The following is a 57,185-nucleotide window of genomic DNA, read 5'->3' on the forward strand; positions in this document are numbered from 1 at the left end:
TCCAGCAGGATCTCGCCCGCACGGCTCTCCGCGCTGTAACCGTCCAGTTCGGCAAACTGCACCTCGAGGTCTGCCACACGCATGCCTTCTTCCTCGCTCATTTCGGGGAGCGAGTAGATGCGGTCACGTTCCTGCTTGATTTTCCACAGGCGGGTATCGCCCATGATGACTGTATCGACTACCGAGTACTCTTCGAACGCAAACTGATCCTGGCTGAGCACACCCACGGTGCACCCGGGCTCGATCGAGACATTGCCTGCAGACGGGGCCAGTGCGCCACTCAGGATCTTCATGAAGGTGGACTTGCCGCAGCCATTGGCGCCAATCAGGCCATAGCGGTTGCCGTTGCCGAACTTGGCAGAGATGTTTTCAAACAGCGGCTGGGCACCAAACTGCATGGTGATGTTTGCGGTGGTGATCAAGAGCGTATTCCCGGAGACTTGCAGTGGGCGGATGGATGAGAATCATCGATGAGGTCCGCCGCAGGGTGACGTGCGGCGGGGCTGCGCACTATACGGTGGTGGCGCCGTAGTGTCGAGAAAACTGTGTGATAAGTGACCAGTTTCGGGCCGCTGCGGCCTGCGGTCCCGGGCTTCCCCTTTGGAAGCTTGCCACGCTCAGAAGCTGGCCACGCTCACCAGTCCCGCGATGGTGGTGGCGATACCGAGCATGATCATGTAGGCCACGCCGAGAACCGAATACTTCAGTGTGGTCACGGGCCAGCTCTGCCGGTACACACGCTTTTGCATCAACAGGAGGTAGGCGGGCACCCAGAACGCCAGTACCAGCAGTGCCAGATTGAACAGCGTGTGCGGCAAGGTATCCGGCCCGGTGAGCCAGGCGCGCAGATCAATCAGCAAAACCGACAGCAGCAGCGTGAGTGACAGAAAAGCGTGGCTATGGAGTGCGACGATCAGGTGCTCCATATACAGGCGGCGGCTGAACGCATACAGCAGGCTCAGGCACAGCGCGAAGATGGGCAGCATGATGAACAGGGCGGTGGGAATGGCCCCAAACAGCGCATCCTTGAGCAGGTTCGGGTCTTGCTGGATACGGGCGATATTCATTGTCAGTCGCGTGCCCTGGCGTTCAAGCCAGGCGTTCAGCGCAGACGGCGCCGCCTCAAGCTGAGGCAGCTGGATGTTCACGGGATCCTCTTCGGTCAGGCGCTCTGCGGCTGCAGGGTTCAGCTGTGCTATACGCCGGCTTGCGTGCCCGCGTATGACATTCTCCAGGCCATCCGTTAATTCGGGAAGGCCGGAAACATCGTCGCTTTCTCGCCGGACATCGGCAATTTCTTCCAGCGCTAAGTCACGCAAGCGCAAAACCTCTTCCACACTGGCAGCCGTTTCGATGGTGTTTTCCATCTGGTCCAGGTCAAGGCCGGCCATTGCCTCAGCGGCGGTGGAGCTGTTGATGGACAGGCCGCCCTCCCAGTCGCTGCTAAGGTTGGCGGCGAAAAAAGCGGTCAGACACAGGAACACAAACAGGCGTACCGGGCTCACATAGCGCACGCGCCGTCCGGCAAGGTACTCATTGGAGAGGAACCCCGGGTTCAGTAGCAGCGGGCCGAAGGTTCGCGCAATGCGCGAATCCAGCCCGAACACCGTACTGAAAAAATCCCCTATCAGCTCGGGAAACTGGCGCACAAGGCTTTTCTCGGGCTGGCCGCAGGCATAGCAGTGTGGGCCCAGCAGTGGCGCTCCACAATTGCCGCACGCAGCGGCACTTGGAACGTCAATATTCACAGAGCCTGACGTTTCATCGCCGGCTGCCAGTGGCCCGGGGGTTGCTAATTCCTGTTGAGGAAGGGTTTCAGTATCACTCATGACTTACTCGGGATTAAGCGGCACAGCCTGATCAGAAAATACCTTCCGTCACTTCGTTGTACATATCGGAGCAAGCAGCGGAAATGGTTTCGCCAGTACTTTGGCGTCAATGTTCGCAGAAAGAATAATAAGGGGAAAGAGCGGGAAAAAATACCGTCCCCGGCCTCTGTTGTGCGCGGTACCTGTAGCTATGGCTGCGGCACCGGAACTTGCTAGCTATTGCGGCCCGTCTTGGCGCAGGCCGTGAGCGTGAATGTGCCCGAGGTTGATGAAGGCCAGAATTGGCGCCTTGCGGCGAAAAAATCAGCGAAAGGTTAGAAGTTGAAGTAATCAGCGTCAGATTTTTACGTACTCGCCTTCACCGCTGAGAAATAGATACTAGTTTGTAGAGTTCCTACTGTAGGAAGTTTGCGGTGCCGATACTCCTGCATAAGCATAAAAATTCGGAGGCACTATGACCATTCTTGCCATTGACCTTGGTACCACCAACAGCGCCTGCGCCATCTGGCGAGACGGCGAAGCCGTTTCAATTCCCAATCGACTTGGAGACCTGCTTACCCCTTCCGTGGTTGGCGTAGACGAGCGGGGAGAGATACTTGTTGGTCGCGCGGCCAAGGAGCGCCTGATTACCCACCCCAGCCAGACGGTTGCTGTATTCAAGCGATTGATGGGAACCAGCCACCGCGTACAGGTAGCTCGACAAGAGTTCACGGCGGTTGAGCTGTCGTCGCTGGTAATCAAATCACTAAAAGAAGACGCAGAGGCCTTTCTCGGATATCCGGTCGAGCAGGCGATTGTCAGCGTGCCGGCGTACTTTAATGATAACCAGCGCTTCGCCACCAAAAAGGCGGGTGAACTTGCGGGTCTCAAAGTCGATCGTTTGGTCAATGAGCCTACCGCCGCAGCGATGGCCTACGGACTGCATGAAAAGAAAGAGGGGACCTTTATTATTGTCGACCTCGGCGGCGGCACGCTGGATGTTACGGTGCTGGAGTTCTTCGAAGGGGTAATGCAAGTGCATTCTTCATCAGGCGATAATTTTCTTGGCGGAGAGGACTTTGTCGATGCAATGGTCGAGGCTGCCTTAAGCCGAGCAGAATGCCGAAAATCAGAGCTTTCTGCAGTAGAACTTCACCAGTTACAAATGAAAATGGAAACGGTGAAACGCCGAATTTCTGGGCCGGCGCAGAAAGTGAGTTACCTTGCTGCGGGCAAGCCGCAGGAAATTACCGTAGATACAGAATGGTTTACGAAAGTAGTCACTCCGCTTCTGGTGCGGCTTCAGCGCCCGATTGAAAACGCGCTCCGTGATGCCGGAATTCCTGCCCGGGAAATTGATGAAGTAGTTCTGGTGGGTGGTTCCACCAAGCTCGCTGCCGTGCGCTCGTCCGTAGGCAAACTTTTCCGACGCCTGCCGGCGTGCTCCATTGATCCGGATTTCGCCGTGGTACGTGGCGGCGCAGTACAGGCTGGTCTGGCTGACAAAGATGCCGCGTTGGACGATCTCGTACTTACAGACGTATGTCCGTTTACACTCGGAATTGACTCTGTTGGAATGGCCGACGGGCAGTTCTTCCCGGTTTATTCACCGATTATCGAGCGCAATGCGACGGTGCCGGTAAGTCGGGTTGAGAGGTTTTCAACGGTTGAAGATGGCCAGGCTGAAATCCGGGTGAGAGTTTTCCAGGGTGAAAATCGACAAACGTCAAAAAACGTATTTCTAGGCAGTCTGAATATTCCGGTGCCCCGTAATAAAGCGATGAAAGAGGCTATCGATGTCCGCTTCAGCTATGACATGAATGGCATTCTGGATGTGGATGTTACTGTGATTAGCAACGGCAAAAAGTACAACAAGGTGATAAAAAATTCACCTGCCTGCCTGACAGAAGAGGATATAAAAAAATCTCTGGATCGTCTGTGCAAGCTCAAGTTTCACCCGCGCGACGCCGAAATAAATCGTTCACTTCTTGCGAAAGGTGAGCGCCTTTATGAATCATCGCTTGGCGAAGAAAGGGATATGATCAGTCAGTTGATGACGCAATTTGAGGCGGTGCTCGACCGCCAGAACGATATTGAAATCGCTAAAGCGCGCAAGGCGTTCCAGGAAAAGCTAGAGCAATTTGATATGGAGGAGTGGCTGTGACGACCTGCTGGAGCACTCTGGAAATTCCCGAAAACAGCGATCGCCCGGAAATCCGCAAGGCATACGCCCGCCTGATCAAGAAGTTTCGCCCGGACGAAAATCCCCAGCAATTTCAAGCGATTCACGACGCCTATCAGGAAGCGTTGGCAAGACTGCTGCACCCGCGAGTTGGGAATATACAATCCGGTGATGAACCTGGAATATCTCAAGCCGAAGCCCCTTCCAAAGGGGGAAATTCTGGCTCCCTTGAAGAGGTTCCAGAAGAGCTATTGCCGCCAGGCATGACGCGTGAGACATTCGAACGCATAAACGATGCAATCGAAAATATGAAAGAAAGCGAGATGATCGTTGAAGTTGACGACTTCAGGATCACCCGTGGAGAGACGCCTGACCAGGGTTTTCGCATTGAGAAGTTATATTCACCAGACACAGATGCCTACCGGGCGGGTCTCAGTGACGAGCACAGGCGCGCGCTGGACCAGGCACTTGCCACACTGGATGACATCTTAAACTCGTCTGATGTCGCTAACGCCAGGCATTGGGATTTTCTCGCAAATTGCTCTTACCTTCTGGACAGCCAGTTTCGCTATCAACTGACAGGGGATGTGCTGCGTAAGATTGCCCAGTATAACCTCTCAAGGAATGCCGCATCGCAAGCGCCGGTCGGGGTGACCGCGATGTACTGCCTGGATCAATATCTGGATTTCAGTAGGGCTAGCGTTGAGGATTACCACCAGCTTACCGAGCAGGAGTGGAATGCCCTGAGAATGCCAAACCGACTGGGCGCAGGGCAGCCAGTAGTAAATGACGGGTTAAAAGGCGGAAAATTAGTTGGTGGGCGGGGCCACGCATACACCCCGGCGCCGGAGCCGGGTTTTTGGTTCGCCTTGCTGAAGTTTTCTATTTTTGGCGTTGTGGCGGTATTTGTCTTGTTGGGGTTCGCGGCACTGGTACACACCGGCAAAGGCTCATTCATCTACGTGTTTGCGATTATCGCCGCAATTAAATTTGTGACAGCGTTTCTTGATGAATCCAACAAAAAATCATGACGGGCTAATCCAGCTAAACTTTCGGGTGCGTGCGGCGGTATCGTGCACCGCTATACCAGCGCTCGTCGCGCTTCCTGAAAACGGCTTCTGGGAGATCAGATGAAATCCAACTGTATGCACCTCGCGGTTCCCGCTGGAGACCTGGAAACCGCCAAAACCTTCTATTGCGACGTCCTCGGGTGCAAGACCGGCAACAGCGAAGCCGGGCGCTGGGTGGACATCGACTTCTGGGGGAATGAGCTCACGCTCCACCAGAGTGAAGAGCAATTGCCCAATGTACGTCACGATGTGGATATGGGCGCAGTGGCCGTACCACATTTTGGCGCACATTTACCTGATGATGAATTTCAGGCGCTCAAGGCGCGTATCGATGCCGCGGGCCTGGAATACCTGGACAAACCCTACCGCCGCTTTGTGGGCGATGAGTACGAGCAGGAGACATTCTTCATCAAGGATCCGAACGGTAACGTCCTGGAGATGAAGTCAATGGTGAACCCCGAACTGATGTTCAAGTAGGTATATCGCCGCTCCCTTCTTTGGCGTCAAATGCGGGTGGGGTCGCATTTCGACAGTTAAACGCCTTTCTGTTTAAACCGCTTGGGCGGCTTAACGTGTTCCGCTATTTCCATGACGGAATTCGCATATATGTATTGATAAACTTCATCGGTTAGTCGCACAGGTTTTCCTGTGCCTAAAATAAAATCAATAACTTGTTGGTTAGAGCTAATTAGAGAATAAATTGCACGCGCAGAAGTTTGTAATTGGGCGTAATGGTCCGTAATCGCCATGTCATCAATGTGGTGTTATAGCTTTCCTTTTTTATTTCAATAAGTTGCGAAATGCCGTTCGGTAGATTTCTCTGGGCATTTGGTTTCTGTCGTATTTAGCATTTTATTTCCGCTATTAATTAAAATTCTACGCTGATATTCTCGCCGAGCTTGCAAAGCGAAATCCACAATACTTCGGGTTTTCTTTGTGGGGTTTCTATTTCAATTTCTGAAAATAAAAAATAAATCTGGCAGTGCCTGTGGATTTTTTGCCAGTTTTTGTGATGAATGCCCGCATATAAAAGGAATTTAGTGATGACTGACCATGTAGATGAGCCCAAGGCAATTCAATTCAGTGAGGCGGGGCAGCCCGCAAAAATAAACTACCAGGTACCCCTGCCTGGCGCGCATACTGGCCGGCGGATTATGGAGTTGGATTTAGGGCTCAACGCCAACGACTTCACATCGCTGGCAAAATCGGCTGGCACGTCTTATAAGGATTCTCTTGGCGTTGACCCGAAAGTGAAGGACAAGCTGCTGCCGAACGACGCTAAAGTAAAGAATTTTCTCAGCGACAGTATCCACCGTATCAGCACGCGGGTGACCCGGCTTCCTGAGAACATAAAGCCAGAGCGGGCGGTTATCGAAGACAACAAATCACGCACCACCGCCAGTCCGCAGATGAAGACCATCGCCGCGTTAAATGAGGCGATCGATCCAAACATCTTCAAGGAGAGTATTCTTTCTGGTGTGGTAATGGTGCCAACCGTTGGCTGGGCAGGAAACCTGACGTATACGCCCCACCCCGTGGAATCGAGTGAGAGGCCAAAAATATTCCTGGTGGAGCGGTATGGCATCAGCTCCTTCCTCGGTGACTACGGCATGGGCAAGACGGTGAAGACGTTTACCCTGCTCCCGGGAGAAACCACGCGAATTTCAATGCGTACCTGGCAGAGTACGAAGGAGAGCCGGCAGGAGTCCTCCAGTATCATCGACTCCCATGAACAGTCCGCTCGCGAGCGCTTTGCGGACAAGATCCAGAATGAGACCACCGACAAGCAGACGAAATCCAAGACTGAAGAGTGGCATGTGGAAGCGGAGGTCTCTGCCAGCTGGGGCTTTGGCAGTGCCAGTGTGTCCGGTGGAGGCAGTGGCGAATACTCCAGTGGCCGTGAGCAATTTGCCAAACAGGCTGCAGAATCCGTGAAGGAGCATGCGGCAGAGTCGTCAAGCAAGCGTGAAATGTCTGTTACCAGCAGTTCCGAACGTGAAGAGGAGTCCGGCTCGGAGACCATTATCGAGCGGACCATCAGTAATGCGAACATGCGGCGAGTACTCAATTTCGTTTTTCGCGAGCTCAATCAGGAATACATCACCAAGCTGCACCTGAAAGACGTACGCGTAGCCTTTACCAATGGCCGCCGCGATTCGTGGCGGGAAGTGCCGATCTCGGGGCTCCTCGGTTTCCTTGACGAGTTTGTTGTCAATAGCAAAATTCCGCAGACAGCGCGCGCCATTCTCAAGATTGCCGGTTTTATTGCCGACAGCGAAGACGTGATGGTGCCAACACTTGAGCGGGTGAACCTTGTCGATCACGGCACACGAATCGAGATTACCCCGGCTACGCTCGATGAGGATGGTGAGTTCCCTGTTCCAACATCGACAAGTTACTACCGATTCAAGTCCGGCCCGCTTCGTCAGGAGGAGGCCAGCAACCCGGTTGACGGGGTATTGTTGAATGATTCGCGTATCACCATGCGCACCGATAGTGTCATTGTGGAAGCGTTGCTTGGGCAAGCGGATGCACTGGATGAATATGCCATGAGTATTCAGCGCGCTGCCGCGAACAAGGAAACGCTGGCCAACGAGCGCGAGCGGATTGTTCAGACCGCCATCGCCGAAGCGAAGCTTGAGGACCGTCTGGAAACCATCGTCGACCTCAATCGACTGTGCGCTACAGAACCTGTGGAATAAGGAGGACGTTACCATGCCTCCAAGACATCCAGTCACTGATGTGGTTCAGTTTCTCAATGCCATGGAGCTGACCCAGGCTCCGGTAAAAGACACCAGCGTGGCCACCGGTGGCGGCTCTTCTGCCGCAAAGGGGCCGTCGATTGATACGCTGATGCTGTACGATAGCGGTGACACCGGGATCAGCGATTTTGCACCGATCCTGGCTCGCGCCTACTACCCCAAGGCCAGGCTCGTGGGCGTGGGGTCCGTCGGCGAGCTCGCTGCGGCCCTGAGCAAGTACAGCCGAATTGGCACTCTGGTGATTGACGTGCATTCAGGGCCGGGATATCTGTTAATCGGCGGCAACGCACCGACCACGGCCAGGGTAAGTGCCGCATTGGCCAAAACCGGCGTAGTGGTGCAATCGAAGATCGTGTTTGAGGGATGTCAGATCATGCAGGATCCGATCGACACTTGTCAGATGGTTGAGAAAATCTGTGGATCCAAAACCCAGGTTACGGGCTTCACGTATTTCAGTATCTCGAACATCTTCGAAATTGATTTCACCGACTTTCATGACCCGGCAGAAATTCAGGACTACTACGATAGCTTTACCATGGACTATATGGTTCCCGGTCTTCCCAGCGCAAAGGCGTCCACGGGGAAAGTTGTCAGGCACGGGCGGCGCTGGTTCCGTGACGAGTTCGATGAAACCTTGCCGGAAGATGCCAACGGTGCACGTATCAAGGGTCTGAAAGATCTGCAGGACTACCAGATCAATAACGCCAAAGATGCGCTACAGGCGCAAACGGATTTTTCAGGGCCTGTGGTTCCCGGAGCGAGGGTCACTGTTACGGATGTGGCCGCCGTAGCACAGGCAAATGCCCAGAATGTATCAACGCCGGTGCCGGCGGGTCCCTGATCGATAGTGTTAGTAGGGAATTTAAGGGGCTGCCGTATATTCGGCAGCCCCTTTTTTACAGCGAATTTCACTTGGCCGGGAGTATCGGCTCTAGTTTTAGTGCCTGATCACCAGCAGGCTACTTGAGCTTGCCCCAGGGCGTGAGTTTGGGGGCCGCTGGCTTAGGCTGTGCGTTTTTCGCAGTGTTATCGTCCTTTCCTGTCCTGTTACGACCTCGACTGTTTTTTTCGCCCTTGGTGGAAAAGTTCAAGTTGGATGGCGGCAAATCCTTGACCACTGGAAACGCTTCAATCTGGACTCGGTCGATTATCTTACCCAGGCGGCGCTCGACTGCACACAGGCGTTTGAAATCGTCCTTGGAGACCAGTGAAACCGCCTCGCCGGATGATCCGGCGCGGCCGGTGCGGCCAATGCGATGAATATACTCGTCGGCGTCGTCCGGCATGTCATAGTTGACCACCCGCGGCAGCTCGTCGATATCAATGCCGCGCGCTGCTACACCGGTAGCCACAAGCAGGCTGATTGCACCGGATTTGAAGTCTGCAAGTATCTTGGAGCGCGACGCCTGGCTTTTGCCGCCGTGAATGGATTCCGCCTTGATCCCACGCTTTTCCAACTGGCTCACCAGCTTGGCCGCACCGTGTTGCGTACGGATGAAGATCAGTGCCTGAGTCCAGTTGTGCTCTTTCACCAGATGGCTGAGCAGGGCGGACTTGTTGTGCTTGTCGACGGCGATGAGCCACTGGGTAATCTTCGGTGCCGTCTTCTGGTTGCCCGCCACCGAAACCTCAAACGGGTTTTCCACCACAGTTTTCGCCAGCGCGGCGACCTGGCTCGATAGGGTGGCCGAAAACAGAAGGTTCTGGCGTTGTGCCGGCAGCCGCTCAATGATCTTGTTGAGGTCATCGATAAAGCCCATATCCAGCATACGATCGGCCTCATCCATCACCAGGATCTGTAGCTCGTCAAAGTAGAGGGCGCGCTGGTGAGCAAGATCGAGCAGTCGGCCGGGCGTGGCAACCACAATATCCACGCCGTCGATCAGCTGTTGCTTTTGTGGCTCAAGGTCAACCCCACCCACCATTGCCATAGAGGCAACCGACAGGTGCTTTCCATACTGCCGGATATTGTCTTCCACCTGCATGGCCAGCTCGCGGGTCGGCACAAGGATCAGTGCGCGGAAGCGCTTCGCCCGTCGCTTGCGATCTCCGCTCAGGGCCGCGAGCATGGGTAACACAAAGGCTGCAGTCTTGCCGGTACCGGTCTGGGCTGTCGCAATGATATCCCGCCCTTCCAGTATGGCGGGAATTGCCTTGCGCTGGATCTCGGTAGGGGTGGTATAGCCCTTCTCTTCAATGGCCTGCAGGATCGGGTCGCTCAAGCCAAGTTTGTGGAATGTCATCGGGACTCTCTGGTCGGCTTCTGATCGGGAATGGATCGCCGGCTGGTTTCGGCCGCGCATGGTAACAGCTAAGCACAGGATGTCTTCTGTTAAATCGCTAGCCGCAGGTGTCTTTCACAGGAGCCGAAACCGGGCGTTCTGCTACGCTGCTAATCATCAGGCGCCTATTGATTTGTGTTGAGTGACCCGTCAAACAGGTGCAGTGTCTGTTCATTTAGTGGGGATTCTGGTGAAAGCATCCGATCTGTTCGTTCGTGCACTCGAGGCAGAGGGCGTTGAGTTTGTCTTCGGTATACCCGGGGAGGAAAACCTCGACCTGCTGGAATCCCTGCGTGGCTCGAAAATCAACCTCATCATCGGTCGCCATGAACAGGCCTCGGGTTTTATGGCGGCAACCTACGGCCGCCTTACCGGTAACGCCGGCGTCTGTCTCTCCACGCTCGGCCCCGGTGCCACCAATCTCGTGACCGCAGCAGCTTATGCGCAACTCGGCGCCATGCCGATGGTGATGGTCACCGGCCAGAAGCCGATCAAAAGCTCCAAGCAGGGCCAGTTCCAGATCATCGATATTGTCGACATGATGCAACCGCTGACCAAGTTCACCAAAGTGATCGTCAGTGGCGACAATGTTCCCGCCCATGTGCGCGAAGCATTCCGCCATGCCGAGGAAGAGCGGCCGGGTGCCACCCATCTGGAATTGCCGGAAGATATCGCGCGTGAGCATTCCACCATGCCCGTGCTGGAGCCCAGTTATACCCGCCGCCCGATTGCGGAAGAAAAGGCTGTACGCCAGGCCGCGCAGGCAATTTCCGCGGCGCGCAAGCCGCTGTTACTGATCGGCGCCGGTGCCAACCGCAAGCTGACTGCAAAAATGCTGCGGGAGCTGGTGGAGAAACTAGGTATCCCGGCGGTGACCACGCAGATGGGTAAAGGCGTGATCGACGAGGCCAGTACCCACTTTATCGGCAACACGGCACTGTCCGATGGTGATTTTGTCCACCGGGCGATCGATCAGGCAGACCTGATCATCAACGTCGGCCACGATGTTGTGGAAAAGCCGCCCTTTTTTATGCGACCCGGTGGGCCCGCGGTAGTGCATATCAATTTCAACTCTGCACAGGTGGACCCGGTGTACTTTCCCCAGATCGAAGTAGTCGGGGATATCGCCAACAGCCTATGGCAGTTGAAGGAGCTTTTGGAGCCTCAGGAGCACTGGAGCTTTGCCGACGCCCACCGCATCCGTAACGCGCTGCAAAAGCACATACACGAGGGTGCTCAGGACGATGGCTTCCCGATGAAGCCGCAACGGCTGGTGAAGGAGGTGCGCGAGGCGGTGCCCGACGACGGCATCATTGCGCTGGATAACGGCATGTACAAGATCTGGTTCGCGCGAAACTACCAGGCCCATTCCCCCAACTCGGTGCTGCTCGATAACGCACTCGCCACGATGGGCGCAGGGCTGCCGTCCGCGATGGCGGCAAAACTGGTGAACCCGGACCGCCCGGTGCTCGCCATCTGCGGTGACGGCGGGTTTATGATGAATTCCCAGGAGCTGGAAACCGCGGTACGGCTCAAGCTGGACCTGGTGATACTGGTATTGCGGGATGATGGCTACGGCATGATCAAGTGGAAGCAGGCGCAGATGGACTTCCATGATTTCGGGCTGGACTTCGGCAATCCCGACTTTGTTGTGTATGCGCAGTCTTATGGCGCCAGCGGACACCGTATTGAGGTCACCGCGGAATTACAGCCACTGATCAGGCAATGCATGCAGGAGGGCGGTGTACACCTGATCGACATCCAGATGGACTACCGCGATAACGACCGAATTCTGAATCGTGAAATCCGGGAGTTATCGCGCAAGCTCTGAACCCCGAAACAAGCTTCCGCTAACATCGGGCCTAACGCCGCTACTGCTTTTCATAGACGATAAGACGCAAAAGGTTTTCTGTTCCAGTCTGGCGTAGGCCATGAGAGTTCCCGGTGCGGGTGAGAATTGACGTACCCGGACCGAACTTGCGCTTGCTAAAACCTGCCTGTTCAGAATCCACTCTTGGTACACACATAGACCGAATTGGTCGAGTCACCGTTGAGAAAGGGGTTATAAAAAGAGACCACATGCGATTCAACGGTATCAAAGACCGAATTGAGCAATGCCTCAAATTTTTCCTCGGGCAGGTTTTGTGACCACATAGCGAATACACCATTAGGCTTCAGCTGCTGCGCCATAAGGGCCAGGTTGTCGGCGGTATAGAACTGCGCATTACCGGCATTCAGGTATTCGGTGGGGGAGTGGTCGATATCCAGAAGAATCGCGTCAAACTTTTTTCCGGCGTTCTCAGGGTCAAAGCCGGTATCCGGGGCTGTGGCCAGGTCGAAGAAGCTGCCGTGCACATAGCGGTTGCGAGCGTCGGCATTGAGCACCTTGCCCAGGGGAACCAGCTCATCCTTGTGCCAGCCAATAACCGTATCCAGCGCTTCGACCACAAGCAACTCCTCAATACGCGGGTCTTGTAGCGCCGCCACCGCGGTATAACCCAGGCCAAGCCCGCCGACCACCACATCGAGCTTGTCGCCTTGAACTTGCGCAAGGCCGAGGGTGGAAAGCGCCTCTTCGGCCTCCACGAACATGCTCGACATGAGGAATTCCTCACCGAGCTTGACCTCGTAGATGTCTCTATCGCCCAGCGCGGGAATCCTCCGTCGCCGCAGGGAAATCTCGCCCAGTGGCGAGGATTGGCTATCGATTTCTTCAAATAACAGGGCCATTGCTGACTTATCCTAATGCGGTCGAAAGAACGGGTATTCGCTAAGGGACGGCATGCTACCCGCTAATGTGTGCAAGTAGGTAGTGCCCTCCGCAGTATGCAGCCATGCCAGCGCACCGAGGTTGGCAAGCACCGTGAGCCAGAAGATAAACCGGAAGGGTTGCTTGCGGGACTTGTGCCGCAGCCTTTGCTGCGCCGCCCAGGCACCGGGCCACCCACCCAAAAGGGCTAATAGATGGAGCGTGCTCTCCTTGGTGCGCCAGCGACCGCGGCGCGCTGCGGATTTGTCCAGATAGTAGAACAGGTAAGCCAGCAGGCTCATGCCAATATAAGCCATCAACATTATTGGCGGTAAATTTCCAAGCAATGTCGAAACCCCAACGAGTCCGAGAAACACCAGCCCGGTAAATGCAGGGAGTGTGCCGCCTGATCTTTGCCGTATTTTGGCTTGTTCACCGGCAATAGTCACCCCGGTCGCACAGGGCCGCCCCTGGCGGTCTGAAGAGAGCGAGTAAGTCACGACCTCGCCAGCTTTGGGCCGGCGTCGGCGGTTGGGGAACGATTTTATATGGATAAAAACCCGCTTTCCGCCCATCAACGGCTCAATAAAGCCGAACCCCTTGTCATCATTCCAGATGCTGATCTTGCCTTTTACGCGTTTAGAAACGGGGGTTTTTTGTCCAGACATACTGCGACTCGATATTAACCTGTTGTTGAATACTGCCGGGAACACACGCTCCGGTCAAAGCGCGTTGCCAATCGATTGTTTGTTACTTGTTTCCGGGGCCCTATCCAAATCGCAAACAGAAACGTTGTTTATATCTGTTTATATGTCATCCATTCGTATTACTAATACTTGTGAGAAATTTATTGAGCTGGCTATAATGAATTTCGCGTAAAGTGGGGCGAGGTATTTTGGCTGGCGCTTTGCATTAAGAACGAAATATAAATACAGGGACGTATTTGATGAAAGTCGCGCTTGTTGATCTAAATAATTTTTCCCGATATCCCACATTATCTATTGGCTATTTTGTAGCAATTCTTCGCGAAAAGGGCGTAGATGTTGAAGTCTGTTCGCCACTGAATTTTGGTGTTCACGGCTACCCCAGGACGGTGAGGCAGTCATATTGGCAAAGATTTTCGGAATTTTTGAATTACTACATGGCGGTTTCAAATAGCGGGCTTATAAACGCACTAAGGAATAAGCTCAAATCCTGGTTTAGGCCTGGTGGTAATCGAGACCGGGAAATTATTACACAGGCGGTCGAGAATTTAGTCGAGAAAGGCCCGAATGTACTATTGATTTCTGCTTATACAATGTATAGGGAGGTTTGCGGGCAGATCGCGGATATTTGTAGGGAAAAGGACATTCCGCTCGTCGTCGGCGGTAGCGGATTTTATTCCTCTGAGATGTGTGCTGAATGGTTGAGTTTGCCGGGTGTTACAGCCCTGTATTCTGGCGAACCAGAAATGCACTTGTCGGATTTGGTATGTGCGCTGGCATCTGGTGATGCTATCGAGCAAATACCCGGTGTTATCACTCGCAGTGGATCATTCGAACCAGCCAAGCCCCTGATTGAGCTTGATCGTGTGCCCTTCCCTGATTTTTCCGATTTTCCCTGGAAAAACTACCCAAACAGAATTGTGCCTATCATGACCGGGAGAGGCTGCGAGTGGGGGCACTGTACATTTTGTTCGGATGTGAAAACCACATCGGGACGAACTTATCGATCCAGGGTGCTTGAAAAGGTGCTGTCTGAGATCGGGCTCCAGCAGCAGCGCTATGACTCGGATCTTTTTGTATTTCTAGACCTGAAGCTGAATTCGAATCTGGAGTTGTGGAAGGGATTGCCGGGGGGGCTTCAGAGGCTGTCGAAACCGATAAAATGGACCGCTTCCGTCCATGTTGATTCGAGAGAGGAAAATGGTCTGTCATACCGCGAGCTGAAAAGAGCGGCTGATTCCGGGCTCGTACGAATGACCTGTGGGCTGGAGTCGGCTAGTAGAAGCGTGCTGTCGCATATGGCAAAGGGCGTAAAGCTGGACCGTATGTCAGATTTTATCAGGAACGCGCACAAGGCCGGCATTAGCGTTAGGATTACCTGCATGATCGGCTACCCGAACGAGACTGCAGATGATGTGCATAAGACCGCGAAATTTCTTCGAGATCATAGAGAATATATAGAACGCGTTACCTATAACCGTTTCGCCAATATGCCCGCCACACCGATTGAAAAGAAGCTTCGGGAATCAAGGCAAGAATATCCGCATATCAAGCTTCAAGAGCTTGATACATATAATGGCGTGGTTCCCTATGAAAACAAGCGGATGAACACGCCATCTTTTCTGAAGGCCGCTTATCACCTGATCTCTGAGGTGAATGCCATTAACAGAAAGCCACTACTAGAAAAAGCGGTTGCTTTCGAGGGCGCGTTCTAGAGAGTTACCTCAATGCCACCTAGAGAGCATAACGCGCAATATAGTGCGCAATATCCACAAGTCTGGATTTACCGCTGAACTCAAACCGCACTTTGCCCAGAGAAGAAAAATACAGTTCCAGCTCGCTGTCGATATCAAATGTGCCAGAGGTTTCCACCGAGTAGGCGACGATATTCTTGTAAGGCAGGGAGGTGAAATCCTTCTTGCTGCCGGTAATGCCCTGCACGTTGACGGCGATAATGCGCTTGCTGGTAAACACCACGCCGTCGCGCATGGATTTAAAAGAATCCAGTACTTCCTCGCCGTCGAGTAGCAGCGGAGCCACCTTTTCTGCAAATCCAGCGTTCTGTTTCAGCTTGAACAGGCTTTTGTTTTCAAAATCGATCATTGGGTAACCGGTGGTCTGTTGATGAAAATGTGTGGTCGATCAATAGAGAATGCCATATCTTCGATATAGTAAATAGCCTGTGTAGTGGCAGCCCGGGCGCAAATTTCATTCGCACCTACAGTGCTGCGCTCGCAGATCCGGATACAGGCCGGTGACCAAGAGGAATTGCGTCTTCCGGCCCGCCTGGTCGAATCGGAAATAGACCAGCCATGACTATTCTCAAGCTTACGGTATAGGGATACACAAGGAGCCAACGTGAAAAACTACCTCGCCATGTACCTCGGCACTCCGGATACCATGAAAGGATGGGAGGGGCTAACAGAAGAGCAGTGCCAGCAGCGTATAGAGGAAGGCATGGCTGCCTGGGGCAGCTGGATGGAAAAACACCGTGACATCCTCGTCGCAGAGGGCGGTCCACTGGGAAAAACCAAGCGTGTTGATCCGAGCGGTGTCAGCGATGTGCGCAACGAAATGACAGGCTATGTCATCGTACAGGCCGAAAGCCACGAGGCCGCCGCCAGACTGTTTGAAAACCACCCGCACTTCACGATCTTTCCTGGTGACTGTGTTGAAGTGATGGAGTGTATGCCGATACCCACGGCTTGAAGGAAGTGCGGCATAGCTAACCCCCGGTTAGTGGTCGGGGGTTTTCGACTCGCAGATGCCGCCAGTTCAGAATGGAAACGCCAAAATCTGCCCAACTCTGGTAGTGGGCAACACGGTGACACATAGAATTTGCGTACCGATGTAGGTGGGCAAGCCCCACTTCAGGACGGGGTGTACTTTGCCGAAGTGCCAGCGGTCAATCAGGATTGGTGTCAGCAAGAATCCATAAGTGAGCAGCAGACTCAGCTTCGTGGCAGCGGCGGGAATCTCAGGCAGGTAGGCAACGCGGGTTACCGATGCAGAAATCATGCTCAGCGAAGCCAACAGCATAAATCGCTTGTGCAGATGGGAGCGTTTTCGAAAGGTGACGCCGAGCATATAAAATATCGAGAAGCAAACCAGGGTATGTAATATCCCCCACGCGAAGCTGGCTCGCGCGGCTACCTCTCCGCTATCCCAGCCCGGGTCGTAGCTTTGCATTACCTCCACAAGCAGCCCGGTACCACTGAACAGGAGAATGCCAAAAAGCCAGACGCTGGTGTAACCGAGGCCGCGGTGTAGCGGAATATTGCCGCCCGCTACCAGATGCGACTGAACCATGAACAGGACAAACCAGCCTAGATAAAAGATACCGTGCAGTACCAATGCGACGGATACCGTTGATTCCGGCTCGAGAATCTTTCCATAATGTGGCAATACGGTGATAACCATCAGGCCGAGCAAGAGCGCTGAAAACTTTCGGTATATTGGCTGGCGGGAGAATGCAGAGCCGGTCTGGTTTGAATTGCCAGTGTCAGACTGAGCTTGTCGCGCTTGCTCCATCGTATCGTCCTTGAATCTTTATTCGGTTTTTGGCGGAGCTGGGCCAAGAGCTCCGGAACTATTCACCGACCGGTTCACGATATCCTTATCGTGCGGTGAAATGGGGGTCTATTTAATCAGGGCGCCCGCAAAAGGGAAAATTCCACGCCCCGAGCCGCATGAATCTCTGCTGTATCGTAAAGCGGGATATTCGTATCAACTTGCTGCACCAATAACGCAATCTCTGTACACCCGAGAATAACCGCCTGTGCTCCACGTTTATGAAGATTATCAATAATCTCCAGATAACGCACCTTCGATTCCGGTTTGACAAGGCCCAGGCACAGTTCCTTGTAAATAACGTCATGCACCAGAGTCTGCTCACCCGCATTTGGAGTAATGACGTTAATGCCGAAGTGCTCGGTTAAGCGGCCCTTGTAAAAATCCTGCTCCATTGTGAAGCGTGTGCCAAGTAATCCCACAGACGTGATGTTGTCTTTTATCAGGGCCTGCGCGGTCGCATCGGCAATATGCAGGACCGGAATCGATATGCTGGACTCGATCTGGTCAAATACCTTGTGCATGGTGTTGGTGCAAATCATGAGGAAATCAGCGCCGCCTTTTTCAACCGACTGCGCCGCCTGTGCGAGGATTCTGGCGGTCTCATCCCATTTCCCCGCATGTTGCAGTTTCTCGATTTCATCGAAGTCGACACTGTACAGGCAGATCTTTGCCGAATGTAACCCGCCCAATTCGGCTCTTATACGTTCATTGATTGCTTTGTAGTAGCTGAGTGTCGATTCCCAGCTCATTCCCCCCAGCAGTCCGATGGTTTTCATTGCGAACTGTACTCCCCGCATCCCGAGTGTCATTGCGCAAACTGTACCAGAGCTGTCACTGCCAATTAAACCGTGGTCAGATCCAGTTCGTATGCGGGTTCGATAAATTCGGCCGTAAGTGCCGGTCACAGGTCGGGCGTGAAACTGTTGTCGCCGTCCATTTTGCGAGAGAGGACCAGTACGAGCTGCAGTCGAGGGTCGGACCAAGCGGGCCGTTTATTCCGGTAGCTGGGTTGCCAAGGGCAATTCCATATAGGTGTGATCCACAACCTGCCCAAAGGCTGACCGCAGTGAAGATTGGGTGGTGCGCTGTGCCGTAAAACCCAGCCGCTCGTACAGCGCCTTCGCGCGCGGGTTGGTCGCGGCAACGTCCAGCGCCGCTACCGAAAATTCGTGCTGCTGCACGCGACGCAGCAACTCCGCCATCAGAGCGCCGCCGATCCCCCGGCCGCGAATCGCCTCCGCCACCCCGAGGTGATAGATCACCCCGGCGTCCTTCTTCGGAGGACTGATCACCATCTCGGTGCGCAGCCCGCGCACCACGACACGGGCGGCCGCGAGCGGTGAATAGAAGCGCACAATATCGCGCAAGGCGGCGATGGTGAAGCGCAGGTTCTGGTTGCTGTTGCGCACCGCACCAACCGCTACCACCTCGCCGTCAATTACAGCTGCGATGTGCTGCCGGTAGCCAAATTCCGAGTCGCCGCGCACAAACGCATGGTGAAGAAAGTCGCGGGCCTGCTGTTTGCTGCGGTCGCAGAACACATAGTCAAACGCGCCCGGCCCCGAGCTGTAGATCAGTGGCACAGCTGCGTCTGCATCTTGTGCGCGGCAGGGGCGGAAGCTGAGTTCAGACATGCAGAGTTCTCTTTTTTCGTTCCAACACTCTACCGCATTCCCGCGATTCAAGCAGTGGTCATGGCCAACAGCCGCTCGGCGTGGCGGTGCAACTCGGCTCTCAGGTCCGACGGTGTAACTATCTCAAAGGCAAAGGGCAGCCGCACCAGTTGGGAGGCAAACCAGCCCAGGCAGCCGGTCTGTGCGCGCCAAAGCACACCATCCCCAGTGGGGGTCAGCAGGCCGAGTTCATCACCGAGCATTCGGGTGGCGGTCTCCAGGTCTGTGTGCAGCAGCAACTCCACTTCAAACCCCTGCTCCAAAGTCGCAAAGCTGCCGCTGAGATAACCGGCGGCATCGAAGTCGTGTGGTCGCCGGAAGGGAATGTTCAGCCCGCGCAACTGCTGCATACGGTCGACGCGAAAGGTGCGTATCTCCACACGCAGGTGGCAGTGGCCCACCGCGTACCAGCGGCCGTAGCGGAACACCAGGCCGTAGGGATCAAACTCCCGTTGCGTCAGCCGCTCATCGGGATTATCGCTGCCACTGGTGTAGTCGAATACAACGCGGCTCCGGTTCTGGGTGGCGGCGGCCAGGGTAGACAAGGTGGCGCTGTCCGGCGCCGCCTTCGGCAACAGGTCCAGGGTGACGCTTTCATCGAGGGAGCGCAGCTGCTGTTTCAACTTCTGCGGCATCACCCGCTCGAGTTTTGCCTGCGCGCTGGCGACGGCGGTGGACACCTCACCCACACTGAGGCTCCGCGCCGCCAGCAGACCGAGGGAAATCGCCAGGGTCTCTTCATTGGTAAACATCATCGGCGGCAGCTTGTAGCCCGAAACCAGCCGATAGCCGCCGTGGCGCCCGCGCTCCGCCGTCAAAGGAATGCCGATCTCCTCCAGCGTGGTGATATAGCGGCGCAACGTGCGGCCATCCACGCCCAGCATCCGCGCCAGTTCACTGCCGCTGGCGTTACCGTGCAGCTGCAACAGCTCCAGCAGCGCCAGCACCCGAGTCGTGGGATTCGACATGAGTTGCGTCCTGCATAATTAATTAGGGCGGAATATAACCTGATTGCCCAGTACAGTGCTTGCATCCGGATCACAATCATCCCCAAACAAACAGCAACGGAGAGCAGCTATGAACGATCAAGTCACCCTCTACACCAACCCTCAATCCCGCGGCCGTATTGCGCGGTGGATGCTGGAAGAAGTGAGCGCGCCCTACCAGACAGAGGTACTGGAATACGATGGCAGCATGAAAGCCCCCGCTTACCTGAAGATCAACCCCATGGGCAAGGTGCCGGCCATCGTGCACCGCGGTGAGGTCATCACCGAATGCGCCGCCATCTGTGCCTACCTGGCAGAAACCTTCCCGCAGGCCGGCCTGGCGCCAACAGCGGAGGAGCGCGCCAGCTATTACCGCTGGATGTTCTTTGCCGCCGGACCACTGGAAGCCGCGGTTACGGATTTAAAGGTGTTTGGTATGGAGGCAGATGCAGAGAAGCAGCGAATGGTGGGCTACGGCAGCTACACCGCCGTACTGGATAACCTCTCAAACTGGTTTGCCGGGCACGCCTATGTTGCCGGTGAGCGCTTTACTGCCGCCGATGTGTATGTGGGAGCGCAGATTAACTGGGGCGTGGAATTTGGCACCCTGGAAAAACGGCCGGAATTCATCGACTACGCCAAGCGCGTTGCTGCGCGTGACGCCTACCGGCGCGCTACCGAAAAAGACGACGCTTTGATGGAGAAAGCCTGATAAAAAGCGTCTGCCGGGTCCGCTGGCCTTGAAATGCGGTAAGCCTTGAAGTCGCTATTGGGCCAACAGAGATAAGCCTAATACGATTGCGTCAGGAGGTGACCTGGAGCGGCTGCTAAGTACACATAGGAAGCTGCCGCATTAACACAGATTTTCCCCCTGTATCATGTGAGCCAATATCTATGGCCGTGATCGCAGGGGGAATTCGGTAGCGGTTTTAGAAGCTGTAACTCAAGCGAAGGTGCGCTACGCCGCTTCCGCCATAGGAGTTTGCATCCAGCTCAAGGTTTAGTGCTGAGCCAAGATTTCCGCCCACGCCTAACCCGCCAGCCAGGCCGCTCGCGCTTCTTCCGCCAGCTGCGCCACCTTTGAATAGGAGGTAGATATCACCAGAAGTCCGGTATGTAGCGAATACCCCACCAAAAGTACCTACGGTATCTCTGGTGAACTCTCCATGCACCCCCCAGCCTCCATCACCCTGATAACCCAGGTTAATGCCGGGTCCCTCGGATGCTGGCTGTGCATCTATTGCCCCATAATGGCCCCCCGCATACCACCCCTGTGGCTTGGCCATAACAGCCGTGGGCATAAGTAGGATGGATGCTGATAGTACAATCGATTTATAGAATTTCATTGTTATCCTTATTTAATCAACGATTAAGCCAACGGCAAAATATCTCCATTTATTCTCTGCGTAAAGTGCTTGATTATATCTCGCTGTTTCTATCTGCACCGAGTGGAGTAAATCCCACGGGAGCTGTCGGACACTTCGGTCAAGTATTGTGACGCGCGTCAAGAACTCAGATGGGGACGCCAGCGATAGCCCGCAAGGCCGCGGACGCTATTGGAATACTTCTGCTCAGTAAGTGCATGTAAAGCCTTGTCCGTCATTCAGGAAGCGGAAATTTGATACGACAAGCTGCGGAATGGGGTGCGGCCAGCTCTCGAATGCACCGCCGCCGGCCATAACGGGGCAGCTACTGGTCTGGTGAAAATTCCCTGAGTAATCAACCATATTGATATGGTACTTAATGGGTTGCTCGAACGGGTTTTGAACCGAGAGCATGGTTCCATACTCGCTCTCGCTGAACTCAAAAGTGACAGTTTTTTCTGGGTTCAGAATGCTCTCGACCTGAGTGACCTCTGCGATCTCTCCGTCAGTGACTGTGATTTCTGCATAGACTTTGCCATGTGGCTTGATAGTGACAACACCACCGAAAGGGCTTCCCGTATTTTGTTCTTTGATGTGTGCGGAGTTGCAGCCTGATGTGAGCACGCAAAGAGAAATTAAGGTGGTAAGTATTAGCTTCATTCGTGGGGTCATTTTTATTGTATGCTCTTATAGATTTTCATATGCAAAAGTTTTACTCAGTCCCCAACTATTTTTACCCGGAATCCCTCTATGTTCCGGGAGCCATCAGTGGCCCAGCTTGAGTGCGCCGAGAGTATTCAGTTCGGCATTCAATTCAGGCGCCCGCTTTTTAAGGACTTCAATGGCAGCACGTTTGGCGGCTGGCTGAACCAGAGTGATACTTTCAAGTTCTTCAATGTCAAGCTTGCTCCACAACTTGCCGAGTTCCGCTCCCAGTCGTGTAAGGAAAGCCTCGCTGTTAGTATTTTGTGTAGCCATAAATTCAAGTGGGCCGAGTGTATCTTCCGGATCGAACTTCAAAATCTTCGGTAAGATCGTTAGCCGTACTTCATCGCTCTGCTCTTGGTCGTAGAGCTGATCCAATAGTGGGTAAAGCGGCTTTTTACTTTTCTGCAGGCGGTGCTTTCTTAGTGTCTGGAGCGCAAGCTGAATCGACAGTAGCGCGAACAGAATCATTGCAGGAACAACATAGGCTAGCGCCCAATCCCGGCGTTCCAGAATCTCAGTAGCAGCGCTCTCATAAGACACGATGTTGCGCTCACCTATCTTCAGGTCCCATAGATAGTAGTCATCGCCTTTGGGTTGACCAAGTGCGGTATATGGCATGCCTTTGACAAAATCCTTTTCATTCCAGGTGTAATTACACAGGCATTCATACTTCACATTTACCTTGCCTTTCTCGGTGTTCACTACACCACTACTCTTGCCAATACTCTGTATTGTTCCGCTCAAGGGGGTAAGGCTCCCCTTTTTGGGGGCAGGATCGAATAGTGGTTCCCAAGAAGTGGTCAGCAGAAAGATTACAGCCCAAGGGGAAATGTTAACCAGAAACTGGTAAATAGGGCTTCTAAATATTTTTTGCATGTATCTAAATGTCGCTGCTATTTCAGGTTGCTGGAATTATTCGCGGGAAGTTTTGTCAGGCAAAGTTTTGAATCGTTCTGCAATCTGGAAATGCGGGGCAACTCCTGTACTGCTTTCCTTTGTTTGGTTCTTGCTTGCCTGCATGCTTTACCATTTGCCTGCCGCATTTGGGGAAGGGCCTTTCTGCGCCGGGATCTTGTCGCGCTTTTAGTTGCTCAACATGCTGCCTATATTTGATCTTGTGCCACCCCCGCTGGAAGGACTTGGTTCTGCCAATAACTTCCCGCCCCTTAGGTTTCAAATACCTTAGAGCTGATAATTCCATCCTACCTTCAGCACCTCGTCATCTATTCCAAACGGCAAACGCCCCGAAGAATATCCAATAAACGCATAGCCGCGCTCATTGTCACTAGGCATGCGCAATGAAAGCTGTATTAGCCGGCTACGGTGCAGTTTTGCGTCTTTCACTGCTTGCTCCGCATCCAGTTCGCGAAAATAACGGTAGTCATACGCTAGTATCACATCGCGTCCATCAAACTTGGCTATCGGTGTGGTCAGGGATACTTCGGCAGCGCTTCGATAGTAGTGGTCTAGCTTGCCCAATAACTGCTCTCGCACTTCATCTTCCTGTGGGTCTACTTGGCCTATGGTGAGAGATACCACGGGGGATTCCAGTAACAGGCGGTTGGCGTCCGGGCGGCCGGTGGCGGAGCGGATCAGGCTGGGCACCAGGTCGAGCAGGGAGTAAAACTGTCGGAATACATGGCTTTCACGGGCTTCAGGCATTGCCCAGGCGGCGGTGAGGCCGGCGACGGTGTTTTTATTGGTAAAGTCTTGGTCCGTCTCGTAGCTCAGTTCGCTTTTTATTTTCCAGCTACCCAGCGGGCATTGGCTGCGCGGGCCGGTGTCATCGGGCGTGCCGGGGATTTGTCCCGGTGGAATGGCGATAGGTCCATGGCCGGTATCGGCTGGCACTTCATAGCAATCGCCGATGGTCACCAGCTCGGCATCAAGGCCGAAATGCATCAGGTCCTGAGAGCGAATTTCGTCATCAAAGGCATAGGTGCCGCGCGCATTGAAGTTGACAAACCCCAGCGCGATATCCTTGAAGTCAAACTGTACGCCTAGCCCGGTGCGACCGGTCTCGCTGGAGGTTATGGCGGCCAGTTTGATGGAGTTCTTGAGCGAGCTTTCGGCACTGGCTTCTGCTGAGCAGAGCAGGGCGATTATGCACAGGCTTGTGGGAATCCTTTTTGCCTTCATACCTCACCCTCTATTTCCGCTGCCACTTCCTCATGTACTTCATCGGCAAACATCAGATGTGCGTCTAGCAGTTGTGCCAGGTCGTCCAGGGTTTTGCCTTCAGGGGACTTAAAAAGTGCTATCAGTTTCTCTTCCAGCTTTTTCACGCGTAGTGTGCGGTCTTCCTCCGCGGAAAGGTTTTCGATGGCGGGGCGGTAGAAGTGGAACAGGTAAGCGGTAAATTTATCGGCGAGGGTTACGGCTTTGATTCTCTGGTGCTCCGCTGAGGACTCGGGGTTGTAGTAGCGCAGCATTGCCAGGGAATAGTTGGCGGCACTGGCAAAGGGTGTGAGTTCCGCATTGATTTGCGCCACTTCCGGATGTGCCAGAATACCCCAGGCCGCACCGGCGGCCATATTGGTTTTGGTCCATGACATGGGAGCCTTCCCTGTTTATTGTTGTGAGATCACATGCTTTTTATGTGATCTGCGTCCCGTAGAAGATTATTGTGCCATACCGATAGTGAAAAGTGCATTCGTTGAGGTTGGCATGTAATGACGTGTAATCGAGGTGTGTAAGCAGTTGCTCACTACCGGTATGACGATTGGCCTGCCCAGGGTCGTTGCTATAGAGAAGGATGCCAGCCACAGGCGATAAGCGTTGTCGCCCAGCGCAACCAGTCCTGCTATCTTCCTCTGCATAACAATGCAAAGGAACGCCCCATGCTCCGCAACCTGACCGCCTCGCTGGCGCTGCTTACCGCTGTAGCCATCCCGTCCCTCGGCCTCATCGGCTGCGACCGCTCCAAGCCGGAAATGGAACAAGTCGCGCCCGAGCCCGAATCGCGGGTGCAGACGAGTGCCCAGTCCACTTCTGAGTCCGCACCGGACTTCTCCATCGACTACCAGCAATTCCAGCTGGATAACGGTCTCAACGTCCTCTTCCATATCGACCGCTCCGATCCGGTCGTCGCGGTATCCCTCACGGCCCATGTGGGTTCGGCGCGCGAGAAGGAAGGGCGCACGGGGTTTGCGCATTTATTCGAGCACCTGCTGTTCCTGGAGTCGGAGAACCTGGGCAAGGGCGGGCTGGATGCGATGAGTGCGCGCATTGGCGGTTCCGGGGCCAATGGTTCCACTTCCCGCGATGTCACCAATTACTACCAGACGGTGCCCAAAGACGCACTGGAAAAGATGCTGTGGGCGGAGGCGGACAAGCTGGGCTGGTTTATCAATACGGTGACCGAGCCGGTGCTGGCGAAAGAAAAGCAGGTGGTGAAGAACGAGAAGCGCCAGAGTGTGGACAACCGCCCCTACGGCCATGCCCAGTACGTGATCGACCGCAATCTCTACCCGGAGGGTCACCCCTACAGCTGGCAGGTGATCGGCTCGCTGGAGGATCTGGACAACGCCACCCTGGACGATGTGAAGACCTTCTTCCGCCGCTGGTATGTACCCAACAACGTGACGTTAGTTGTTGCCGGGGATTTTGATCCCGAGCAGGCGAAGGAACTGGTGCAGAAGTACTTCGGCGAGATACCCAGGGGCGAGCCCATCGAGCGCGCACCCAAGCAGCCCGCCAGTCTGAAGGAGACCAAGCGCCGCTACTACGAGGACAACTTCGCCCGCCAGCCGCAGCTGACCCTGGCCTGGCCCACGGTGCCGCGCTATAGCGCGGACAGTTACCCGCTGGCGGTGCTGACGGAATACCTGTCCGACGGCAAGCGCGCGCCCCTGTACCGGGTACTGGTGGAGGACCAGCAGTTGACCCCGCGTGTTTCCATGGGCGCTTATCAGTCCGAGCTGGCGGGGCAGGTGCAGCTGGAGGTGCAGGCGTTTGCCGGCGGCGACCTGGATGCGGTGTATGCGGGTATCCAGAAGGCCTTCGCCCTGTTCGAGAAGGAGGGCATTGCCGAACAGGACCTGGAGCGCATCAAGGCCGGCCAGGAGGTGGCGTTCTACAACAGCCTTTCCAGCGTGCTGGGCAAGGGTTTCCAGCTGGCCCAGTACCAGATTTACGCGAACGACCCCGGCTACGTGAGTGAGGATATCGCCCGTCTGCTGGCGGTGACCGCGGAAGACGTTAAGCGCGTGTATCAGAAGTACATCGACAACAAACCCTTTGTGGCGGTGAGCTTTGTGCCCAAGGGGGAGAAGGCGCTTGCGCTGGCGGATTCCACCGCGGCAGAGGTGGTGGAAGAACAGATCGTGAACGGCGCCGAGGAGGCGGTGGATGCTTCTGCCCTGGCCGAGTACGAGAAAACTCCGTCGAAGATCGACCGCAACAAAGAACCTGCCTACGGCGAGCCGGCGCAGACGGCGGTGCCGGAGGTGTGGCAGAGCGAGCTGAGCAACGGCATCGAGGTGTACGGCATCGACAACGACGAGGTGCCTACGGTCAACTTCAGCCTGGTGATCGACGGCGGCCAGTTGCAGGAGAGTATCGACAAGACCGGCGTGGCCAACCTTACCGCCATGCTGATGGAGCGCGGCACCAAAAACCGCACCCCGGAAGAGCTGGAAACCGCCATCCAGATGCTGGGTGCCAACATCAGCGTATCCGCGGCGCGGGATGCCTTCCGCTTCGATGTGACCACACTGGCGCGCAACTTCGACGAAGTGTTCGCGCTGTTGCAGGAGATGCTGCTGGAGCCGCGCTGGGACGCGAAAGAACTGGTGCTGGCGAAGAAGAGTGTGCTGAGCCAGATCAAACGGGCCGAGGCCGAACCCAATGCCATTGCCAGCAAAACCTTCGCGCGCCTGCTGCACGGTGACGACAGCATCCGCGGCTACAGCGGAACGGGAACCGAGGAATCCGTGGCGGCCATCACCATGGATGACCTCAAGGCCTACTACAAAAATTATCTGTCCCCGTCCGTGGCCCGCGCCCATGTAGTGGGGGATATCACCCAGAAACAGTTCCTCGCCGCAGCGGAAAAGTTGGCCAAACAGTGGCCCGCCAAACCGGTGGAAATTCCCGATCCGCAATCTGAGCCGGCCGAGCCGGGCATCTATTTTGTGGATGTGCCGGATGCCAAGCAGTCGGTCCTGCGCATCGGCCGCCCGGCAATGCCGGCGGTGTCGGACGACTACTACCCGGCGGTGTTCACCAACTACATCCTCGGCGGCGGCGGTTTTGCCTCGCGCCTGATGCAGCAACTGCGCGAGGGCAAGGGCTACACCTACGGCATCGGCTCCAGCGTGTCCGCCGACAAGACCGGGGGCCAGTTCGCCATTGGCACAAGTGTGCGCGCCAATGTCACCCCGGAGTCTGTACAGCTGATTCGCGACATCCTCAAGCAGTATGCGCCTACCTATACCGAGGCCGACCTGGAAAACTCCCGCTCCTATCTCGTCCGCGCCAACACCCGCGCCTTCGAGACCGCCGGTGCTAAGCTCGGGCTGCTGGAAAACATGAGCAAATACGACTGGCCCGCCGACTATGTGCGCGAGCGCGAGGCAATCGCCAAGGCAATGACCGTGGACAAGGTGCAGAACATCGCCGAGACCTATATGCAACCGGGCTCGATGATCTGGCTGGTGGTGGGCGACCGCGCGACCCAGCTGGAGCGACTGGAAAAGCTCGGGCTGGGTGAGCCGACCGTGCTGGATAAGGATAAGCCGACAGCGAAAAAATCCGCGGAGTAACACGCTCGTCAGGCCCGCTATTGGCGGGCCTTTTTTGTACGCTTTACCGGAGCTTGTCATGGACTACAAACTCTACTATTGGGATTTGCCCTTCCGCGGCGTGTTTATCGAGATGCTGCTGGCGGAGGCCGGGGCAAAGTATTCCCGGCATGATGCCAGTGATATCTACCCGCAACGCAGCCTGAAAATCACCAACCCCGGCATCGCCCCGCCGTATCTCTATGAATGCCGCAGTAAAACCTACTTTGCGCAGATGCCGGCGATCCTGATGCACCTGGCGCGGGAATACGACCTGCTACCCAAGCGCGCGGAAACCCACACGCTGGCGCTGAAGGCTATCCTCGACTGCAACGATGTGTTGATGGAAATCACCAACTTCAACGGGCAGGTGATGTGGGAAAAGGCCGCGTGGGAGGAGTTCCGCTACGGCCGCCTGCCGGACTGGATGCAAACCTTTGAGAGCACCGGACTGGCGCACGGCTTTAAAAGTGGCGGCGGCTATTTGCTGGGCTCGACGCTGTCCGTGGCCGATATCGCCACCACCGCACTGTTTGGCACCATGGCGTACAGCTTTCCGACGCTGGCGCAGGACCTGCAGGACAACGCACCGCATATTGCCAAACTGGTGCAGCGGATCGAGGCGCGAGACTCTATTCGCGCATTGCTGGAAAAGCGGCGCGCGACGTGGGAGCGCGGCTACTGCGGCGGGCAGATCGAGCGGTCATTGCGTGCGTTGCTCGGGCAGTGACTCCGCCGGTGCATTCACACCAGTAACTGAAAGCCAATCAGCGCAACACACATGACAAAGCCGGTTACCGGGCACCACAGTGGATAGCGGATTATGTTCGCGTCGTTTTGTTCCCGGCGCAGTTTGACGACGACCAGGGACAGGTTCACTACGGAGAAAATCACCAGCATGATAAACGCGGTGATTTTGGCCAGGACGGTGAGCGGCAGCCACAGGGAAAATACCAGGATGCAACCCGCCACCAGTACGGTAGCGGCGACCGGGGTCTGGGTCCTGGCATTGATGCGGGAAAACAGCTCCGGAGCCATGCCTTTTTTCGCCATGCCGTAAAGCAGCCTGGAGGCCATGATGATCTGTACCAGCGCGCCGTTCACTACTGCAAACATGCTGATCACCCCGATAAACGCCGTGGAGTAGCCGGCATTGCTTACCAGTGCGGCCAGTGGTGCGCCACTCTGTGCCAGCTCATCGGTGGCGACAGTGCGCACCGCGATAGCGGCTACCAGCATGTACAGTAATGTGGATACGACAATGGCGATCAGGATTGCGCGCGGCAGTGTACGGCGTGGGTTTTTCACCTCCTCGGCAATGTTCACCATATCCTCGAAGCCGATAAACGCATAAAACGCGAGGAAGCTGCCTACCAGCAGTCCGGGCCAGGCAGACATGTCCGGGATGGCTAGCACCTGCTGCCACTCCTGCACAGCGGGTGCTTCGCGGCTGACGAAAATAACAAACAGCAGTCCGCCGACTTCAATCAGGGTAATCAGGGTTACCGTCAGCGCGGACTCGTTGATTCCCCACAGCGCAATCAAGCCGAGGACAATAATCAGCACACTGATGGCGAGGTATTCCGGCACCTGGATAAAGAGTTCCAGGTAACCGACGAAACCATTGGCGATGGTCGCCGCCGAGACGATACCGGTAATGGCCACCAGTACACCCACGAGCTGCGCAAACCAGCGACGCTGCCAGGCCTGGAAAATATAGGCGGCAGAACCTGCACTCTGCGGATACCGGGAAGAAAGTTCCGCGTAAGACAAAGCGGTAAACCCGGCAATAATTCCCGCCAGTAAAAAAGCGTAGGGAAGAGAGACGCCTGCTTCACCGCCGACCTTGCCAATCAGGGCGTAGATGCCTGCACCGATAATGGTGCCGATACCGTAGAAACTGGTTGCCGGCAGGGAAAGGGATCGCTTCAGCGTGACCTTGTCAGACACTCCATTGCCTCCGGTGACACAAGCCAAAGTAGCCAAGTTAACCAGCTGTTGGCATTTCGGGGAAGAGGTAAGTCTGCAGTTTTCCACAGGGGAATTCTGGTGTGGATAAAAAAGGGGAGCTGGTGCTCCCCGAAAAATCTTACCGGAGGGATCCCGTCCAGGGATGATGTCGCCGGGTTAGAAGAAACCCAGCGGGTTGGTGTCGTAACTGACAAGCAGGTTCTTGGTCTGCTGGTAGTGCTCCAGCGCGCGCTTGTGGGTCTCGCGGCCGATGCCGGATTTTTTGTAGCCACCGAAGGCGGCGTGGGCCGGGTACTGGTGGTAGCAGTTGGTCCATACGCGGCCAGCCTGGATATTGCGGCCCATGCGGTAAGCCAGGTTCATATCCCGGGTCCACACGCCGGCGCCCAGGCCGTATTCCGTATCGTTGGCAATGGCGAGGGCTTCTGCCTCGTCCTTGAAGGTGGTCACACCCACCACCGGGCCGAAGATTTCTTCCTGGAAAATACGCATCTTGTTGTGGCCCTTCAGCAGAGTGGGCTGTACGTAATAGCCTTTCTGGAAAGCGCCACCGAGTTTTTCCGCACCGCCTCCGAAGATCACTTCCGCCCCCTCGCGCTGGCCGATCTCGATGTAAGTCATGATCTTGTCGAACTGTTCCATCGAGGCCTGCGCGCCGACCTGGGTTTCCAGGTCGAGCGGGTTGCCGCGCACGATGGATTTGGTGCGCTCGACCACCTGCTGCATAAACTCGTCGTAGATGGATTCCTGGATCAGTGCGCGGGACGGGCAGGTACACACTTCACCCTGGTTGAAGAACGCCAGCACCAAGCCTTCCACACACTTGCTGATATAGGCCTCTTCCTGCTGCATCACATCGGCAAAGTAGATATTGGGGGACTTGCCACCCAGCTCGACGGTGGAGGGAATCAGGTTATCCGCAGCGCACTTCAGGATATGGCCACCGACGGCGGTGGAGCCGGTAAACGCGATCTTGGCAATGCGGGTACTGGTGGCCAGTGCCTGGCCCGCTTCCTCGCCGATGCCGTTCACCACGTTAAGCACGCCCTCCGGCAGCAGGTCGCCAATCAGTTCCATCAGCACGAGGATGGAGGCGGGGGTCTGCTCGGCAGGCTTCAGTACCACGCAGTTGCCTGCCGCCAGCGCGGGGCCGAGCTTCCAGGCGGCCATCAGGATCGGGAAGTTCCAGGGGATGATCTGGCCGACCACGCCCAGCGGTTCGTGAATATGGTAGGAAACGGTGTGTTCATCGAGTTCCGCCATACTGCCTTCCTGGGCGCGCAGGCAGCCAGCGAAATAGCGAAAGTGATCCACGCTCAGCGGAATATCGGCGGCGAGGGTTTCACGCACAGCCTTGCCGTTGTCCCAGGTCTCCGCTACCGCGAGCATGTCCAGGTTCTGTTCCATACGGTCGGCAATCTGCAGCAGGATGTTGGCGCGCTCCGCGGCGGCGGTTTTGCCCCAGGCGTCTTTGGCGGCGTGCGCGGCATCCAGCGCCAGCTCGATATCCGCGGCCGTGGAGCGGGGCACCTCGCAAAATGCCTCACCGGTGACCGGGGAGATGTTCGGCATATAGTTGCCGTTGACCGGCGCTACCCATTGGCCGCCGATAAAGTTTTCGTAGCGCGGTTTGAAGTTGACCAGAGCGCCATCCTGTCCGGGTTGTACGTAGATCATCGCTGAATTCCTCTTTGAGCTGATTATTCTGTTCCCCGGGTTGCGGGCAGCGTTGTTATCTTCTGGTCCGGGGAGTAATCTTTAAAGCCGGGTGCATAACCCACTTATTCCGCTGTCGAGGAATGAAAATAACGGCTCCGGGTACGGTGTACTTTCCTGTGAGTACAGATCCGTTGATCCTGAATCCAGCACACGGAGTCGGGGCGGAAATCGACAACACGACAATAAAAATATGACTAAAGCGATGGTCCGCGGTCGGCAACAGCCCCGCGAGCTGATCGAGAACCGGGTATCGTTTGCGGGCCCCAGTTCCGAACTCAGCGTCTACGACACCTATCTGCCGGCCGAGCGCGTTGGGCTTTCGGCGGGCGAACTCCTCTATTGCGGCATGATCAGCGGCCGCAAAATCATGCACGCCCAGGGCGATTACGACGCGGAATTCCTGCCGCGGGAATCGTTTGTCATGGCGCCCGGCGAACACGTGGAAATCGACTTCCCCGATGCGCGCCTGGAGAATCCCACCTCCTGTCTCACCATCGAGATCGCACGGGACCGGGTGGAGAATATCTGTTCACGCCTGAACGGCGCCGCGCCGTTACAGCGGGAGTTTGAAGACTGGCGTTATCGCCCGGACTCGCTGATCCATACCCGCCACAGTCCTGCCACCCAGGAGCTGTTGCAGCGACTGGTGACGACGTTTACCGAGAACTCGGGCGACCGGGATTTTCTGGTCGACCTGGGGGTGAGTGAGCTGGTGGTACGCATGCTGCGGGAACAGATGCGCACGTTTTTATTGAAGGTGTGTGAAAACAATCCGGAGGTGAATGGTCTCGGCGCGGCGGTTCACCATATCCAGCTGCACCTGGACCAGCCGCTGGATACCGCGCAGCTCAGCAAAATCGCGTGTATGAGCCGCAGCCGCTTCTACAGTGAGTTCAAGAAGCACCTGGGGTGTACCCCGGCGGAATTCCAGCAGCACCTGCGGATGCAGGCCGCGAGGGACCGACTCGCCCGTGGCGAAAGTGTGACGCGGGTGTGCTTTGACCTGGGCTACCGCCACCTGAGTCATTTCAGCCGGCGTTTTCAGCAGGAATTCGGCCAGAGCCCGAAGCAGTACCGCAACGGGGCAATGGCCAGATCTATTCAGCCGGGCGCTCAGTAGGCGGGTGCCCAGGTGCCGTCCTGGCGGCGGCAGGCAACATCCTGTGTGCGCTGGCCGTCCTGTCCGACAATCTCGGTCACGAAGGAGCGGCAGTACTGGTCGCCGCGCTGTTCAAACGCACCGGGTGTTACCGCGTAGTTGTAGCCGTTGTTCTCGTTCTGCCAGGTAATACGCTCACCCTCCGGGGCGAATTCCAGGGCCTGCGCCACACAGGCCTGGTTGCGCTGGTCCATCTGTCGGCCGATCTTACCGCCCACCAATACCCCGGCGATGGCACCACCGATGGTTGCCGCAGTATTGCCGCGGCCGTCACCAATCTGGTGCCCGATCACACCGCCGATCAGGCCGCCCAGCACACTACCCACCTGAGAACTGTTGCAGCGTGTGGCCGTGGTCTGTGGGGCGGGGGCGGGACGCCACTCGGGGCGGTATTCCGGTTCCGGGGCCCGCTGGTCAAACCAGGGCGGCAGCACAACCACTCGGGTACCGCGGTCGTGGTGATGGTGGCCGTAGTCGCGGCGGGCCTTGCATTTGCGCTCTTCCTCGTAGTCGCCGTTGCGCTTCCACTTGCGCTCAACCTTGCAGTTGCCGTCCCAGTACTCTTCCTTGTACTCGTGCTTGTGGTGTTTCTTGTGCTTCTTCCAGCCGCGGCCTTCCGGGGGTTCCGCGTACAGGCCGGCGGACAGGGTGCCGCACAGCAGTGCGGCGATGGCGGTGGTCAAGTATTTCATGCTCATTATTCGCTGGGTTCTGTGGATAGCTGTTGGCGCAGATAGTAACAACGGCGATCTGAACAGACAGTGAATGAGTCAGCGTTTTGGGGACGGGGATTAAATAGCGTGCGCTCCGCCAGTTAGTAGTCTTGCGGGGAGCGGAGGATGGCCTTTGCACGGGATTGCAGCGCTGCCAGCTCGTCTTTGGAGAACTTGTCCAGCAGGCTGAACATCATCGCCATGCGGTGGTTGCCAGCAAGCTGTTCGCGCTTCTCTGCCAGAAAGTGCCAGTACAGGCTGTTGAACGGGCAGGCGTCTTCGCCGGTTTTTTCTTTTACCTGGTAGTGACACCCTTTGCAGTAATTGCTCATCTTGTTGATGTAACTGCCGCTGCTGATATACGGCTTGGTGGCCACGAGCCCGCCGTCGGCATACTGGCTCATACCGCGGGTGTTGGTGATCTCGACCCACTCGATAGCGTCGATGTAAATGCCCAGATACCACTGGTCCACCTGGTCGGGATGCACGCCGGCCAGCAGGGCGAAGTTACCGGTGATCATCAGCCGCTGGATATGGTGGGCGTAGGCGTGGTCCAGGCTGTTCTTGATGGCGTGGTGCAGGCAGTTCATCTTGGTGTCTGCGGTCCAGTAGAAGTCCGGCAGGTCATTCTGGTTGCGCAACCGGTTGCAGCGCGCATAGCCCGGCATCTCGCGCCAGTAGACACCGCGCATGTACTCCCGCCAGCCGAGAATCTGCCGCACGAACCCTTCCACCTCGTTGATCGAAATACGATCGCCATGTGCTTGCCAGTGTTCCACCACCGCGTCGATCACTTCCCGCGGGTGTAACAGCTTGCTGTTCATGGCGAAGCTGAGGCGGCTGTGGAACAGGTAGACCTGCTCCGGGTCCATGGCATCCTGGTAGTCGCCAAAGTGTTGCAGCAGGTTTGTGCAGAAATAGCGCAGTGCTTTCAGGCCATCTTCCCGCGTGACTGGCCAGTTGAAATGCTCGGCGTCGATATTGCCGAATGTCTGAACCCCGGCTTTTTCGATGCGCGCCACCGTGCCGCGCACATCCTTGCGGAAGCCTTTCTCGTGGGGAATCTCCGGCTTGCCGGTCCACCTCTTGCGGTTGCTGGCATCGAAGTTCCACTTGCCGCCCGCCGGCTTGTCCCCGTCCATCAGAATGTCGTGCTTGCGGCGCATATGCCGGTAAAAACTTTCCATCAGCAGGGATTCTTTATCTTCAAAGAACGCCGCCAGTTCGTCGCGGGTGGTGAGGAAGTGCTCGGTATCGAATGCCTCGACTTCGATACTGAGATCGTCGGCCAACTGCTTTAACTGCTGGTCCAGGCGGTATTCATCCGGCAGCTGATACTCGAATTTTTCAATGCCGCGCTCCTGAATCAGCGCGGCAATGTTGGTGCCCGGTTTTTGTGTGTTGTTCTTGCCGTCGAGCTTGTAGTACACGACTTTTTTGCCGCGGTCCCGCAGCCACTGGGCAAACTGTTCCATGGCCTCAAAGAAGGCGACCACTTTCTGGATGTGATGTTTGACGTAGTCGGTCTCCTGGCGCATCTCGGCAATAAAGTAGAGGGTGTCGTTATCGTCGTTGTGGTACCAGGAGTGCTGGTGGTTCAGCTGGTCGCCGAGGATGAGTCGCAGGGTTTTCAAGTTGGCGTCCTCCGGAAGCTGCCGGTTGCTAGAGCCAGCGGTCAGCGCGTGAGCGCGGTTTTCCCAATGTCCCCGAGGTGCAGTGGTATGGTTGGGGTGCAGTGGCTGTATATAAGAATATCTTCCGCACCAGTCGATGGATGCCAATGATTGGCAGGATTCTTCTTAAGGCGTGCCAGGGTTACAGCCACAACTGGCGGTACCGCTTATCGGCGTCGTAAAGATTCGCCTGTCGCTCGATATCAAACCGCCGGTCTCTCGGATCATTACCCACGCCGCTGTTGTACATCCAGTTGCCGTAATTGCTGTGTACGTCGTAGTCGAGCAGCAGGCTCTCAAAATAGGCAGCGCCGATGCGCCAATCCTGTTGGCGTTCACGGGCAAAATAGCTGGCGACATTCTGACGGCCACGGTTGCTCATCCAGCCGGTAGCAGCTATCTCGCGCATATTGGCATTAACAAAGTCGTACTCGGTTTCGCCGTTGATCCAGAGTTCGAGCTCCCGCGGGTCGCGCTGCCACTCATAGTCTTTCTCAAGGATGCCGCCAAGTCGAAAGATCTGGTCGCCATGCTTGAGACTTACGTACTTGAAGAAATCCCGCCACAGTAGCTCGAACACCAGCCAGTAGGTGTCCTCGTTGGCTTTTACGTCGCGCTCGAACTCCTGGATCTGCCAGTACACCTGCCGCGGAGACATACTGCCGTTGGCCAGCCACGGTGACAGCTTGCTGCTGTAGTCGATGCCCAGAAGTCCGTCGCGGGTCTGCTTGTAGCGGGTAAGGTTTTCGGTCTCCCAGAAATAATGCTGGATTCTCCGCTGTGCCGCCGCCCCGCCGCCGTTAAACGGGAAGGCGCTGCGTGGGTCTGCGGTAAAACTTTCCAGCCCGAGCTGTTCGAGGCTCGGTAATGACATGGAAAAATCTGGTGAGGTTGCGAGTGCCCAGTTTTCCGCGTGCATGGGCGTGGGGCGTGGAACCGGTGCGCGCACCGACCACTGTTGCTCGCAGGCATTGCGGAACGCCGTAAACACGCGCGGGAGTTCCTGTGGGGTAAAGGGCAGGTCGTCCGGGTGCAGAAGGAACTGATCATCGCTTTCGTGCAGCTTCACCTGCGCCATGCCTTCTGCGGACATGACCGCGTTTTGCACCAGTCGCTCATCGCGGGTCCATTCGCGCTGCAGGTAAATGTCGCTAATGGCGAGTGACGACACCAGATCCGGGATCACTACTTCCGGGTGGTCGTGGTAGACAAGTAGCGGAACATTGATCACGGCGAGCTGCCGCTGCAAATCCTCGAGGGTTTCCAGCAGAAACTGTGCGCGGTATTTTTCCGTACGCCGAAATCCGTACCGGTCCCTGTCAAAATGACGCGGATCGAAGCAGTAGAGGCCGACTACCTTGCCGCTTCGCCGTTGTGCGTTGTCGCAGGCTTCAGCAAGCCCCTGGTGATCACTGCTGCGCAGATCATTGCGGAACCAGACGAGATTCATTTGTGGGTGTGCTCCAGCGGCTGACTGCCGTTAACCTCGAAGATATTGGTCAGTCTTTCTTCAGCAGGTCGCGTGAAATGATCAGTTTCATGATCTCGTTGGTGCCCGCATAAATCCGCTGCACCCGGGCGTCCGCCCAGGCGCGGGCGATGGGGTATTCCCACATATAACCGAAGCCACCGTGCAACTGCATGCATTCATCCAGCAGTTTGCACTGGAAGTCGGTGGCCAGCAGTTTGGCTTTGGCGGCAGTGGCCACGTCGAGTTTTTCGTCATAGTGCAGTTCCAGGCAGCGGTCGACAAATACCCGCAGCGCGCTGAGTTCACTGTCCAGTTCGGCGAGCTTGAACTGGGTGTTCTGGAAGGCGGCGATGGGCTTGCCGAAGGCTTTGCGGTCCTGTACGTATTCGATGGTCCAGCCGAGTGCTGCCTCGCTGTTGGCGATGGCATTCACCGCAACACTGAGACGCTCCTGGGGCAGCTCCTGCATCAGGTAGATGAAACCCTGGCCTTCACCGCCCAGCAGGTTTTCTGCCGGAACTTTCACGTCGTCAAAAAACAGTTCAGAGGTGTCCTGGGCTTTCATGCCCACTTTTTCGAGATTGGTGCCTTTTTTGAACCCGGGCAGGGCCGCCTCGACCAGAAACAGGCTTACCCCGGCGGCGCCAGCAGCGGGATCGGTCTTGGCGACGACCACTACCAGGTCTGCGTGCTGGCCGTTGGTGATAAAGGTTTTGGAGCCATTCAACAGATAGTGATCACCCTCTTTGATGGCCGTGGTGCGCACCCCCTGCAGATCCGAGCCCGCACCGGGTTCGGTCATAGCAATGGCGGTGACGATATCGCCGCTGATACAGCCTGGCAGGTACTTCTGTTTCTGCGCTTCACTGGCGTAGTTGACGATGTAGGGCACGGCAATATCCGAGTGCAGGCCCCAGCCTATGCCTGTCAGCCCCAGACGGGATATCTCTTCATCGACAATGGCGTTGTAGCCAAAGTCCAGCTCCAGCCCGCCGTAGGCTTCCGGAACCTGTGGGCACAAAAAGCCCATGGCCCCGGCTTTGCGCCATAGGTCCCGGTCCACCTGCCCATCTTTTTCCCACTGGTGGTGGTAGGGGACTGCCTCCTGCTCGAGGAATTTTTGTACGCTGTCGCGGAATTGCTCGTGTTCGGCGGAGTAAACGGTTCTCGGGATCATGGGGGCTCTCTCTGGATTCTCGCTGGATCGCTGTCGTTATTTTGGGTAATGAAAATGGCGCCAGACAGCGCTGTGCCCGGCTCCTCTTAAGTTAGCCCAATCGCGAGAATATGAAACGTCATAATGCGCCAGACCCTGGCGCCATTCCGTTTAGACAGGAGGCATGCAGGTTCCGGCCCTCCCGGGTTGGAGAGCCGGCTGTGGATTATTGTGCGGGGTCCCATATCGGGCAGCGGTGGTAGGTCGCGAAGTCGGTCGCTGGGGTGAGCACCTCGCTGCCGCCGAGTTGCATGAATTGTGCCCCGACATCGAATGCTGGCCAGTGTGCGCCACTGTCGCCGTTGGGGTCACCATTGCGGGCGAAGCGGGTCCAGTAACGGATCATCCGTTGGGATAACTCGACCTGTTCATCGGTGGCACCGATCTCGCGGAATGCCGCTTCACTGCCCCAGATATAGGGAATTTCAAACGCATGGGATGCTCCCAGCTCGAGGCCTTCCGGGCGAAGTGGCAATATCGTCAGAGGCGCCTCGCGGTCGGCGAATTCGTACACATAGGTGGCGGCCATTGGCGAGAGCTGCGTGGCCTGACGCAGCGCGTTACAGGCAAAGACCGCATCGGTGCCGATGGCGCCCATCGCCTGCCAGACATTGCCGCCATATAAATCCAGTGGATAGAAACTCGCGATCCCGACGACCGCCGGGCTCTCTGCCGGCTGGCCGATCAGTGCGCCGATTTCCGCGTGATAGTCCTCCGCGGTTGGCGGGGTGACGCCACTCAGTGCATCGATGCCGACAAACAGCGTGTACTCGTCCAGGTTAGTGCCCATCAGCACGGGGACGGGCTGGTAGTTGCCACTGGACAGCGCGCTTTCTATCGAGTGCTGCGGCAGTATTTCGGAGCCGTAGTTGGGGTTTACCCCGGTGCCGTCGGTCAGGCCCTGCTGCCGCGCGAGGATTTCCTCCACGCTGAGGGCGCGCAGGCACGCCGTATCCGCGCACTCGTCGAAGGTGGCACTGCCGAGCTGTTCCGCGATGTCGAGGGATATCTGTGTGGGCAGGTAGGCGCCGCTCTGTACGATGACTTTGTGGAACAGGCCTGCAGTGAGCGGTGAAGCGACCAGCGACAGTACACTGTGGCCACCCGCGGATTCGCCGAAGATGGTGACGTTGTTCGGGTTGCCACCGAATTCGGCGATATTGGCTTGTACCCACTCAAGTGCAAGTTTTTGGTCCAGAAGGCCGTAGGCGCCTGAGCTGCCGCTCTGCTCGGCGGTCAGGGTCGGGTGCGCGAGAAACCCGAGTGCACCTAGGCGGTAGTTCAGGGTCACCACCACCATATCTTCCGCCACAAGTCGCGCGGGGGTGTACTCCTCCCCGCCGGAACCGCTGATAAACGCACCACCGTGAATCCATACCATTACCGGGAGGTTCTCGCTCTCCTCGGGCGTGTAGACATTGAGGTAGAGGCAGTCTTCGGAGTCACTGGCTCCACCCATCACTCCACCGGCCTGGGCGCAGTTGGGGCCAAAGTCTGACGCCTGCAATACACCCGTGTGCGCAGCGGCCGGTTGCGGCGGCGCGAAGCGCAGGTCTCCGAGCGGCGGTTCGGCGTAGGGAATGCCGCGGAAAGCGAGCATGTTGTTTGCGCCGTCGACGCTGCCGCGAATATCGCCCTGAGCGGTGGTGCGAAGCAGTGGGTCCGGCGTCGGTTCCGGTGTGTCAACCGGCGGATTGGCGCGGGAAGAGCAGCCGCTGGCGAGCAGAAGTGCGAGCAGCCCTGCGCCTAAAAAGTACCTGGAAATCATGAGTGCCCCCGTAGACTTTTATTGTATTGGCCGGATGAGCCCGGCCTCATGCAAGGGGGATTTTATCGGGTGGCGTTTTTTCACCGTTATTACTGCAGCGGCCAAAATGGAGGCCAACTGGCCGGTCATGTTGGCGCAGGTGAAAATGTGGTGCTCACCCGGCGGTCATCTGTGGAAAATTTGTAATCCTGATGCACTTCGGCGTTGTTATTCTGAATCGACCTAACCGGATGTTTTAGCTGCCGTACACTGTTGAGAGTGGTTTCACCGAATGCAACCGCAACAGCAACGCAATCGCGAGGTACATGCATGGCTGACAATCTTCTGGAAATGGCGGTACGCCATCTGGGCTCCTCTGGTCTCAGTGCATTGGGTAACGCGCTGGGGCTTTCCGACGACAAGAGTGAATCCGCATTCTCCACCGGTGCGGCCTCTGTGCTCGCGGGGATGCTGAACAAGGCAGGCAGCGAGAGTGGCCTGGGTACCTTGCTGAATATGGCGACCAAGAGCACCAGCATGGACCTGTCTTCACCGGGGGATATCTTTACCAGCCCGGACAAGATGAGCAGCCTGCAAGACGTAGGCGGCAATATGCTGGAGTCGGTTTTCGGCGGCAAACGTGATGGTGTGATCAACGTCATCGCCAATACGCTGGGCCTCGACAGTACCAAAGGTGGTTCGCTATTGCGTGTCGCTGCACCGGTGATCATGTCGCTGGTGGGCAAACTCGTGAAAAGCAAAGGCCTGAATATGGAGGGGCTGGCCGCGCTGTTGCTGGGGCAGAAAACCCATATCAAAGACAAGCTGCCACCAGGACTGCTGAAAGAACTGGGTGTAAACAATCTCGATGAGCTGGCTGAGCGCACCGTGGTGGAAACCACCCCGCGACACACTGCGCAGGCGGCACACACGCCGCCGGTGAAGAAAAGCGGGATGGCGAAATGGCTGTGGCCATTGCTGATTGCGCTCGGTGTGCTGTGGGCACTGAACATGTGCTCCAAGAAAGAGGCGCTGGACGATGGTGCCGGGGGTAAGGTGATAGAGCAGGATGAGGTGATCATTGAGGAGACGCCTGCGGACCCCGGAGTCGATGACGGCACCGCGGCGGCCCCGGATACCTCCACGACCACTGTCACCGAAGATTTCGGTCAAGCCTTCCGCGAGTATCTGGCAAAAGCAAACCGCGATCCAAACCGTGAGTTTGCACTGAATATCGAGTTCCCCACCGACGGCAGTATGCCGAATGCAGCATCTATGCCCGACGTGCAAACGTTGATCAAGATCATGCAGGAAAACCCAGGACTGTCGGTTACCATCGAAGGACACACTGACAGCGATGGTGATGCGGTAGACAACCAGAAATTATCGGAGGCGCGTGCCAAGGGGATACGTGCACTGCTGGTCAACTCCGGGATTGACGAAGGAAGAGTAAACGCTGTCGGTATGGGGTCAGCCAATCCAATCGCGGACAACACTACCGAGGAGGGCAAGCAAACGAACCGTCGTATCGTGGTGAAAGTGCGGTCCTTCGAGGCGCAATAGACTCGGCTTTTTTAACAAACAAAAAACCCGCGGCATGCCGCGGGTTTTTTGTGTAAACGTTCAAGAATCAGCTCCGGTGCTTGTCCCGGTAGGCGCCGGGGGCGAGACCCGTCCATTTTTTAAACGCACGATTGAACGCGCTGGGCTCGGAAAAGCCGAGGCGCTCGGCAATCTCTGCCACGGCAGTTTCCTGTCCTTTCAGCTGGTACATGGCCATGTCGCGGCGCACGGAATCCTTGATGTCCTGCCAACTGTTGCCTTCGTCTTTGAGGCGGCGGCGCAGGGTCTGTGGCGAGGTAAACAGGCGTTCCGCCACATCGTCCAGCGACAGGTTTTCGATACTGTTGTCACCCTGCAGCATACGGCGGATGCGGCCGGTAAAACTGTTGTCGGACTTGTACTGGGTGAGCAGGCACTCGGGAGCACGGGCGAGAAATTCACTCAGCTGTTGCGCGTCGCGCGTCAGCGGCAAACCCAGGTAGCGGGTGCTGAATACCAGACAGGTTTCCGACTGGTTGAAATAGTGCCGGCAGGGAAACATGTCGTTGTAGTCTTCATCGTAGTCCGGCGGCGGGAATGCGAGGTGCACCCGCTCCAGCAGGATGGTGCGATCAATCATCCAGCTGAAAAAACGCAGCCAGATCACTGCCATGGACTCCACAAAGTTCTGGTTCGGCAGCTGCTTGTGATTTTCGTGGTGGAAAATCAGCTGGGCTTCCTCGCCGTTTTCCACCAGTTTGATATGTAGGTCGTCGCTCACCATGGCCACAAAGCGGCTTGAGCGCAGCAGCGCACGACGCAGGGTGGGGCAGGTGATGGTGGCGTGGCCCATCATCGCAAACGTGCCGGGCAGCCATGGGCGCGCGAGGTAGCCGCCGGACTCGTCACCCAGTTGATCCCATAGCAGACGCAGCAACCGTGCCAGTTGCTCGAGGCCAATACGTGCATCGGACGCGGCGGTGGCGGCGGGATCGACTCCGGAGTCACACAGCAATTGCTCGCAGTCGATACCCGCGGCACGGGCGCCAGCGAGGTGGGCAAATACCGCCGCGGCGAGAATGCCGGGTTCGGCGTATCCTTTCGCTGGCTGTTCCGAGTCTTGAGCGAGAGTTTCGGTTTCTACTGTCACGCTTCCGGTTCCGCTGTCATTGGGGTGTGAGTGCAGGCAACGGATGCCTGTCCTGGCCCAAGTCGTTCTTATGGGGTTGTTGGGGGGATTATGCAAAAAGGTGCATAAAAAGTCCCGCGCTGCGGGGAAGTGCATGCGGGCTTGGAGTTTGGGGAAGCTTGTGTGCTACAAATATCGCAACCACCGACCGATCTACTGCGAGACAGGACGATTCAATGCTCGAGCCCGCTACCGACCTCAACCCCACCATCTGCCGGCGCCTGCTGGTGACCTACCTGATCGAGCGGCTGCCGCGCCCCAATAACCCGGCGCTCGAGGAGGTTACCGGCTGGCCCCGCCGCACCATTCAGGACGTGATAGCCAAGGGATTACCGGGGCACGGGACACGGGTGGAATTTGTGCAACAGGGGGTGCGTAACAACGACGGTTACTACGCGCTGAAAGACTGGGGTTCCATTGATGCGCGCTGGGTGCGCGCACACCTGGCGGATATCGCCAGGGTGCTGGAGCTGGCGCCGGAGCGGATCCCGGCGCCGGAGTAGTCGTGTGATGGCCCGGGCAGAAACCGGGCTGGCTGTTACTGCTGGCCTGCGGCCTTTTGCAGAATGTCGTTGACCCGTTGCAGCAGGGCGGGATCATTGCGCAGCTGGGTGGCAATGCCCTGGTACTCATCCTTGCTCAGGCCCGCGCTCTGAACCGCGGCCACCATCTTGGACTGGGCTTCCACATTGATTGCCTCCGCAGCTGCGGCATCAGCGGCGGATTTGAGTTTGGGCGCATATTCCTTGCTCAGGGTAACGATGGAGCGATAGGCCTCGGCAAATTTTTGCAGTTGTGCGTCGCTCACGGCGGTTTCGGCGAAGGCACTGGAAACGGCGAGAGCCAGAGCAAGTGCGGCGGAATAGATGGCGGTCGGCTTCATTGAGCACCTCTCGTTATTGAGAACACGCTTCTGTGCGAAGTGCACGCCCAGCGTAAAGTGAGGGCTACAGAGCCTTGGCCAGGAAACCTGTTCTCAAGTCGGCCATAGTGGCAAAGCGCTGTCTGCAAAGGGTAGTTGTTATTCTGGTGTGTTTGCGCCATTCGCCGCCAGATCGGTCTGGCGGTAAAGGTTTTGTGCGCTGTTAGCCAGATGTATTCAGAACAGCCCGAGGAATTTTTTACGTTTCTTGAGCGAAGCCTCGCAACGATTCAGTTGCTGCTGGTAGGTTTGCGCGCGCGCAGATACCTTGTGCGCAACCTTCTGTAGCCATTTTTTGTTGCGATAGGTGCGGCGGTTATATCCGCCCTGGCCTTCGTGGTATGCCAGGTACAGATGGTAGGTGTCGTTGGGCTTGATGCGGCACTGGCGCTGGCTGGTGTTGTGGTACCAGCCGACAAAATCGACAGCGTCCTCAAAATCGTCACGGTCCCCGCGATAGTTGCCGGATGCGCGCTGGTAACTCTTCCAGGTGGTGCCCAGCGCTTGTGCGTAACCGTAGGCATCCGACGGGCGCGGGCCGGGGATGATCCACAGGATTTTGGTGCGCGGCGGCTTGGCATCGTGCACAAAGCGGGATTCCTGGTGCAGGGTGGCCATCATGGTGGCGATGGGGGTGTTCCACTTGCGCGCGGACTTGGCCGCGTCGTGATACCAGTCGTCTTTTTCGCGGAAGATCTCACACAGGTCGTCAGTGTTGCTGGGAGGGGTGGTGGCGCAGCCTGCCGCCAGTAGCGGCAGGGCGAGCAGCGCCAGCTTCAATCGCTTATTTTTTTTTGTCATCGATTCTCAACTAACTGCGTTCAATAATCGGTTTGACCAGCGGGGTCAGACCTTGGATTTCACGGTCTTGACGCCATCAGCGGTACCCAGCAGGAGTACATCGGCCGGACGTGCGGCAAACAGGCCGTTGGTCACCACGCCGGTAATATTGTTGATGGCGTCTTCCAGTGCCAGCGGTTTGGCGATCTGCATATTGTGCACATCCAGGATGACATTGCCGTTGTCGGTGGTCAGGCCTTCGCGATACACCGGGTCGCCGCCAAGCTTTACCAGTTCCCTTGCCACGTAGGAGCGTGCCATTGGAATCACCTCTACCGGCAGCGGGAAATTGCCCAGCACTTCCACCCATTTACTATCGTCGGCAATGCAGACGAATTCTTCGGAGCAGGCGGCGACGATTTTTTCCCGGGTGAGGGCCGCACCACCGCCCTTGATCAGTTGCAACAGCGGGTTGGTTTCGTCGGCACCATCCACGTAAACGCGGATGCCATCGACCGCGTTCAGGTCATAGACCGGGATCCCGTGGGACTTCAGGCGCTCGGCAGAGGCCTCGGAGCTGGCGACGGTACCGTCGAACAGGCCCTTTTTCTCTGCCAGGAAGTCGATGAAGTAATTGGCGGTGGAACCGGTACCGACACCGACGATGGTGTCCGCATCCAGCATGGGAGTGATGTATTCGACCGCGGCGCGGGCGACGTCCTGCTTGAGTTGATCCTGATTTATGGGCTCTTTCATGAGGAGTAGAGGCTTCCTTGTGCAATGTTTGCGATAAAAATGCCCGCTGGCGAATATTTTTTCGCGCAAAACCGGCTTTCGTGTGGCTTTGATGCTGCGTAGCGATTAGACTGGCGGGCTCACTAACGTCCACCGGCTGCCGATTTCTGTCATGCCCAAGTCCTATATCAAGCGCATTTTAGACGCGCGCATTTACGATGTCGCCATCGAAACCCCGCTGGAGCCGATGCGCCAGATGTCCCATCGCCTCGGCAACCGTGTTTTGCTGAAGCGCGAAGACCTGCAACCGGTGTTCTCCTTCAAGATTCGTGGTGCCTATAACAAGCTCCTGCAACTGGAGCCGGAACAGCGCGCCAAGGGCGTAATCTGTGCCTCCGCCGGTAACCATGCCCAGGGCCTTGCCCTCGGTGCCCAGCAGCTGGGGGTGCGCGCCACCATCGTCATGCCGTCGACGACACCTGCGATCAAGGTGAACGCGGTGCGCATGCGCGGTGCGGAAGTGGTGCTGCACGGAGATACCTTTGATGAAGCCGCAACCCGCGCCAGAGAGCTGGTGGAAGAACGCGGCCTGGTATTTATCCATCCTTACGACGATCCCGATGTCATTGCCGGACAGGGCACCGTTGCCATGGAGTTGTTGCGCCAGCACCCGGGCAACCTGGATGCGGTGTTTATCCCGGTGGGCGGCGGCGGCCTCGCTGCGGGCATGGCCGCCTACATCAAGTATGTGCGCCCGGAGATCAAGGTCTACGCGGTAGAACCGGAAGATGCCGCCTGCCTCAAGCTGGCGATGGCGGAAGGTAACCGCGAAGGACGCCTGCCCCAGGTGGGCCTGTTCGCCGACGGCGTGGCGGTGAGGCAGATCGGTGAGGAAACCTTCCGTGTACTGCGCGAGACCATCGACGGTGTCATCACCGTGACCACCGACGAGATCTGCGCGGCCATCAAGGATATCTTTGAAGATACCCGCTCGATCGCGGAGCCGGCCGGGGCCGTTGGCCTTGCCGGGTTGAAAAAGTACGCCGAGCAGAGCGGCGAGCGGAATCAGGCGCTGGCCACTGTGTGCAGTGGCGCCAATACCAATTTCGACCGTCTGCGGTATATCAGCGAGCGCACCGAGATTGGCGAAAAGCGCGAGGCGGTGTTGGCAGTGACTATTCCGGAAAAACCGGGCAGCTATCTACAGTTCTGTCGTGACCTCGGCGACCGCTCCATTACCGAATTTAATTACCGCTACGCGAATAGTGGCGAGGCCCACATCTTTGTCGGCATCCAGGTAAGTACCGATGCGGACCGCCAGCAGCTGGTAAGCCAGCTCCAGGAGGGTGGCTACCGGGTGACAGACCTGACCGACAATGAGATGGCCAAGCTGCATATCCGCCACCTGGTGGGCGGGCGGGCGCCGGGGATTGAAAATGAAGTGGTGTACCGCTTCGAGTTTCCCGAGCGCCCCGGGGCCCTGCGTAAGTTCCTTGAGCAGCTGGCGGGCCGCTGGAACATTACCCTGTTCCACTACCGCAATCACGGTGCCGCCTACGGTCGTGTGCTGGTCGGTCTGGAGGTTGCCGAGGCGGAGCGCCCGGCACTGAAAGCGCTGCTGGACCAGTTGCACTACCCCTTCTGGGAGGAAACCGAGAATCCGGCCTATCGCTTTTTCCTGTCGCAGGGGCGTTAGAGTGGGTGAAAACGGGGCAAGAGGCGCGATTTGGCGTCAGAATCGTGCTCGAGTCGTCATTTTTTGCGATGAGTAGATCACCACTGGGGTTCTGTCGAACTTGCAATTTTAAAAATGTGAGGTTTTTCTCAAAAAAAAGACCTTGACGGGTTACTATTTGGCCATCGATCGAGTATCTTTTGACCGGTGATTGGCCCTCTTGGGTCAGCCGGAAAGGCAGGCATCGGCGGGAATTTTGTGTTTCTGCCGGGAACTTTCCGGGTGAACAAGGTCCAAATCGCCACTGGCGGCGAAGATCGCCAGCGTAAAAGAGCTTGAAAACAAAAAGAATTCAAATCTTACAGGATGGTCCCCATGAAACCCGATGCATTGACACTCGCAGTAGTTGTCTTTGTTGCGGGCGTACTGCTAAGCAGTTCTGGTCTGACTGAGGTGTTCTCTTCCGATGAGGAAGAAGCTCCGGCAGCCTTGCAGCAGGGAGTGGTCACTCGCTGATCCCTCCGCCCGACGCCAAATCAAAAAAGCCGAACCCTGGAAACAGCGGTTCGGCTTTTTTGTGCCTGTTCGAAAATCCGCCGGTGTGCTGTCTAGCGGCAGCGGTACAGGCGCTGATCCGTGGCGACCAATGCCAGCGGGATATCCCAGCTTTCTGCCGGCAGGTGATCCACGCACTGTAGCTGGTGGGCGACCCCGACCAGTTCGGGGCCACGACCCGGGTGCAAGTGCTTGAACGCGAAGGTGCGGTCGTAATAACCGGCACCCATACCGAGGCGAGCGCCTCGGGGGTCAAAGGCCACGAGAGGTAGCAGGACCAGGTCCAGGCGCTGCGGGACCATGGGCTTGCTACGGCCGACAATCGGCTCCGGAATACCATAGCGGTTGCGGTATCGCAGGGTGGCACCGGGCCAGTGCAGAAACGTCATGCTGGTGCGTGCGGCGCGAGGCAATGCTGGCAGGTAGAAATGCTTGTGGGGGAAGCGGTCGAGTAACGGGCGCGGGTCAATCTCGCCATCCATCGGCCAGTAGAGGCCGATATGGTGTGCACGTTTCATCTCCGCGCATAGCGCCAGGCGAGCACAGAGCCTGCGGCTGGCGATTCGCTGTTGATGAGTGCTCAGTGCGCGCCGAGCTGCGCGAATCTGGCGACGCAGCTGTTGCTTGGATGGCGTGGCACGAGAGTCAGGCATTGTGGTTGCGATGTCAGAACTGACTGCGCCGACAGGAAAAACCGGTGCAGGAAAGGAAATTAGGAGCCCCGAAGATGCGGCTGATGACATAGCCTTGAACCGTAAGGCTCAAGGTGGGGGTTCCCGGAATGCATAAGGCTTTCCGCTGCATGGCGGACTTGCACACCAACATCCGCTGGAAACCTCCAGGGTAGAATTATCGGCTCAGGACATAGTCAACTGGCCAACACTTCAGGGCGAGAGATAAGTATACCCCTTGTGGCAACACTTGGCTAAACGCACTTTCGCGCCAAAATGTGCTTTTTAGCGTTAGTCAAGTAACGTTCGGAGGCTGTGAGAAAAGGGCACAAGGAAAGGTGCGGTACCGGCATGAAATGCGTGGTGTGCTAGGTAAAGCGCATGCGGGCTGCATGCACAAAAAAATACAGGTCAGGACGGGCGTTGGGTGGAATTGCGACGCAGTGACGGTCGCTTACAGTCTGTCGAATTTTTCCAGCGCGGCCTGTACTTTTTCATGCAGGCGATCGAGCATTTGCTCTTCTACCGGTTGTCGGGCGAGATCGGCTTTTGCCTGGATCAGTTCGTGGGCAATATTCAGTGCCGCCATCACGGCGATACGCTCGGCACCGATCACGGTGCCGCCATTGCGGATCTTCGCCATGCGTTCATTCAGCAGTTTTGCAGACGCCTGCAGGCCGGGCTGCTCTTCTTCCGAGCAGGCGACACGATACTCTTTGTCGAGAATCGTCACGGCCACCGTGGCTGAATTGTGCGGTTTACTGCTCATCCGTTTTCTTGGCCCAGGCCCTTGAGCCGGTTGATCATGGTTTCAACCCGGCTGCGAGCCACTTCGTTGTTTTTAATCAGCCGTTGGCGCTCCCGCTGCCACTGGCCTTCCTGCTCGCGCAGCGCGCGATTGTCTGCAGCCAGCTGCTGGCACTGCTGTAGCAATGAGTCCAGCTTGAGTTCTAACGCCTGTATTTTATCCATAATTCCTGCGTGTTCCGTGGTCCACCCTTCCTGCAATAGTCCAGCGACCTGCGCGAGGCGGGGGATTCCGCTACTATATTGCCGGTGTATTTGGGGGTCAATTACCCTCCAGTGTCTATATGACGTTTATATCGGTGGGCGCCAGTCATTATTTCGCCAGTTTGGTGATTTATTCGCACATTCGGGTGTTGTACGCCTATTGTCTGGGCTGGCTGGCCATTTTTCCCGGTCACCGTTCAAATTTTCAGCAGGTCGCGAATTAATTTTGTGAGAGTGTGCACCCCGATACTCGCGCAATGGTTCACCGAGGTTTCAGGAGTCTTTATGTCCGCAGTGCAGGTATCGTTCGACGCGCTCGCCAATCATATCGTCGCAGCGGGAGGCAAAATCGGCCCGAGCGAACTGCACGGGTTTATCTGCGGCCTTCTCGCCGCCGGTGCGCGCCCGGATCAGGCGCGCTGGAAAAAAGAAGTGGCGGAGTTTCTCGACCTGGACGCGTTGCCGGCCGACCTGACCCGGGATAGCCTAGCACTGGTTGAGCGGAGCAAGCAGGACCTCTCCGACAAAAGTTTTATCTTCCAGCCCCTGCTGAGTAGTAGCGACGAACTGGCGGAGCGCGGCCAGACCCTGTGCCTCTGGTGCGAAGGATTCCTGCACGGTTTTGGCATTGGCAAATATTCCGGCGAGCTGTTGCCAACAAGCAGTGAAGCACTGAAAGACTTTGCCGAAATTGCCCAGCTGGATGCCGCTTCTCTCGAAAACGGTGCCGAGCAGGAGCGGGAGCTTTTTGAGGTGCAGGAATACGTGCGGATGGCAGCCCTGAATATTTTTGTGGAGTGCAACCCGCCCTCATCGCACGGGGAAAATGACAAGCCTGCGGGCCCCACCCTGCACTGAGCGGGGATGCCGCGGTTTCCGTTATGAATATTTCCAAAGCTGAATATGCCCGCCGCCGGCAGCGCCTGATTGAACGGCTGGATGACAACAGCCTCGCCATTGTGCCGGCCGCCCGTGAGCAGCTGCGCTCGCGCGATACGTATTTTCCTTTTCGCCAGGACAGCGATTTTTCCTACCTGACCGGCTTTGATGAACCGGAATCATTGCTGGTTCTGGTGCCGGGCCGTGAACGGGGTGAAACTCTGCTGTTTTGTCGTGAGCGTGACGCGGAAAAGGAAATGTGGGATGGCCCACGCCTGGGGCCGGAACGCGCAGCAGAATACTGCGGACTGTGCGACGCCTTCCCTATCAGCGACCTGGACGACATCCTGCCCGGACTGCTGGAAGGACGCGATCTGATTTATTACACCATGGGTCGGTTCCCGCAACTGGATCGCCGCCTGCAAGGTTACCTGAAGGCCATCGAACAGGCGCCGGGTAGCAGTGCGCCGGGGTTAAAGCGGGCGCCGGAAATGGTGAGCCTGGATCCCCAGCTGCATGATCTGCGCCTGTTCAAAAGCGCTGCGGAAATCCGCCTGATGGCGCGGGCTGCCGAAATCAGTGCCGAGGGCCACCTCCGTGCCATGCAGCGTTGCCAGCCGGGTATGTATGAATATCAACTGGAAGCGGAGTTGCTGCATACATTCGCCACGGCGGGAGCTCGCGAGCCCGCCTACCCGAGCATTGTCGGCGGTGGTCGCAATGCCCTGGTAATGCATTACGTGGCCAACAGCGCGCCGCTCAAAAATGGCGACCTGGTTCTGGTCGATGCGGGTTGTGAATATCGCGGTTACGCCGCGGATATTACGCGCACCTACCCGGTCAATGGTCGTTTCAGCGGGCCGCAGAAGGCGGTATATGAAATTGTACTTGCCAGTCAGCAGGCGGCCATCGAGAAAATTGTGGCCGGCAACGACTGGGATCATCCCCACCTGGCCAGCGTGGAGGTGATCTGCAGAGGGCTGAAAGATCTCGGCCTGCTCAAGGGGGATCTGCACGGACTGATCGAGTCCGGCGCCTACCGCCGCTTTTATATGCACCGTGTGGGGCACTGGCTGGGTATGGATGTACACGATGTTGGCGATTACAGAGTGCATGGTCAGTGGCGACAGTTGGAGCCGGGGATGACCATGACGGTCGAGCCCGGTATCTATATCGGCGCGGAAGAGCCGGGTGTGCCGGAGAAATTCTGCGGTATCGGTATCCGTATCGAAGACGATGTTGCTTTGTTGAAAGGTGGGCCGCAGGTTCTTTCTGCTGCTGCGCCCAAATCGATCGCAGATATTGAGTACCTGATGCGCTCCGGCGACCTGGTACAGGAGACGTTGTTGTGATCCCGGATACGGCCGAAGCGATCAAAAATACCGATGTGGCGATCGTCGGCGGAGGCATGGCCGGCGCCAGCCTCGCGCTGCTGCTCGCTCACCACTGCCCGGCGCTGCAGGTTTCACTGCTGGAACGGCATGCGTTGCCAGACAGCAATGCGGTCCTCAGCCTGCCGAGCTTCGACACCCGCGCCACGGCCATTGCCGCTGGCAGTCTGCAGATATTCGATGAGCTGGGATTGTGGCCGGCACTGCGTGCGTACGCGGCACCGATTTCCAGGGTCGATGTTTCCGACCGCGGGCACAGTATGGGCGCGAGCCTGAACGCTGCGCGCGAGTCAGAGGCCAGTTTTGATGGCATGCTCGGGGCGGTGATTGAAAATGCCGCGCTCGGACCGCTGCTCTACCGCGCACTGGAAAAGACCCGTGTCGATGTATTGGCGCCCGCCGAAGTGGGTGATGTGGCAATGACCGCAGACGGAGCCGTGCTTTCATGGCGAGCTGCCGGGGCGAAAGAGGCCGACCAGCAGACGCTGCGAACGCGCCTGCTGGTCGTTGCCGATGGTACCGGCTCTCCCCTGTGCCGCCAGCTGGGAATTGCCACGCAAGAAGTGGACTATCACCAGCAGGCGCTGGTCGCCACCGTTGGCCTGCAGCGGGATCATGCTGGCGTGGCCTTCGAGCGGTTTACCGATAGCGGTCCCATGGCACTGCTGCCGTTGCCCCGCCGGGACGGCATACATCGCGCAGCGCTGGTATGGACCTGTGAGCAGGGCGATTGGGAGCGATTGGCGTCGTTGCCCGAGGATGCATTTATTGGTCATTTGCAGCAGACGTTCGGCTGGCGCGCCGGGCGTATTGTGCGTGCCGGCCGGGTACAGGGTTATCCGCTCAAACTGTCCCTCGCCCGCGAACAGGTGCGCCGCGGGCTGGCACTGGTGGGTAACTGCGCACACTTCCTGCACCCGGTGGCCGGCCAGGGCTTCAATCTCACCCTGCGCGACTGTGACGGCCTCGCCCGGACCATTGGTCGCGCAATGGCAGGGAAAGGCACGGATTTCGGGCAGGCTGGCCCCGGCGAGCTAGACTTACTTCAGGCTTATTGGCGCGAACGTCAACATGACCAGCAATTGACCATCGGGTTCAGCGATCGGGTTCCCCCCTTGTTTGCCTCGCGCAGCCTGCTGCTCAGCGGTCTGCGGCAGGCGGGATTGCTGGGCCTGGCGCTGGCACCGGCACTGCGTTCGGGTTTTGCCCGCCAGGCAGCGGGACTTGCGCTGTAAGCACACTATAACGGTGCAACCTGTACAGGCCGCCGACGATGGACCGTCCGGCCGCTTGACCATTTCTTTCCCGGAGAACCACAGCCTATGAACAGACAGCGAATGGACGTAACCATCGTCGGAGGCGGCATGGTGGGGATGGCGCAGGCAGCATTGCTTGCCGTGCGGCACCCGGAAATGCGTATTTCGCTGCTGGAAGCATCGAATGTAGACCCCCTGGTGCGGGAAGACAGTTACGACGCCCGTGTGGTCGCACTCACCGAGGCCTCCCGCGCTCTTCTGGAGGAAGTGGGGGCTTGGCAGAGGATCGCCGGCAAGCGTGAATGCCCCTATACCCAGATGCGGGTATGGGATGCGGAGGGCACCGGCTCGGTGTGGTTCGACTGCCGCGATGTGAAGTTGCCAAACCTCGGCCATATCGTGGAAAACAGCGTGATTCTGGCGGCCCTGCGTGAGCGCATAGCCGAGTTGAGTAATGTCGACCTGGTCACCGGCTTCAAGCTGGAGAGCTGGTGGCGGGATTGCGGCCTCTGGCATCTGCAGTCGCGCAGCCCCGACCGGGAAACGGTGGAGGGGCTGGATAACCAGTCCCCGGTGCTTACCACCCGCCTTTTGATTGGCGCCGACGGAGCGCGTTCGCGTGTACGGGACCTGCTGCGAATCCGTACCCGGGATGTGGAGTATCAGCAGACGGCCCTCGTTTGTGTTGCCCGCTGTGAGCAGTCGCACCAGTCGACCGCCTGGCAGCGTTTTCTGGATACCGGCCCGCTGGCATTCCTGCCCCTTGCCGGGCTGGGTGACGACCGCCATTGCGCGGTGGTCTGGTCGGCCGACGACAGTCTCGCCCGCGAGCTCGTCATGCTGGATGACAAGGCGTTTGCCCTGAACCTGGAGAAGGCCTTCGAAAGCCGCCTCGGCACCATCGAGTCGGTGAGTGAGCGTTTCTCCTTTGCCCTGCGCGCGCGCCATGCGGAGTCCTACTTCGGGCCTGGTGCGGTACTGATCGGCGATGCCGCCCACAGTATCCACCCACTTGCCGGGCAGGGGGTCAACCTGGGCTTGATGGACGTACTGGTACTGAGTGAAGAGATCGACCGTGCCATCAAGCGGGATATTTCTCCCTCACACGCCTCGGTACTTACCCGTTATCAGCGCCGTCGTCGCGGAGAAAATGCCGCGACCCTCAAGGCCATGAGTACATTCAAATCCCTGTTCGGTGCCGGCGACCTGCACTGGCGCTGGTTGCGCAACACCGGCCTGAGTATGGTGGATGCCAGCCCGCTACTGAAAAAGCGCATCATCATGCGCGCCATGTCGGTGTGATGGCGCGAGCCGGGCATCGCTGGGCGGATACAAAAAACGCGGCAATCCGGCCGCGTTTTTTTATGGCGTCGTCCTGGCGTTTCCGGAATCCCCCGGAGAAATTTGTTAGAGTCCCGCGTTCGCATTTTTAACTTTAGATTTTTTAACTGTAGATTTGAGTAGGCCTGCGTTTGAGCAACTGGATTACTGTCTGTGAATTTCCCCTGAGTGAGGACCTGTCGGCGGTGGCCGAATTTATCCATCGTCATCAGCTGCCGATGCGCATCAGTGAGGAAAACAATTGCCAGTGTGTCGCCAGCCTGGCGCCACAACTGGTAGAGCCGATGCAGCAGTTGCTGGAGCGCTGGCGGGCGGGGGAAGTGGATCTTTCCCAGATCCAGGTGCACACCTACGATGCGGACCAGCCCATGCCGGAGCCCACACCGGCGCCGGCAACAGACAGTGGAGAGGGGGGCGAGCCTGGTGCACAGCCGGATGCACCCGCGGATGCAGCGGCGAAACCCAAACCTCAGCAGATGGTCCCGCCATCGGTGATTCCACAGTGGTCACTGCGGCAGACGCCGTTGAGCCTGATCCTGATTGCGCTGTGTTTTATCGGCTGGTTTTTACAATGGTCGGGTCTGGACTCGGGGCTTGTGATCTCCCCTCAACCTCCTGGGGACTTCAATATTCCCGATTCGAGTTTGGGGCAGCACATCGCAGCAAGTGAATTCTGGCGTTTGTGGACGCCGGCAATGATCCATTTCTCATTGCCCCACGCTCTGTTTAACAGTCTTGGCATATGGATCGTTGGCCGGTCACTGGAAGCCAGAGCGGGAACGTTATTGTTTACATTATTAGTACTAATCGTTGCTCCCGTCGCTAATTTTCTACAATTCCTCTGGTCTCCTGAGATCAAGTTCGGAGGGATGTCAGGCGTGGTCTATGGAATGGTTGGTGCGGTTTTCGTCATTCAGATATGGGCACCGCGCTGGAAAGATGTTCCAAAATCCGTAATTTGGCTGATGATTGTTTGGCTCGTATTGTGTGCGATAGGCGTTGTTGAAAAAATATTTTCAGTCGGTATTGCCAACGCAGCGCATATTGGCGGTTTTGCCGCGGGCCTGCTGCTCGCGCTGATATTCTGCGCGGCAGGCGGCGCGCGGCGGTATTTTTCCGCCGGGCATGGGCGTACCGCAGAAGCCATTTCCGATTCCCGAAAAGAATTCTGATCACTCATGTTGCTACTGATTGTCTACATACTGATTGCGCTGGTTTTTTCCTTCCTGTGCTCCATTGCAGAGTCGGTAATCCTCAGTGTCACTCGCCCCTATGTCAGTCTGATGGAGCGGGAGGGGCACAAGTCTGGACGACTGTTACGACAGTTGAAGGACGATATCAACGCGCCGCTGGCCGCCATCCTGACCCTGAATACCGTCGCGCACACTGTGGGAGCGGCCGGGGCGGGCGCGCAGGCCGCGGCGGTATTCGGAAACCAGTACCTCGGAATAGCCTCCGCCGTGCTGACCCTGTTGATCCTGGTTTTTTCCGAAATCATTCCAAAAACGCTCGGCGCTCTCTACTGGCGGCAGTTGGCTCCGGTCACCGCGTATGGCCTGCGTTATCTGGTATGGCTGCTCAAGCCCTTTGTGTGGCTTTCCGAACAGTTGACCCGGGGCCTCACTCACGGGCCGGTATTGACCGGGTTCAGTCGCGAGGAATTTGCGGTGATGGCGGAGCTCGGGGAGGCCGAGGGGCAGCTGGAACGGCACGAGTCCAGTATCCTGCACAACCTGTTCTTTACCCTGCGGGATCACTCCGTACGCGAGGTAATGACACCGCGCACCGTGGTGTTTTCCCTGCCACAGGAACTGAGTATCGCCGAGGCCTACGAGCAGGTAGAGAACAGTCGCTTTTCACGTATTCCCGTGTACGAACAGGATGACCCGGACCTGGTGGTCGGCTTCGTACTGAAACAGGACCTGCTGTTGGCCTATGCTCGTGGTGAGCGCGAGGATTCCCTGCGCGGATTGCGCCGCGACTTGCTGATGGTTCCGGAAACCGCAGCCATATATCAGGTGTTTCACAAGATGCTGGCGCGGCGGCTGCAGATCAGCGCGGTAGTGGATGAATACGGCAGTCTGGAAGGGCTGGTGACCCTGGAAGATATCCTGGAGACCCTGCTCGGAGAGGAGATCCTCGACGAGGCGGACAAAACGCCCGATCGCCAGGAGTTGGCCAAGCGTTTGTGGCGGTGGCGGTCCAAGCGCTATGGCCTGCGGGTGGATGAAGCGGCACAGCGGGAGCAGGCCGGTGAAGAGCCCCATGATATTCTGCGGGAGGAAATTCAGCGGCAGCTACACGAGGGCGAAGACTCCCGGGATACTGCCCCGGGCTCGGTCGACAGCTCAGGGCACAAGGATAGCGACAGCGACAGGCAGGGCGACAAAAAAAACGACAGCCAGAGCAAGAGACCGGGCGACAAAAAGTAACGGCGCGTCACTGCCCATTTGCGCCTGCTTCCGATCCCACCAGTATCGTCTGGGAATGGATCAACCGGATATATCAACGGTTCATCGCAAGGGACTTGAAAAATGCATGGTTCGAGCGGATAACAACATATGCGAGTCGCGATTAGGTGGCCGCTGAAACCGTCGGGGCTTGTTTCCCAAGGCTCCGGTGAACTCCGATTCAGGTAGTGGATTGAAAGTGCGCGTTGGAATACTGCTGATACTGCTGCAATCTGTGCTGCTCTGCGCTGAAACTCGCGCGGAGGGTCAGACCCTACAGCTCGAGTCCGCAGACAAGGTTGTGCGCGCGCTGCTGCTGGATGGCAACGGGGAGCAACAGGACGAGCCCGATATCGTCCTGGTGAGCAGTTCCCTTGTTGTTGCTTTCACTGGTGCCGCCGTTGCGCCGCTGCCTTTTCAACAAGCCCCTCTATACTCTGCGGCGTATACCGCCCACCCCATCCGCGGGCCACCTGCCCGGCAATAATTCCCTGTTATCGAATCCGGCACTGGCGGCTCTCCGCTTTGTTGTCAGTGCCTCTCCAGTATTGGTCGCGGTCGCTTCCGATAGCGGCAGACTGCGCCCGGAAAATGAAGAGAATTATTGTCATGAAAAAACTTGATCTGGTCCCATTACAGGACAGCGACAAGCTGGTTTTCCCTGAAGAGTTTCACGAGCTGAGCCTGGAATCACCCGCGCTTCACTTTGTCACCGATTTTAAAAAACACCACCCGGCGGTACTGACGGCTTCTGTTTCCGCAATGGACGCGGCAGAGGTGTTGCGAGCGGGGCACCTGTCGTGGGTGCTAGTGATGGACCATCGGGGAGACTTTGTTGGGCTACTTACCGCCGAGGATGCGTCCTACCAGCGCGTAATGCAGAGGGTGGCGGCAGGGCAAAGCCGCGATGAACTGACCGTGGGCGATCTGATGCGGCGCCGCAGCCGCTTGCAGTACCTGGGGCGCGACCAGTTGCAGGGCGCCACCATTCGCGAGGTGCTGGAAGCCATGCGTCACAGCGGGCAGCGTCACTGCCTGGTGGTGGATATGGACCGGCATCATGTGCGGGGAGTAATCAGTTCAGAAGATGTGGCCGCGCGTTTGCATATGGACTACACCATCGATACCCCGGAAAACTTTGCCGAATTGCTGCGCGCGGTTTCCGCGATGCATTGACGGCTCCCCCACTCACTTCCTTCCATCGGACCGGCCCTCAGCGGGCCGGGTCGATCGTTTCCCCGAGGCTGTTGTTCACCCGGAACCAGCCGGTAACACTGTAGCGCGGCCGGTGCGTGGTAAGCACTTCGTGGGGAAATTCCTCGGAAAGGAAAATCACCATCTGCCCGAAGCGCGGCGCCACCCGTTCGATGACGGTATCGCTATCCGGCGCATAGATCTGTAGCTCGCCTCCGTCCCTGGGCTGCCAGTTGGGGGTGAGGTACAGCACCGTGCTGACAACCCGATTGGTGTTGCCT

At 57.1% G+C, this 57,185-nt stretch carries 53 protein-coding genes and 1 other RNA gene (2 of these 54 cut by a window edge); 24 read left to right on the plus strand and 30 right to left on the minus strand.

Annotated features, from left to right (window positions below):
• On the minus strand, positions 1-422 hold the 5' portion of the coding sequence (locus tag GTQ55_RS02640) for an ABC-F family ATPase (protein WP_161857340.1). 1,183 nt of this gene lie to the left of the window's left edge; 422 of the gene's 1,605 nt are visible here — the first part of the coding sequence; its start codon is at positions 420-422; the stop codon falls past the left edge of the window.
• A gap of 195 nt (positions 423-617) precedes the next feature.
• The gene (locus GTQ55_RS02645) at positions 618-1,829 is read right to left on the minus strand and encodes a DUF3667 domain-containing protein (RefSeq protein WP_161857341.1); all 1,212 of its coding nucleotides are present in this window, start codon (positions 1,827-1,829) and stop codon (positions 618-620) included.
• Positions 1,830-2,283: 454 nt separating this feature from the next.
• On the opposite strand from GTQ55_RS02645, the gene GTQ55_RS02650 reads away from it, so the two are divergent.
• The 5 genes from GTQ55_RS02650 (at position 2,284) to GTQ55_RS02670 (ending at position 8,663) form a co-directional block, all read left to right on the plus strand.
• Positions 2,284-3,972 (plus strand): molecular chaperone HscC, encoded by a 1,689-nt coding sequence (locus GTQ55_RS02650; protein ID WP_161857342.1) that lies wholly within the window; start codon positions 2,284-2,286, stop codon positions 3,970-3,972.
• A complete protein-coding gene (locus GTQ55_RS02655; RefSeq protein WP_161857343.1) occupies positions 3,969-5,021 on the plus strand; it encodes a J domain-containing protein in 1,053 nt (350 codons plus the stop codon). The genes GTQ55_RS02650 and GTQ55_RS02655 overlap by 4 nt, the downstream gene beginning before the upstream one ends.
• Before the next feature lie 99 nt (positions 5,022-5,120).
• The gene (locus GTQ55_RS02660; RefSeq protein ID WP_161857344.1) at positions 5,121-5,537 is read left to right on the plus strand and encodes a VOC family protein; all 417 of its coding nucleotides are present in this window, start codon (positions 5,121-5,123) and stop codon (positions 5,535-5,537) included.
• A gap of 566 nt (positions 5,538-6,103) precedes the next feature.
• Positions 6,104-7,762, plus strand: coding sequence for a hypothetical protein (locus GTQ55_RS02665; RefSeq protein WP_161857345.1), 1,659 nt, complete (start codon positions 6,104-6,106; stop codon positions 7,760-7,762).
• Positions 7,763-7,775: 13 nt separating this feature from the next.
• Positions 7,776-8,663 carry a hypothetical protein gene (locus GTQ55_RS02670; protein ID WP_161857346.1) on the plus strand — a complete coding sequence of 296 codons (888 nt, stop codon included), beginning with the start codon at positions 7,776-7,778 and terminating at the stop codon, positions 8,661-8,663.
• Between the two features lie 118 nt (positions 8,664-8,781).
• On the opposite strand, the gene GTQ55_RS02675 is transcribed toward GTQ55_RS02670, so the two are convergent.
• Entirely contained in the window at positions 8,782-10,065 is a 1,284-nt protein-coding gene (locus GTQ55_RS02675) for a DEAD/DEAH box helicase (protein ID WP_161857347.1), read from the minus strand.
• 229 nt (positions 10,066-10,294) lie between these two features.
• Here GTQ55_RS02675 and GTQ55_RS02680 point away from each other — a divergent pair, with 229 nt between their 5' ends.
• Entirely contained in the window at positions 10,295-11,935 is a 1,641-nt protein-coding gene (locus GTQ55_RS02680; RefSeq protein ID WP_161857348.1) for an acetolactate synthase large subunit, read from the plus strand.
• A 170-nt stretch (positions 11,936-12,105) separates the two neighbouring features.
• Here the strand turns inward: GTQ55_RS02680 and GTQ55_RS02685 are convergent, their stop codons facing one another.
• Together GTQ55_RS02685 and GTQ55_RS02690 are read right to left on the minus strand one after the other, a co-directional pair.
• A complete protein-coding gene (locus GTQ55_RS02685; RefSeq protein ID WP_161857349.1) occupies positions 12,106-12,834 on the minus strand; it encodes a polyamine aminopropyltransferase in 729 nt (242 codons plus the stop codon).
• Positions 12,835-12,846: 12 nt separating this feature from the next.
• The gene (locus tag GTQ55_RS02690) at positions 12,847-13,521 is read right to left on the minus strand and encodes a DUF1294 domain-containing protein (protein ID WP_161857350.1); all 675 of its coding nucleotides are present in this window, start codon (positions 13,519-13,521) and stop codon (positions 12,847-12,849) included.
• Positions 13,522-13,799: 278 nt separating this feature from the next.
• Between GTQ55_RS02690 and GTQ55_RS02695 the strand changes: the two genes are divergently transcribed.
• Positions 13,800-15,272 (plus strand): B12-binding domain-containing radical SAM protein, encoded by a 1,473-nt coding sequence (locus GTQ55_RS02695; RefSeq protein WP_161857351.1) that lies wholly within the window; start codon positions 13,800-13,802, stop codon positions 15,270-15,272.
• Positions 15,273-15,291: 19 nt separating this feature from the next.
• On the opposite strand, the gene GTQ55_RS02700 is transcribed toward GTQ55_RS02695, so the two are convergent.
• Positions 15,292-15,660 (minus strand): PH domain-containing protein, encoded by a 369-nt coding sequence (locus GTQ55_RS02700; protein WP_161857352.1) that lies wholly within the window; start codon positions 15,658-15,660, stop codon positions 15,292-15,294.
• 255 nt (positions 15,661-15,915) lie between these two features.
• Between GTQ55_RS02700 and GTQ55_RS02705 the strand changes: the two genes are divergently transcribed.
• On the plus strand, positions 15,916-16,266 hold the full coding sequence (locus tag GTQ55_RS02705; protein ID WP_202620657.1) for a YciI family protein: 351 nt from the start codon (positions 15,916-15,918) through the stop codon (positions 16,264-16,266).
• 66 nt (positions 16,267-16,332) lie between these two features.
• On the opposite strand, the gene GTQ55_RS02710 is transcribed toward GTQ55_RS02705, so the two are convergent.
• The 4 genes from GTQ55_RS02710 to GTQ55_RS02725 form a co-directional block, all read right to left on the minus strand.
• On the minus strand, positions 16,333-16,989 hold the full coding sequence (locus tag GTQ55_RS02710; RefSeq protein ID WP_161857353.1) for a hypothetical protein: 657 nt from the start codon (positions 16,987-16,989) through the stop codon (positions 16,333-16,335).
• Between the two features lie 215 nt (positions 16,990-17,204).
• The gene (locus GTQ55_RS02715) at positions 17,205-17,906 is read right to left on the minus strand and encodes an aspartate/glutamate racemase family protein (RefSeq protein WP_161857354.1); all 702 of its coding nucleotides are present in this window, start codon (positions 17,904-17,906) and stop codon (positions 17,205-17,207) included.
• Positions 17,907-18,122: 216 nt separating this feature from the next.
• Positions 18,123-18,764 (minus strand): GNAT family N-acetyltransferase, encoded by a 642-nt coding sequence (locus GTQ55_RS02720; RefSeq protein WP_161857355.1) that lies wholly within the window; start codon positions 18,762-18,764, stop codon positions 18,123-18,125.
• Positions 18,765-18,811: 47 nt separating this feature from the next.
• Complete coding sequence (locus GTQ55_RS02725) at positions 18,812-19,771, minus strand: helix-turn-helix transcriptional regulator (protein WP_161857356.1); 960 nt, start codon at positions 19,769-19,771, stop codon at positions 18,812-18,814.
• A gap of 109 nt (positions 19,772-19,880) precedes the next feature.
• Between GTQ55_RS02725 and GTQ55_RS02730 the strand changes: the two genes are divergently transcribed.
• Entirely contained in the window at positions 19,881-20,501 is a 621-nt protein-coding gene (locus GTQ55_RS02730) for a glutathione S-transferase family protein (RefSeq protein WP_161857357.1), read from the plus strand.
• 859 nt (positions 20,502-21,360) lie between these two features.
• Here GTQ55_RS02730 and GTQ55_RS02735 read toward each other — a convergent pair.
• The 4 genes from GTQ55_RS02735 to GTQ55_RS02750 all read right to left on the minus strand — a co-directional run bounded on the left by GTQ55_RS02735 (position 21,361) and on the right by GTQ55_RS02750 (position 24,416).
• Positions 21,361-21,813 carry a hypothetical protein gene (locus tag GTQ55_RS02735; protein ID WP_161857358.1) on the minus strand — a complete coding sequence of 151 codons (453 nt, stop codon included), beginning with the start codon at positions 21,811-21,813 and terminating at the stop codon, positions 21,361-21,363.
• A gap of 105 nt (positions 21,814-21,918) precedes the next feature.
• A complete protein-coding gene (locus GTQ55_RS02740) occupies positions 21,919-22,563 on the minus strand; it encodes a hypothetical protein (protein WP_161857359.1) in 645 nt (214 codons plus the stop codon).
• Between the two features lie 480 nt (positions 22,564-23,043).
• Positions 23,044-24,000 carry a hypothetical protein gene (locus GTQ55_RS02745; protein ID WP_161857360.1) on the minus strand — a complete coding sequence of 319 codons (957 nt, stop codon included), beginning with the start codon at positions 23,998-24,000 and terminating at the stop codon, positions 23,044-23,046.
• On the minus strand, positions 23,997-24,416 hold the full coding sequence (locus GTQ55_RS02750; protein ID WP_161857361.1) for a hypothetical protein: 420 nt from the start codon (positions 24,414-24,416) through the stop codon (positions 23,997-23,999). Before GTQ55_RS02750 ends, GTQ55_RS02745 begins: the two co-directional genes overlap by 4 nt.
• Positions 24,417-24,701: 285 nt before the next feature.
• On the opposite strand from GTQ55_RS02750, the gene GTQ55_RS02755 reads away from it, so the two are divergent.
• On the plus strand, positions 24,702-27,626 hold the full coding sequence (locus tag GTQ55_RS02755; protein ID WP_161857362.1) for a M16 family metallopeptidase: 2,925 nt from the start codon (positions 24,702-24,704) through the stop codon (positions 27,624-27,626).
• A gap of 58 nt (positions 27,627-27,684) precedes the next feature.
• Positions 27,685-28,374 (plus strand): glutathione S-transferase, encoded by a 690-nt coding sequence (locus GTQ55_RS02760; protein WP_161857363.1) that lies wholly within the window; start codon positions 27,685-27,687, stop codon positions 28,372-28,374.
• 14 nt (positions 28,375-28,388) lie between these two features.
• On the opposite strand, the gene GTQ55_RS02765 is transcribed toward GTQ55_RS02760, so the two are convergent.
• Together GTQ55_RS02765 and exaC are read right to left on the minus strand one after the other, a co-directional pair.
• On the minus strand, positions 28,389-29,594 hold the full coding sequence (locus GTQ55_RS02765; RefSeq protein WP_202620658.1) for an APC family permease: 1,206 nt from the start codon (positions 29,592-29,594) through the stop codon (positions 28,389-28,391).
• Between the two features lie 177 nt (positions 29,595-29,771).
• Complete coding sequence (exaC, locus tag GTQ55_RS02770) at positions 29,772-31,292, minus strand: acetaldehyde dehydrogenase ExaC (protein ID WP_161857365.1); 1,521 nt, start codon at positions 31,290-31,292, stop codon at positions 29,772-29,774.
• 232 nt (positions 31,293-31,524) lie between these two features.
• Here exaC and GTQ55_RS02775 point away from each other — a divergent pair, with 232 nt between their 5' ends.
• Complete coding sequence (locus GTQ55_RS02775) at positions 31,525-32,454, plus strand: helix-turn-helix transcriptional regulator (protein ID WP_161857366.1); 930 nt, start codon at positions 31,525-31,527, stop codon at positions 32,452-32,454.
• On the opposite strand, the gene GTQ55_RS02780 is transcribed toward GTQ55_RS02775, so the two are convergent.
• The 5 genes from GTQ55_RS02780 to GTQ55_RS02800 all read right to left on the minus strand — a co-directional run bounded on the left by GTQ55_RS02780 (position 32,448) and on the right by GTQ55_RS02800 (position 39,334).
• Entirely contained in the window at positions 32,448-33,185 is a 738-nt protein-coding gene (locus tag GTQ55_RS02780; protein WP_161857367.1) for a glycine zipper 2TM domain-containing protein, read from the minus strand. The two genes, GTQ55_RS02775 and GTQ55_RS02780, sit on opposite strands and share 7 nt — an antisense overlap.
• Before the next feature lie 122 nt (positions 33,186-33,307).
• Positions 33,308-34,840, minus strand: coding sequence for a cryptochrome/photolyase family protein (locus GTQ55_RS02785; RefSeq protein ID WP_161857368.1), 1,533 nt, complete (start codon positions 34,838-34,840; stop codon positions 33,308-33,310).
• 181 nt (positions 34,841-35,021) lie between these two features.
• Complete coding sequence (locus tag GTQ55_RS02790; protein WP_161857369.1) at positions 35,022-36,329, minus strand: DASH family cryptochrome; 1,308 nt, start codon at positions 36,327-36,329, stop codon at positions 35,022-35,024.
• Positions 36,330-36,378: 49 nt separating this feature from the next.
• Positions 36,379-37,527 carry an acyl-CoA dehydrogenase family protein gene (locus GTQ55_RS02795; protein ID WP_161857370.1) on the minus strand — a complete coding sequence of 383 codons (1,149 nt, stop codon included), beginning with the start codon at positions 37,525-37,527 and terminating at the stop codon, positions 36,379-36,381.
• A 205-nt stretch (positions 37,528-37,732) separates the two neighbouring features.
• Positions 37,733-39,334 carry a carboxylesterase/lipase family protein gene (locus GTQ55_RS02800; protein ID WP_161857371.1) on the minus strand — a complete coding sequence of 534 codons (1,602 nt, stop codon included), beginning with the start codon at positions 39,332-39,334 and terminating at the stop codon, positions 37,733-37,735.
• A gap of 309 nt (positions 39,335-39,643) precedes the next feature.
• Here GTQ55_RS02800 and GTQ55_RS02805 point away from each other — a divergent pair, with 309 nt between their 5' ends.
• Entirely contained in the window at positions 39,644-40,876 is a 1,233-nt protein-coding gene (locus GTQ55_RS02805) for an OmpA family protein (RefSeq protein WP_161857372.1), read from the plus strand.
• Between the two features lie 67 nt (positions 40,877-40,943).
• Here GTQ55_RS02805 and GTQ55_RS02810 read toward each other — a convergent pair whose 3' ends face one another.
• The gene (locus tag GTQ55_RS02810) at positions 40,944-42,005 is read right to left on the minus strand and encodes an AraC family transcriptional regulator (protein ID WP_237567787.1); all 1,062 of its coding nucleotides are present in this window, start codon (positions 42,003-42,005) and stop codon (positions 40,944-40,946) included.
• Positions 42,006-42,220: 215 nt separating this feature from the next.
• Here GTQ55_RS02810 and GTQ55_RS02815 point away from each other — a divergent pair, with 215 nt between their 5' ends.
• A complete protein-coding gene (locus tag GTQ55_RS02815; RefSeq protein ID WP_161857374.1) occupies positions 42,221-42,547 on the plus strand; it encodes a helix-turn-helix domain-containing protein in 327 nt (108 codons plus the stop codon).
• Positions 42,548-42,582: 35 nt separating this feature from the next.
• Here GTQ55_RS02815 and GTQ55_RS02820 read toward each other — a convergent pair whose 3' ends face one another.
• The 3 genes from GTQ55_RS02820 to rpiA form a co-directional block, all read right to left on the minus strand.
• On the minus strand, positions 42,583-42,927 hold the full coding sequence (locus GTQ55_RS02820; RefSeq protein ID WP_161857375.1) for a DUF4168 domain-containing protein: 345 nt from the start codon (positions 42,925-42,927) through the stop codon (positions 42,583-42,585).
• Positions 42,928-43,143: 216 nt separating this feature from the next.
• Complete coding sequence (locus GTQ55_RS02825; RefSeq protein WP_161857376.1) at positions 43,144-43,767, minus strand: transglycosylase SLT domain-containing protein; 624 nt, start codon at positions 43,765-43,767, stop codon at positions 43,144-43,146.
• A gap of 45 nt (positions 43,768-43,812) precedes the next feature.
• Positions 43,813-44,490, minus strand: a complete 678-nt coding sequence (gene rpiA, locus GTQ55_RS02830; RefSeq protein WP_161859969.1) for a ribose-5-phosphate isomerase RpiA — start codon at positions 44,488-44,490, stop codon at positions 43,813-43,815.
• Between the two features lie 163 nt (positions 44,491-44,653).
• Here rpiA and ilvA point away from each other — a divergent pair, with 163 nt between their 5' ends.
• Both ilvA and GTQ55_RS17750 read left to right on the plus strand, forming a co-directional pair.
• Positions 44,654-46,177, plus strand: coding sequence for a threonine ammonia-lyase, biosynthetic (gene ilvA, locus GTQ55_RS02835; protein WP_161857377.1), 1,524 nt, complete (start codon positions 44,654-44,656; stop codon positions 46,175-46,177).
• 354 nt (positions 46,178-46,531) lie between these two features.
• On the plus strand, positions 46,532-46,672 hold the full coding sequence (locus tag GTQ55_RS17750) for a hypothetical protein (RefSeq protein ID WP_162276141.1): 141 nt from the start codon (positions 46,532-46,534) through the stop codon (positions 46,670-46,672).
• A gap of 92 nt (positions 46,673-46,764) precedes the next feature.
• On the opposite strand, the gene GTQ55_RS02840 is transcribed toward GTQ55_RS17750, so the two are convergent.
• From GTQ55_RS02840 to GTQ55_RS02855, 4 genes are all read right to left on the minus strand, one after another.
• A complete protein-coding gene (locus tag GTQ55_RS02840; protein WP_161857378.1) occupies positions 46,765-47,364 on the minus strand; it encodes a 5-formyltetrahydrofolate cyclo-ligase in 600 nt (199 codons plus the stop codon).
• Positions 47,365-47,425: 61 nt separating this feature from the next.
• A non-coding RNA gene (gene ssrS, locus GTQ55_RS02845) (6S RNA) lies at positions 47,426-47,605 on the minus strand.
• Between the two features lie 231 nt (positions 47,606-47,836).
• Positions 47,837-48,151 carry a cell division protein ZapA gene (locus tag GTQ55_RS02850; RefSeq protein ID WP_161857379.1) on the minus strand — a complete coding sequence of 105 codons (315 nt, stop codon included), beginning with the start codon at positions 48,149-48,151 and terminating at the stop codon, positions 47,837-47,839.
• Positions 48,148-48,354 (minus strand): TIGR02449 family protein, encoded by a 207-nt coding sequence (locus GTQ55_RS02855; protein WP_161857380.1) that lies wholly within the window; start codon positions 48,352-48,354, stop codon positions 48,148-48,150. The genes GTQ55_RS02850 and GTQ55_RS02855 overlap by 4 nt, the downstream gene beginning before the upstream one ends.
• 324 nt (positions 48,355-48,678) lie before the next feature.
• Here GTQ55_RS02855 and GTQ55_RS02860 point away from each other — a divergent pair, with 324 nt between their 5' ends.
• The 8 genes from GTQ55_RS02860 (at position 48,679) to GTQ55_RS02895 (ending at position 56,886) form a co-directional block, all read left to right on the plus strand.
• Positions 48,679-49,251, plus strand: a complete 573-nt coding sequence (locus GTQ55_RS02860; RefSeq protein ID WP_161857381.1) for a UPF0149 family protein — start codon at positions 48,679-48,681, stop codon at positions 49,249-49,251.
• Between the two features lie 23 nt (positions 49,252-49,274).
• Complete coding sequence (pepP, locus tag GTQ55_RS02865; RefSeq protein ID WP_161857382.1) at positions 49,275-50,624, plus strand: Xaa-Pro aminopeptidase; 1,350 nt, start codon at positions 49,275-49,277, stop codon at positions 50,622-50,624.
• Positions 50,621-51,898, plus strand: coding sequence for an FAD-dependent monooxygenase (locus GTQ55_RS02870; RefSeq protein WP_237567788.1), 1,278 nt, complete (start codon positions 50,621-50,623; stop codon positions 51,896-51,898). The genes pepP and GTQ55_RS02870 overlap by 4 nt, the downstream gene beginning before the upstream one ends.
• A gap of 87 nt (positions 51,899-51,985) precedes the next feature.
• The gene (locus GTQ55_RS02875; RefSeq protein ID WP_237567789.1) at positions 51,986-53,221 is read left to right on the plus strand and encodes a UbiH/UbiF/VisC/COQ6 family ubiquinone biosynthesis hydroxylase; all 1,236 of its coding nucleotides are present in this window, start codon (positions 51,986-51,988) and stop codon (positions 53,219-53,221) included.
• Positions 53,222-53,391: 170 nt separating this feature from the next.
• Positions 53,392-54,432 carry a rhomboid family intramembrane serine protease gene (locus tag GTQ55_RS02880; RefSeq protein ID WP_161857383.1) on the plus strand — a complete coding sequence of 347 codons (1,041 nt, stop codon included), beginning with the start codon at positions 53,392-53,394 and terminating at the stop codon, positions 54,430-54,432.
• A gap of 6 nt (positions 54,433-54,438) precedes the next feature.
• Positions 54,439-55,692, plus strand: a complete 1,254-nt coding sequence (locus GTQ55_RS02885; RefSeq protein WP_161857384.1) for a hemolysin family protein — start codon at positions 54,439-54,441, stop codon at positions 55,690-55,692.
• Between the two features lie 217 nt (positions 55,693-55,909).
• Positions 55,910-56,197 (plus strand): hypothetical protein, encoded by a 288-nt coding sequence (locus GTQ55_RS02890; protein ID WP_237567790.1) that lies wholly within the window; start codon positions 55,910-55,912, stop codon positions 56,195-56,197.
• Between the two features lie 122 nt (positions 56,198-56,319).
• Positions 56,320-56,886 (plus strand): CBS domain-containing protein, encoded by a 567-nt coding sequence (locus GTQ55_RS02895; RefSeq protein ID WP_161857386.1) that lies wholly within the window; start codon positions 56,320-56,322, stop codon positions 56,884-56,886.
• A gap of 37 nt (positions 56,887-56,923) precedes the next feature.
• Here GTQ55_RS02895 and GTQ55_RS02900 read toward each other — a convergent pair whose 3' ends face one another.
• Positions 56,924-57,185 carry the final stretch of a 2OG-Fe(II) oxygenase gene (locus GTQ55_RS02900; protein ID WP_161857387.1) on the minus strand. 440 nt of this gene lie beyond the right edge of the window, so only the last 262 of its 702 coding nucleotides appear in the window; its start codon lies beyond the right edge, outside the window; its stop codon occupies positions 56,924-56,926.

Source organism: Microbulbifer hydrolyticus (assembly GCF_009931115.1).
GTDB lineage: Bacteria > Pseudomonadota > Gammaproteobacteria > Pseudomonadales > Cellvibrionaceae > Microbulbifer > Microbulbifer hydrolyticus.

Excerpts from the sequence above, each read along its gene's own strand:
- GTQ55_RS02645 (WP_161857341.1), bottom strand. The coding sequence starts at position 1,829 with ATGAGTGATACTGAAACCCTTCCTCAACAGGAATTAGCAACCCCCGGG.
- GTQ55_RS02650 (WP_161857342.1), top strand. The coding sequence starts at position 2,284 with ATGACCATTCTTGCCATTGACCTTGGTACCACCAACAGCGCCTGCGCC.
- GTQ55_RS02660 (WP_161857344.1), top strand. The coding sequence starts at position 5,121 with ATGAAATCCAACTGTATGCACCTCGCGGTTCCCGCTGGAGACCTGGAA.
- GTQ55_RS02665 (WP_161857345.1), top strand. The coding sequence starts at position 6,104 with ATGACTGACCATGTAGATGAGCCCAAGGCAATTCAATTCAGTGAGGCG.
- GTQ55_RS02670 (WP_161857346.1), top strand. The coding sequence starts at position 7,776 with ATGCCTCCAAGACATCCAGTCACTGATGTGGTTCAGTTTCTCAATGCC.
- GTQ55_RS02675 (WP_161857347.1), bottom strand. The coding sequence starts at position 10,065 with ATGACATTCCACAAACTTGGCTTGAGCGACCCGATCCTGCAGGCCATT.
- GTQ55_RS02685 (WP_161857349.1), bottom strand. The coding sequence starts at position 12,834 with ATGGCCCTGTTATTTGAAGAAATCGATAGCCAATCCTCGCCACTGGGC.
- GTQ55_RS02690 (WP_161857350.1), bottom strand. The coding sequence starts at position 13,521 with ATGTCTGGACAAAAAACCCCCGTTTCTAAACGCGTAAAAGGCAAGATC.
- GTQ55_RS02695 (WP_161857351.1), top strand. The coding sequence starts at position 13,800 with ATGAAAGTCGCGCTTGTTGATCTAAATAATTTTTCCCGATATCCCACA.
- GTQ55_RS02700 (WP_161857352.1), bottom strand. The coding sequence starts at position 15,660 with ATGATCGATTTTGAAAACAAAAGCCTGTTCAAGCTGAAACAGAACGCT.
- GTQ55_RS02715 (WP_161857354.1), bottom strand. The coding sequence starts at position 17,906 with ATGAAAACCATCGGACTGCTGGGGGGAATGAGCTGGGAATCGACACTC.
- GTQ55_RS02720 (WP_161857355.1), bottom strand. The coding sequence starts at position 18,764 with ATGTCTGAACTCAGCTTCCGCCCCTGCCGCGCACAAGATGCAGACGCA.
- GTQ55_RS02725 (WP_161857356.1), bottom strand. The coding sequence starts at position 19,771 with ATGTCGAATCCCACGACTCGGGTGCTGGCGCTGCTGGAGCTGTTGCAG.
- GTQ55_RS02730 (WP_161857357.1), top strand. The coding sequence starts at position 19,881 with ATGAACGATCAAGTCACCCTCTACACCAACCCTCAATCCCGCGGCCGT.
- GTQ55_RS02735 (WP_161857358.1), bottom strand. The coding sequence starts at position 21,813 with ATGAAGCTAATACTTACCACCTTAATTTCTCTTTGCGTGCTCACATCA.
- GTQ55_RS02745 (WP_161857360.1), bottom strand. The coding sequence starts at position 24,000 with ATGAAGGCAAAAAGGATTCCCACAAGCCTGTGCATAATCGCCCTGCTC.
- GTQ55_RS02750 (WP_161857361.1), bottom strand. The coding sequence starts at position 24,416 with ATGTCATGGACCAAAACCAATATGGCCGCCGGTGCGGCCTGGGGTATT.
- GTQ55_RS02755 (WP_161857362.1), top strand. The coding sequence starts at position 24,702 with ATGCTCCGCAACCTGACCGCCTCGCTGGCGCTGCTTACCGCTGTAGCC.
- GTQ55_RS02760 (WP_161857363.1), top strand. The coding sequence starts at position 27,685 with ATGGACTACAAACTCTACTATTGGGATTTGCCCTTCCGCGGCGTGTTT.
- exaC (WP_161857365.1), bottom strand. The coding sequence starts at position 31,292 with ATGATCTACGTACAACCCGGACAGGATGGCGCTCTGGTCAACTTCAAA.
- GTQ55_RS02775 (WP_161857366.1), top strand. The coding sequence starts at position 31,525 with ATGACTAAAGCGATGGTCCGCGGTCGGCAACAGCCCCGCGAGCTGATC.
- GTQ55_RS02780 (WP_161857367.1), bottom strand. The coding sequence starts at position 33,185 with ATGAAATACTTGACCACCGCCATCGCCGCACTGCTGTGCGGCACCCTG.
- GTQ55_RS02790 (WP_161857369.1), bottom strand. The coding sequence starts at position 36,329 with ATGAATCTCGTCTGGTTCCGCAATGATCTGCGCAGCAGTGATCACCAG.
- GTQ55_RS02795 (WP_161857370.1), bottom strand. The coding sequence starts at position 37,527 with ATGATCCCGAGAACCGTTTACTCCGCCGAACACGAGCAATTCCGCGAC.
- GTQ55_RS02800 (WP_161857371.1), bottom strand. The coding sequence starts at position 39,334 with ATGATTTCCAGGTACTTTTTAGGCGCAGGGCTGCTCGCACTTCTGCTC.
- GTQ55_RS02805 (WP_161857372.1), top strand. The coding sequence starts at position 39,644 with ATGGCTGACAATCTTCTGGAAATGGCGGTACGCCATCTGGGCTCCTCT.
- GTQ55_RS02815 (WP_161857374.1), top strand. The coding sequence starts at position 42,221 with ATGCTCGAGCCCGCTACCGACCTCAACCCCACCATCTGCCGGCGCCTG.
- GTQ55_RS02820 (WP_161857375.1), bottom strand. The coding sequence starts at position 42,927 with ATGAAGCCGACCGCCATCTATTCCGCCGCACTTGCTCTGGCTCTCGCC.
- GTQ55_RS02825 (WP_161857376.1), bottom strand. The coding sequence starts at position 43,767 with ATGACAAAAAAAAATAAGCGATTGAAGCTGGCGCTGCTCGCCCTGCCG.
- ilvA (WP_161857377.1), top strand. The coding sequence starts at position 44,654 with ATGCCCAAGTCCTATATCAAGCGCATTTTAGACGCGCGCATTTACGAT.
- GTQ55_RS17750 (WP_162276141.1), top strand. The coding sequence starts at position 46,532 with ATGAAACCCGATGCATTGACACTCGCAGTAGTTGTCTTTGTTGCGGGC.
- GTQ55_RS02840 (WP_161857378.1), bottom strand. The coding sequence starts at position 47,364 with ATGCCTGACTCTCGTGCCACGCCATCCAAGCAACAGCTGCGTCGCCAG.
- GTQ55_RS02850 (WP_161857379.1), bottom strand. The coding sequence starts at position 48,151 with ATGAGCAGTAAACCGCACAATTCAGCCACGGTGGCCGTGACGATTCTC.
- GTQ55_RS02855 (WP_161857380.1), bottom strand. The coding sequence starts at position 48,354 with ATGGATAAAATACAGGCGTTAGAACTCAAGCTGGACTCATTGCTACAG.
- GTQ55_RS02860 (WP_161857381.1), top strand. The coding sequence starts at position 48,679 with ATGTCCGCAGTGCAGGTATCGTTCGACGCGCTCGCCAATCATATCGTC.
- pepP (WP_161857382.1), top strand. The coding sequence starts at position 49,275 with ATGAATATTTCCAAAGCTGAATATGCCCGCCGCCGGCAGCGCCTGATT.
- GTQ55_RS02875 (WP_237567789.1), top strand. The coding sequence starts at position 51,986 with ATGAACAGACAGCGAATGGACGTAACCATCGTCGGAGGCGGCATGGTG.
- GTQ55_RS02885 (WP_161857384.1), top strand. The coding sequence starts at position 54,439 with ATGTTGCTACTGATTGTCTACATACTGATTGCGCTGGTTTTTTCCTTC.
- GTQ55_RS02895 (WP_161857386.1), top strand. The coding sequence starts at position 56,320 with ATGAAAAAACTTGATCTGGTCCCATTACAGGACAGCGACAAGCTGGTT.